This is a genomic window from Aquibium sp. A9E412, from assembly GCF_030398335.1.
Classification (GTDB): Bacteria; Pseudomonadota; Alphaproteobacteria; order Rhizobiales; family Rhizobiaceae; genus A9E412.
Genome location: NZ_JAOAOP010000004.1, coordinates 1 through 57,092, shown reverse-complemented (window position 1 = coordinate 57,092; position 57,092 = coordinate 1). Strand labels below are relative to the sequence as shown.

The 57,092-nt window shown below is 64.9% G+C and carries 51 protein-coding genes, 3 pseudogenes and 1 CRISPR repeat array; of the genes and pseudogenes, 31 read left to right on the top strand and 23 right to left on the bottom strand.

Annotated features, from left to right (window positions below; translation table 11 throughout):
* Positions 1 to 116: 116 nt before the first annotated feature.
* From N1F89_RS03330 to N1F89_RS03295, 8 genes are all read right to left on the bottom strand, one after another.
* Positions 117 to 1,463 carry an NAD(P)/FAD-dependent oxidoreductase gene (locus N1F89_RS03330; protein WP_290081454.1) on the bottom strand — a complete coding sequence of 449 codons (1,347 nt, stop codon included), beginning with the start codon at positions 1,461 to 1,463 and terminating at the stop codon, positions 117 to 119.
* Between the two features lie 291 nt (positions 1,464 to 1,754).
* The gene (locus tag N1F89_RS03325; RefSeq protein ID WP_290081453.1) at positions 1,755 to 3,665 is read right to left on the bottom strand and encodes a glycoside hydrolase family 15 protein; all 1,911 of its coding nucleotides are present in this window, start codon (positions 3,663 to 3,665) and stop codon (positions 1,755 to 1,757) included.
* Positions 3,665 to 4,663, bottom strand: a complete 999-nt coding sequence (locus N1F89_RS03320; RefSeq protein ID WP_290081451.1) for an SDR family oxidoreductase — start codon at positions 4,661 to 4,663, stop codon at positions 3,665 to 3,667. The genes N1F89_RS03325 and N1F89_RS03320 overlap by 1 nt, the downstream gene beginning before the upstream one ends.
* A gap of 154 nt (positions 4,664 to 4,817) precedes the next feature.
* Positions 4,818 to 6,242, bottom strand: a complete 1,425-nt coding sequence (merA, locus tag N1F89_RS03315; protein WP_290081449.1) for a mercury(II) reductase — start codon at positions 6,240 to 6,242, stop codon at positions 4,818 to 4,820.
* A 3-nt stretch (positions 6,243 to 6,245) separates the two neighbouring features.
* Positions 6,246 to 6,386 carry a hypothetical protein gene (locus N1F89_RS03310; protein ID WP_290081448.1) on the bottom strand — a complete coding sequence of 47 codons (141 nt, stop codon included), beginning with the start codon at positions 6,384 to 6,386 and terminating at the stop codon, positions 6,246 to 6,248.
* Positions 6,383 to 6,802, bottom strand: coding sequence for a mercury resistance system transport protein MerF (gene merF, locus N1F89_RS03305; protein WP_290081447.1), 420 nt, complete (start codon positions 6,800 to 6,802; stop codon positions 6,383 to 6,385). Before merF ends, N1F89_RS03310 begins: the two co-directional genes overlap by 4 nt.
* Positions 6,799 to 7,116: a hypothetical protein gene (locus N1F89_RS03300; protein WP_290081446.1), complete on the bottom strand. Its 318-nt coding sequence runs from the start codon at positions 7,114 to 7,116 to the stop codon at positions 6,799 to 6,801. The genes merF and N1F89_RS03300 overlap by 4 nt, the downstream gene beginning before the upstream one ends.
* 12 nt (positions 7,117 to 7,128) lie before the next feature.
* Positions 7,129 to 7,518, bottom strand: coding sequence for a mercuric transporter MerT family protein (locus N1F89_RS03295; RefSeq protein ID WP_290081445.1), 390 nt, complete (start codon positions 7,516 to 7,518; stop codon positions 7,129 to 7,131).
* A gap of 102 nt (positions 7,519 to 7,620) precedes the next feature.
* Here N1F89_RS03295 and N1F89_RS03290 point away from each other — a divergent pair, with 102 nt between their 5' ends.
* From N1F89_RS03290 to N1F89_RS03275, 4 genes are all read left to right on the top strand, one after another.
* Positions 7,621 to 8,007: a helix-turn-helix domain-containing protein gene (locus tag N1F89_RS03290; protein ID WP_290081556.1), complete on the top strand. Its 387-nt coding sequence runs from the start codon at positions 7,621 to 7,623 to the stop codon at positions 8,005 to 8,007.
* Positions 8,008 to 8,042: 35 nt separating this feature from the next.
* A complete protein-coding gene (locus N1F89_RS03285) occupies positions 8,043 to 8,291 on the top strand; it encodes a hypothetical protein (protein ID WP_290081444.1) in 249 nt (82 codons plus the stop codon).
* A 544-nt stretch (positions 8,292 to 8,835) separates the two neighbouring features.
* On the top strand, positions 8,836 to 9,594 hold the full coding sequence (locus tag N1F89_RS03280) for a phage Gp37/Gp68 family protein (protein WP_290081443.1): 759 nt from the start codon (positions 8,836 to 8,838) through the stop codon (positions 9,592 to 9,594).
* Positions 9,595 to 9,621: 27 nt separating this feature from the next.
* Positions 9,622 to 10,533 (top strand): three-Cys-motif partner protein TcmP, encoded by a 912-nt coding sequence (locus N1F89_RS03275; protein WP_290081442.1) that lies wholly within the window; start codon positions 9,622 to 9,624, stop codon positions 10,531 to 10,533.
* Positions 10,534 to 10,553: 20 nt separating this feature from the next.
* Here the strand turns inward: N1F89_RS03275 and N1F89_RS03270 are convergent, their stop codons facing one another.
* From N1F89_RS03270 to N1F89_RS03245, 6 genes are all read right to left on the bottom strand, one after another.
* On the bottom strand, positions 10,554 to 11,129 hold the full coding sequence (locus N1F89_RS03270; protein ID WP_290081441.1) for a hypothetical protein: 576 nt from the start codon (positions 11,127 to 11,129) through the stop codon (positions 10,554 to 10,556).
* 2 nt (positions 11,130 to 11,131) lie between these two features.
* Positions 11,132 to 12,289, bottom strand: coding sequence for a restriction endonuclease subunit S (locus N1F89_RS03265; protein ID WP_290081440.1), 1,158 nt, complete (start codon positions 12,287 to 12,289; stop codon positions 11,132 to 11,134).
* Positions 12,289 to 13,854: a class I SAM-dependent DNA methyltransferase gene (locus N1F89_RS03260; protein ID WP_290081438.1), complete on the bottom strand. Its 1,566-nt coding sequence runs from the start codon at positions 13,852 to 13,854 to the stop codon at positions 12,289 to 12,291. The genes N1F89_RS03265 and N1F89_RS03260 overlap by 1 nt, the downstream gene beginning before the upstream one ends.
* A 17-nt stretch (positions 13,855 to 13,871) precedes the next feature.
* Complete coding sequence (hsdR, locus tag N1F89_RS03255; RefSeq protein ID WP_290081435.1) at positions 13,872 to 16,250, bottom strand: EcoAI/FtnUII family type I restriction enzme subunit R; 2,379 nt, start codon at positions 16,248 to 16,250, stop codon at positions 13,872 to 13,874.
* Between the two features lie 157 nt (positions 16,251 to 16,407).
* The gene (locus N1F89_RS03250; RefSeq protein WP_290081434.1) at positions 16,408 to 16,803 is read right to left on the bottom strand and encodes a hypothetical protein; all 396 of its coding nucleotides are present in this window, start codon (positions 16,801 to 16,803) and stop codon (positions 16,408 to 16,410) included.
* Positions 16,800 to 17,702 (bottom strand): zinc ribbon domain-containing protein, encoded by a 903-nt coding sequence (locus N1F89_RS03245; RefSeq protein WP_290081432.1) that lies wholly within the window; start codon positions 17,700 to 17,702, stop codon positions 16,800 to 16,802. Before N1F89_RS03245 ends, N1F89_RS03250 begins: the two co-directional genes overlap by 4 nt.
* Between N1F89_RS03245 and N1F89_RS20680 the strand changes: the two are divergent.
* A pseudogene (locus N1F89_RS20680) lies at positions 17,667 to 17,750 on the top strand (hypothetical protein); the annotation flags it as partial. The gene N1F89_RS03245 and the pseudogene N1F89_RS20680 overlap by 36 nt on opposite strands.
* Positions 17,751 to 17,815: 65 nt before the next feature.
* Positions 17,816 to 18,232, top strand: a complete 417-nt coding sequence (locus N1F89_RS03240; RefSeq protein WP_354670304.1) for a hypothetical protein — start codon at positions 17,816 to 17,818, stop codon at positions 18,230 to 18,232.
* A gap of 25 nt (positions 18,233 to 18,257) precedes the next feature.
* Here the strand turns inward: N1F89_RS03240 and N1F89_RS03235 are convergent, their stop codons facing one another.
* Entirely contained in the window at positions 18,258 to 18,722 is a 465-nt protein-coding gene (locus tag N1F89_RS03235) for a very short patch repair endonuclease (protein ID WP_290081430.1), read from the bottom strand.
* Between the two features lie 40 nt (positions 18,723 to 18,762).
* Here N1F89_RS03235 and N1F89_RS03230 point away from each other — a divergent pair, with 40 nt between their 5' ends.
* The 5 genes from N1F89_RS03230 (at position 18,763) to N1F89_RS03210 (ending at position 27,682) form a co-directional block, all read left to right on the top strand.
* Positions 18,763 to 20,343 carry a DNA cytosine methyltransferase gene (locus N1F89_RS03230; RefSeq protein WP_290081429.1) on the top strand — a complete coding sequence of 527 codons (1,581 nt, stop codon included), beginning with the start codon at positions 18,763 to 18,765 and terminating at the stop codon, positions 20,341 to 20,343.
* An 83-nt stretch (positions 20,344 to 20,426) separates the two neighbouring features.
* Entirely contained in the window at positions 20,427 to 21,920 is a 1,494-nt protein-coding gene (locus N1F89_RS03225; protein ID WP_290081427.1) for an ATP-binding protein, read from the top strand.
* Positions 21,917 to 24,655 (top strand): Z1 domain-containing protein, encoded by a 2,739-nt coding sequence (locus N1F89_RS03220; RefSeq protein WP_290081425.1) that lies wholly within the window; start codon positions 21,917 to 21,919, stop codon positions 24,653 to 24,655. Before N1F89_RS03225 ends, N1F89_RS03220 begins: the two co-directional genes overlap by 4 nt.
* Positions 24,642 to 25,616, top strand: a complete 975-nt coding sequence (locus N1F89_RS03215; RefSeq protein ID WP_290081424.1) for a PD-(D/E)XK motif protein — start codon at positions 24,642 to 24,644, stop codon at positions 25,614 to 25,616. The genes N1F89_RS03220 and N1F89_RS03215 overlap by 14 nt, the downstream gene beginning before the upstream one ends.
* Positions 25,613 to 27,682, top strand: a complete 2,070-nt coding sequence (locus N1F89_RS03210; RefSeq protein WP_290081422.1) for an AIPR family protein — start codon at positions 25,613 to 25,615, stop codon at positions 27,680 to 27,682. Before N1F89_RS03215 ends, N1F89_RS03210 begins: the two co-directional genes overlap by 4 nt.
* Before the next feature lie 86 nt (positions 27,683 to 27,768).
* On the opposite strand, the gene N1F89_RS03205 is transcribed toward N1F89_RS03210, so the two are convergent.
* Together N1F89_RS03205 and N1F89_RS03200 are read right to left on the bottom strand one after the other, a co-directional pair.
* On the bottom strand, positions 27,769 to 28,434 hold the full coding sequence (locus N1F89_RS03205) for a HEPN domain-containing protein (protein WP_290081420.1): 666 nt from the start codon (positions 28,432 to 28,434) through the stop codon (positions 27,769 to 27,771).
* Between the two features lie 25 nt (positions 28,435 to 28,459).
* Complete coding sequence (locus N1F89_RS03200) at positions 28,460 to 29,443, bottom strand: WYL domain-containing protein (protein ID WP_290081418.1); 984 nt, start codon at positions 29,441 to 29,443, stop codon at positions 28,460 to 28,462.
* Positions 29,444 to 29,548: 105 nt separating this feature from the next.
* On the opposite strand from N1F89_RS03200, the gene N1F89_RS03195 reads away from it, so the two are divergent.
* Both N1F89_RS03195 and N1F89_RS03190 read left to right on the top strand, forming a co-directional pair.
* A complete protein-coding gene (locus N1F89_RS03195; protein WP_290081417.1) occupies positions 29,549 to 32,863 on the top strand; it encodes a TM0106 family RecB-like putative nuclease in 3,315 nt (1,104 codons plus the stop codon).
* Positions 32,860 to 33,189: a DUF4357 domain-containing protein gene (locus N1F89_RS03190; RefSeq protein WP_290081416.1), complete on the top strand. Its 330-nt coding sequence runs from the start codon at positions 32,860 to 32,862 to the stop codon at positions 33,187 to 33,189. Before N1F89_RS03195 ends, N1F89_RS03190 begins: the two co-directional genes overlap by 4 nt.
* A 277-nt stretch (positions 33,190 to 33,466) precedes the next feature.
* Here the strand turns inward: N1F89_RS03190 and N1F89_RS03185 are convergent, their stop codons facing one another.
* Genes N1F89_RS03185 through N1F89_RS03175 form a run of 3 tightly spaced genes read right to left on the bottom strand, consistent with a single transcriptional unit; the run spans position 33,467 to position 36,863 of the window.
* Complete coding sequence (locus N1F89_RS03185) at positions 33,467 to 34,384, bottom strand: plasmid partitioning protein RepB C-terminal domain-containing protein (RefSeq protein ID WP_290081414.1); 918 nt, start codon at positions 34,382 to 34,384, stop codon at positions 33,467 to 33,469.
* Complete coding sequence (locus tag N1F89_RS03180; RefSeq protein ID WP_290081412.1) at positions 34,381 to 35,289, bottom strand: plasmid partitioning protein RepB C-terminal domain-containing protein; 909 nt, start codon at positions 35,287 to 35,289, stop codon at positions 34,381 to 34,383. The genes N1F89_RS03185 and N1F89_RS03180 overlap by 4 nt, the downstream gene beginning before the upstream one ends.
* Positions 35,289 to 36,863: a recombinase family protein gene (locus N1F89_RS03175; RefSeq protein WP_290081410.1), complete on the bottom strand. Its 1,575-nt coding sequence runs from the start codon at positions 36,861 to 36,863 to the stop codon at positions 35,289 to 35,291. The genes N1F89_RS03180 and N1F89_RS03175 overlap by 1 nt, the downstream gene beginning before the upstream one ends.
* Before the next feature lie 94 nt (positions 36,864 to 36,957).
* On the opposite strand from N1F89_RS03175, the gene N1F89_RS03170 reads away from it, so the two are divergent.
* The 3 genes from N1F89_RS03170 (at position 36,958) to N1F89_RS03160 (ending at position 38,005) form a co-directional block, all read left to right on the top strand.
* Complete coding sequence (locus N1F89_RS03170; RefSeq protein ID WP_290081408.1) at positions 36,958 to 37,344, top strand: hypothetical protein; 387 nt, start codon at positions 36,958 to 36,960, stop codon at positions 37,342 to 37,344.
* Positions 37,345 to 37,434: 90 nt separating this feature from the next.
* The gene (locus N1F89_RS03165; RefSeq protein ID WP_290081407.1) at positions 37,435 to 37,689 is read left to right on the top strand and encodes a transcriptional regulator; all 255 of its coding nucleotides are present in this window, start codon (positions 37,435 to 37,437) and stop codon (positions 37,687 to 37,689) included.
* A gap of 4 nt (positions 37,690 to 37,693) precedes the next feature.
* On the top strand, positions 37,694 to 38,005 hold the full coding sequence (locus N1F89_RS03160; protein ID WP_290081406.1) for a type II toxin-antitoxin system RelE/ParE family toxin: 312 nt from the start codon (positions 37,694 to 37,696) through the stop codon (positions 38,003 to 38,005).
* A gap of 352 nt (positions 38,006 to 38,357) precedes the next feature.
* Here N1F89_RS03160 and N1F89_RS03155 read toward each other — a convergent pair whose 3' ends face one another.
* Positions 38,358 to 39,074, bottom strand: a complete 717-nt coding sequence (locus N1F89_RS03155; RefSeq protein WP_290081405.1) for a SprT family zinc-dependent metalloprotease — start codon at positions 39,072 to 39,074, stop codon at positions 38,358 to 38,360.
* A gap of 27 nt (positions 39,075 to 39,101) precedes the next feature.
* On the opposite strand from N1F89_RS03155, the gene N1F89_RS03150 reads away from it, so the two are divergent.
* Positions 39,102 to 40,697, top strand: coding sequence for a 7-cyano-7-deazaguanine synthase (locus tag N1F89_RS03150; protein ID WP_290081403.1), 1,596 nt, complete (start codon positions 39,102 to 39,104; stop codon positions 40,695 to 40,697).
* Here N1F89_RS03150 and N1F89_RS03145 read toward each other — a convergent pair.
* Positions 40,627 to 41,136 carry a WYL domain-containing protein gene (locus tag N1F89_RS03145; RefSeq protein ID WP_290081400.1) on the bottom strand — a complete coding sequence of 170 codons (510 nt, stop codon included), beginning with the start codon at positions 41,134 to 41,136 and terminating at the stop codon, positions 40,627 to 40,629. The genes N1F89_RS03150 and N1F89_RS03145 overlap by 71 nt on opposite strands.
* On the opposite strand from N1F89_RS03145, the gene N1F89_RS03140 reads away from it, so the two are divergent.
* From N1F89_RS03140 to N1F89_RS03130, 3 genes and pseudogenes are all read left to right on the top strand, one after another.
* Positions 41,131 to 42,234 (top strand): hypothetical protein, encoded by a 1,104-nt coding sequence (locus N1F89_RS03140; protein WP_290081399.1) that lies wholly within the window; start codon positions 41,131 to 41,133, stop codon positions 42,232 to 42,234. The genes N1F89_RS03145 and N1F89_RS03140 overlap by 6 nt on opposite strands.
* Positions 42,201 to 42,527, top strand: a pseudogene (locus N1F89_RS03135) (restriction endonuclease); the annotation flags it as partial. The gene N1F89_RS03140 and the pseudogene N1F89_RS03135, both read left to right, overlap by 34 nt.
* Before the next feature lie 70 nt (positions 42,528 to 42,597).
* A pseudogene (locus N1F89_RS03130) lies at positions 42,598 to 43,200 on the top strand (IS3 family transposase); the annotation flags it as partial.
* On the opposite strand, the gene N1F89_RS03125 reads toward N1F89_RS03130, so the two are convergent.
* Positions 43,136 to 43,528, bottom strand: coding sequence for a hypothetical protein (locus tag N1F89_RS03125; RefSeq protein WP_290081398.1), 393 nt, complete (start codon positions 43,526 to 43,528; stop codon positions 43,136 to 43,138). The pseudogene N1F89_RS03130 and the gene N1F89_RS03125 overlap by 65 nt on opposite strands.
* On the opposite strand from N1F89_RS03125, the gene cas3 reads away from it, so the two are divergent.
* From cas3 to N1F89_RS03070, 11 genes are all read left to right on the top strand, one after another.
* Positions 43,527 to 46,100, top strand: a complete 2,574-nt coding sequence (cas3, locus tag N1F89_RS03120; protein WP_354670303.1) for a CRISPR-associated helicase Cas3' — start codon at positions 43,527 to 43,529, stop codon at positions 46,098 to 46,100. The two genes, N1F89_RS03125 and cas3, sit on opposite strands and share 2 nt — an antisense overlap.
* Positions 46,101 to 46,118: 18 nt before the next feature.
* Complete coding sequence (gene casA / locus N1F89_RS03115; RefSeq protein WP_290081394.1) at positions 46,119 to 47,657, top strand: type I-E CRISPR-associated protein Cse1/CasA; 1,539 nt, start codon at positions 46,119 to 46,121, stop codon at positions 47,655 to 47,657.
* On the top strand, positions 47,654 to 48,226 hold the full coding sequence (casB, locus tag N1F89_RS03110; protein ID WP_290081392.1) for a type I-E CRISPR-associated protein Cse2/CasB: 573 nt from the start codon (positions 47,654 to 47,656) through the stop codon (positions 48,224 to 48,226). The genes casA and casB overlap by 4 nt, the downstream gene beginning before the upstream one ends.
* 4 nt (positions 48,227 to 48,230) lie before the next feature.
* Positions 48,231 to 49,313 (top strand): type I-E CRISPR-associated protein Cas7/Cse4/CasC, encoded by a 1,083-nt coding sequence (cas7e, locus tag N1F89_RS03105; protein ID WP_290081390.1) that lies wholly within the window; start codon positions 48,231 to 48,233, stop codon positions 49,311 to 49,313.
* Positions 49,310 to 50,017 carry a type I-E CRISPR-associated protein Cas5/CasD gene (cas5e, locus tag N1F89_RS03100; protein WP_290081389.1) on the top strand — a complete coding sequence of 236 codons (708 nt, stop codon included), beginning with the start codon at positions 49,310 to 49,312 and terminating at the stop codon, positions 50,015 to 50,017. The genes cas7e and cas5e overlap by 4 nt, the downstream gene beginning before the upstream one ends.
* Positions 50,014 to 50,799 (top strand): type I-E CRISPR-associated protein Cas6/Cse3/CasE, encoded by a 786-nt coding sequence (gene cas6e / locus N1F89_RS03095; RefSeq protein WP_290081387.1) that lies wholly within the window; start codon positions 50,014 to 50,016, stop codon positions 50,797 to 50,799. The genes cas5e and cas6e overlap by 4 nt, the downstream gene beginning before the upstream one ends.
* A gap of 3 nt (positions 50,800 to 50,802) precedes the next feature.
* Positions 50,803 to 51,744 (top strand): type I-E CRISPR-associated endonuclease Cas1e, encoded by a 942-nt coding sequence (cas1e, locus tag N1F89_RS03090; protein ID WP_290081384.1) that lies wholly within the window; start codon positions 50,803 to 50,805, stop codon positions 51,742 to 51,744.
* Complete coding sequence (gene cas2e / locus N1F89_RS03085) at positions 51,722 to 52,054, top strand: type I-E CRISPR-associated endoribonuclease Cas2e (protein ID WP_290081382.1); 333 nt, start codon at positions 51,722 to 51,724, stop codon at positions 52,052 to 52,054. Before cas1e ends, cas2e begins: the two co-directional genes overlap by 23 nt.
* Positions 52,055 to 52,103: 49 nt before the next feature.
* Positions 52,104 to 54,271: a CRISPR direct-repeat array (repeat unit 29 nt; unit sequence CCGTTCCCCGCACGCGCGGGGATGAACCG).
* Between the two features lie 162 nt (positions 54,272 to 54,433).
* Positions 54,434 to 56,098 (top strand): phage minor head protein, encoded by a 1,665-nt coding sequence (locus tag N1F89_RS03080; RefSeq protein ID WP_290081380.1) that lies wholly within the window; start codon positions 54,434 to 54,436, stop codon positions 56,096 to 56,098.
* Positions 56,095 to 56,622: a contact-dependent growth inhibition system immunity protein gene (locus tag N1F89_RS03075; protein ID WP_290081379.1), complete on the top strand. Its 528-nt coding sequence runs from the start codon at positions 56,095 to 56,097 to the stop codon at positions 56,620 to 56,622. Before N1F89_RS03080 ends, N1F89_RS03075 begins: the two co-directional genes overlap by 4 nt.
* Before the next feature lie 224 nt (positions 56,623 to 56,846).
* A partial coding sequence (locus N1F89_RS03070) for a hypothetical protein (protein ID WP_290081378.1) occupies positions 56,847 to 57,092 on the top strand: 246 nt, incomplete at its 3' end.

The following is a 57,092-nucleotide window of genomic DNA, read 5'->3' as shown; positions in this document are numbered from 1 at the left end:
GTTGCCGGAAGGCTCGGTGATTGCCGAAATGCTCAGCGACTACGCCGTGATGCGGGAGCAGGGACAGATAGCCAAAGAGTCAGCATTTGACTAACCGTCCGGCTCGCGGAACTCACTCAAAGCATCGACGAGATGTCAGACGCCCCGGTTGGATAGGCGAACATCGTGTCCTTGAGCTGGTCGGCCGTCAGCCCGTGCCGCACGGCCAGGGTGAAGACATTGATGACCTCGTCGGCGTGCGGACCCAGCAGGTGCGCGCCCAGGATGCGCTCGCTGCCTTCCTCGACCAGAACCTTGTAACCCGAGACGGATTCCGCCTGTTGGCGCGTCGAAAACCAGCCGGGCGTCCGATCGCACTGCATGCGGAACTTCAGCCCCTGTTCATGGGCTTCGGATTCGTCCAGCCCGACCCGGGCAAGGGGCGGCAGGGTGAAGGCGACCGAAGGAACGCCCTTGTAGTTCGGCGTGCTGTGATTGCCTTCCAACAGGTTCGCCACAACCACCTTGCCGTCGTGATTGGACACGGGAGTAAGCGGCGGGCCCATCTGGGCAGTGTCGCCGGCGGCATAGACGGCCGGGTTCGACGTGCTCTGCAGGTATTCGTTGAGGGCCAGCCTGCCTTCCCGCAGTTCCACCCCACCGGCCTCAAGGTCGAGCGGCTCGAAGTCGGGCTTGCGGCCAGCGGCATGCACGACCAGGTCCGCTTCGAAGGTCTTCGAACCGCCGTCGCCGGCTGCGGTGATGCGGAAGGCGTCGCCGGTCTTCTCGATGCGCTTGACCTCGGTGCCGGTGTGCAGGGTCACGCCGATCTCTTCGTATTTCTCCATCAGCCATCCGACCAGGTCCGGATCGAAGCCCTTAAGCATCCGGTCGCCGTGCTGGAGGATCGTGACCTCGGCCCCGGCTCGCGCGGCGATATGGGAGAACTCGGCGGCGATGTAGCCTCCGCCGACCAGCACGATCCGGCGCGGCAGGCTTTCCATCTCAAGGAAGCCCTCGTTGTCGATCAGGTGCTCCTCGCCGGGGATGCCCAGCTTCATCGGCTCCGCCCCGGTCGCCAGGACGATGTGCTTCGCCTCCAGCGTTTCGCCATCGACCTCAACAGCGTTCGGGCCGACGAAGCGGGCCCGCCCGTGGAAGGTAGCGATTCCGTTTTCGGAGAAGCTTTTCTCCTTCTTCTCCGGCACAGGGTCCGTGAAGCCGCGCTTGAACTCCAGCAGTTCGCGCCAGTCGATCCGCACGTCGCCCTCGACTCCCTTGCCGTTCATCCGGCGGGCGTGATCGGCGGCAGAGGTGCCCCCGATCAGCATCTTCTTGGGATCGCAGCCGCGAAGTGCACAGGTGCCGCCATAGGGGCGGAAATCCGTCACGGCAACGCTTCGGCCCGCGGCGCTGACACGCTTTGCCACGGTGGTCGCAGCGGTGCCGCTGCCGATGACGATTACGTCGTAGGTCTTGCTCATCGTAAAACTCCTTCAATCAGGTTCGCCGGCTGCCGCGAGCAGCCAGCCAGCCGGCCAAGGCCCCGGCGCCGACAAGGCCGGCAAGCATGGGGACCATGCGGGCCATCATGCGAGCCTTCATCCGGGGGCTCGGCCCCATGGCGCATTTATCGCAGCAGTAGAGGCGGCCCCCGCGCTCCACCCCGGGAGCGGGGAACCGGCCGCCACAGCGGGCGCATTCTTCAACTTCGTGATCGCGAACCTCCCCGGAATCCATCGCCGCAAGAGGGAGGCCGCGTTGTCCGTGTGATGTCATTTCCTGCTCTCCCGTTTCAGATCGACGTCGGCATACCGCGAGGCCGGCGGTTGCGGAGATGCATCGTCCCGCCGGTCGAGGTGGACGCCGCCATCTGCGCTCAGTGCGGCGCGCGCTGTCCGGTCCGCGTGGGTGCCGAGAAGCGCCCCGCCACCGCCTTTTGCGTACAGGTCGAGGTTGATGGCACTGTTGATCAGCGCCAGATGCGTGAACGCCTGCGGGAAATTGCCCAGAAAGGCTTGGTCGTCCGGGTCGATCTCCTCGGCATAGAGGCCGACGTCGTTCGCCTTGTCCAGCAGACGCTCGAACAGCTCGCGTGCCTCGTCTGCCCGGCCGGTGCAGAGCAGCGCATCCACCAGCCAGAACGAGCAGATCAGGAAAGCGCCCTCGCCGCCGCTCAGGCCGTCATCCGTGTCTTCGAGACGGTACCGCATGACATAATCGCCTTTGCGCAGGGTGCGCTCCACCCCGCGCACGGTCCGGTCCAGGGCATCGTCGGAGAGAGGCAGATCGAGCAAGGGGAGCAGCAAAAGCGCGGCGTCCATTCCGCCATCGGCAAAGGTCTGGCGGAAGCCGCCTTCGTCACCGTCATCTGCATGGGAGATCAAAGCTTCGAGGATCTCCTGGCGCGCCTGGCCCCACGCTTCGCGCTCTCCGAGCAGACGGATGGCGCGGTCCAACGCAACCCAGGCCATGGCCTTGCCGTGAACATAGTGCCGCGGTTCCCCGCGCATCTCCCAGATGCCCTGATCAGCTTCGCCCCAGACCTGCGCGACGTGGTCGGCAATGCCTTCCAGCATGGCGCGGAGAGTCTCGTCGATCGGCCCCCCCAAGGCTCGGTAAGCCAAGGCCCAGTCTGCGACCTCGCCGTAGATGTCGAGCTGCGCCTGATCCGCGGCAGCGTTGCCGACGCGCACAGGCTTCGAGCCGGCGTAGCCGTCCAGATGATCGAGGCAGCGTTCCTCGATCTGGCTCTCTTCGTCGATACCGTAGAGGATGCGCAGGTCCGGCAAGGTCTGGACGCAGCAACTCCCGAGAAATTCACAGTAGCGACCCGCCTCAGCGTCGTAACCGAGGCCGCCAAGGGCCTGGAGGATGAACGCCGAATCCCGCAGCCAGCTGTAGCGGTAGTCCCAGTTCCGTTCGCCTCCGATGTCCTCGGGCAGGGAGGTCGTCGGGGCGGCGACGATGGCGCCGGTCGGCGCGTAAGTCAGCGCCTTGAGCGCCAGCGCGCTGCGCTCCACGGCCGCGCGGTAGGGACCCTCGTAACGCGAGGCGCCCGACCAGTCGCGCCAGAACTCGGATGTCGACCGCAACAGGGCTTCCGCCTGATCGGCGGGCGCGCCCGCCTCGGCGTCAGCGGGCGCCAGTACGAAGGCGTGCCGCTCCCCCTCGGCCAGCGCAAGCTCCGACCGAACCCGCTCCGCGCTCGGGGCGCCCCCCTGGAACAGCCGCATGTCCAGCCGAGCGCCGGCCTCCGGATCAAACTCGCAGGCGCCGGGTTCGAAGGCAACGTCAAGGTTGCATTGCCCTTCCAGCGCCTCCACCACGCGCACCATCCAGCCGGGGGCTTCGAGATCGACGAAGGGTTCTCTCGTGTCAGCCGCACTGCGGACCGGCAGGAAATCGGTGACCTGCACGCGCCCGCGGGACGTCGTGAACATGGTGCACAGTATGTTCGTACCTTCCAGATAGGCCCTCTCGCTCTCGAAAGGCGCCGTCGGCGCAATGCGAAAAGTCGCTCCTTTCGACGCGTCCAGCAGTGCCCAGCAGGCCGGCTGGGCGTCGAACCGGCCGGGACAGAACCAGTCCACCGCGCCGTCCCGACCGACCAGCGCTGCGCCGTGGCAATCGCCGAGAAGGGCGTAGTCCCGCAGGGGCAGGTATCCGTCCTTGCGGACGGGCATTATCCGCCCTCGCGGAAGGACGGGTAGAGCATCATGCCGCCATCCACGAAGAGCGTCGTTCCGACCACGTAATCCGATGCGTCCGAGGCGAGCCAGACGGCGGCCTCGGCAACGTCCTCGCTCTCGCCGACGCGGCCATAGGGGATGAGCTTCAGCAGCTCCTTGCGGGCCTTCTCATCCTCCCAGGCGTCGCGGTTGATGGCAGTCTTGATCGCCCCCGGCGCGATGGCGTTCACGCGGATCTTCTCACAGGCAAGCTCCTGCGCCATCGTTTCCATCAGCAGCTTCACGCCGCCCTTGGCGGTGGCGTAGTTCGCATGCCCCGCCCAGGGGATGGCCTGGTGCACCGAGCTGGTGAAGATGATTTTCCCCAGCGCCGGAGAACGCTTTGCGTCGAGCCCCTGCCGGCGGAAACGCCGCACCGCCTCCTGTGAGCAGAGGAACTGGCCGGTCAGGTTGACGTCGATGACCTTGCGCCAGTCGTCGAGGCTCAGCTCGGTGAAGGCGGCGTCGCGCTGAATGCCGGCGTTGGACACCACGATGTCGATCCCGCCGAAAAGGCGATCTGCCTCATCGAAGAGCTTGCCGCAATCCTCGGGCTTCGAGACGTCGGCCTGCACCGCCTCGGCGCGACCGCCGGTCTCGCGGATCTCGCCGACGATCCGATCGGCGGACTCCTCGTCGGAGCGGTAATTGACGATGACCGACGCCCCCGCCGAGGCGAAGGCCCGCGCGATGCCTTCGCCGATGCCGGAACTCGCGCCGGTCACGATCGCACGGGTGTTTTCCAGTTGCGACTGTGGCATGGCATCCTCCCAGGTCTGCTGATCGGGCCCGCCAGGTTCGGCGAGGCGGTAGAGAACTTCGGCCGTTCCGGCGAGCGCAAGGTAGACGAGATGGCCGAGCAGGCCGCTGACATGCGCTGCCGTGACCTTGGTCGCCGCTAAGCCGGCGAGCAGGCCAACACCTACGTCCAATGCGACAGGCGATGCTTTCATCAATAACTCCAGTCGGATGCGTCAGCTGCACAGCCCTGTATCTAACTACAGCCATGCGGCAGGGTTCCGGATGTTTCGAGAATGGCGCGTCGCAGCCGCCCCTTGCAGGAGGTTCGGCCCACCGACGGGCAGGCCGGACCGCCGGCAAGGGGCTTTATCCGGCGCAGCAGCTCAGCATGGCCACGTCCTTGTCGAAGGTCTGCGCTGCGAGCTTCAGCCCCTCGACCGTCGTCAGATAGGGAAAGATCGTCTCGCCGAGCGCCTTCGTCGTCATGCCAGCCTTCAGCGCCATGACCAGCGTCTGGATGGTATCGGACCCTTCGGGCGCCACAATCTGTCCGCCGAGCAGCCGATCCGTCTCCCGGTCAGCCACAAGCTTGATGAGTCCGCGCGTATCGCGCGCCGCCTGAGCCCGCGGCACCTGGTCGAGCGGCAGGACCGAGGTCTTCACATCGTGACCCGCATCGCGCGCCTGCTGCTCGCTGAGGCCGACGCCGGCCACCTGCGGATCGGTGAAGACGACCCAGGGCATCGTTGTATTGTCATAGCGCTCGCTGCCATCCGCCACGGCGTTGCGGGCCGCGATCTTGGCACCGTATGCCGCCATGTAGACGAACTGGTCGCGGTCCGTCACGTCGCCGGCAGCATAGATGCCGGGGCGCGAGGTCTGCATGTCCTGCCCCACGACGATCCCGCCGCGGCTGTCAGTTTGCACGCCCGCCTCCTCAAGGCCGAGACCCTCCGTATTGGCCTGCCGACCGGCGGTGATGACGATCCGCTCTGCGGTAACGTCTTTCGCAGTGCCCTCCTGCATGATCCTCAGCGTGACGCCATCTTCCGACGCCGCAACGCTGTCATACTGCAGGCCGGTCAGGAGGCTGACGCCCTCGGCCTCGAAAGCTTCCGACAAAGCGTCGGAGACTTCCGGCTCGGCGCCCGGCAAGAGGCGAGAGCGCGTCACGAGGGTCACCTTGACGCCCATCCGTGCCATCATCTGAGCCAGCTCCGCGCCGATATAGCCTGCTCCGACGAAGATCAGGCTCTCGGGTAGGGTCTCCAGCTCCAGAAGCGATTGGCTGTCGAGCGGATCGACATCCTCGATCCCGCGGATCGCCGGGACAAGCGACCGGCTGCCTGTAGCAATCAGCGTTCTGGGCGCGGTAATCGTGCGATCTCCGATCTGAACACCGCCCTCGACCAACGTCGCGGGGCCTTCCTCAATGTAATCGACCCCCTCATAGTTGGGCAGCAGGTCAGCGTATTTCTTCTGGCGCAAAGTCGCGACAAGGTCGTCTTTGCCGGCGACGAGCTGGGACCAGTCATCGATCTGCGCCGCACCGGACAGGCCGGGAAAGCGCGCAGCCGCGCTCGCCCCATGGAGCGCCTCAGCCGCGCGGATCATGGCCTTCGAGGGCACGCACCCGAAGTTGACGCAGGTCCCTCCGATCGTCCCATGGCCCAGGAGCGCGACGCGCTTGCCAGCCTCAGCGGCGGCGATCGACGCGGAGAAGCCGGCGGAGCCGGCTCCCACGACGATGAGTTCGTAAGCCCCGTTTTCGTTCGAGCAGCAGTCTTTCATCGATCAAGTCACTTTCGTCGTCGGACCTGCCTTCGGCTTGGCGAAGGCCAGGTAAAGAATGGCGCCGATCGCCACCAAAGGCGTGGCCATCGTGAACAGGCCTATGAGAAGGCCGACGGAAGAACAGAAGGCAGCCGACATCATGGTCGCACCTCCTTGGCACGGCGATTGAGGTAGAGAGCGTAGGCGCCCGTCAGCGCCGCGGCGAGGAACGTGAGGAGCAACGCCCCGCGGAACTCCAGAACGATGATCAACACCGAGAGCAGCACCGCGATGAGCGCGGCCCAGATCTTGGGGGAGGGTCCGGGCCGCGCGGCGCGCAGCCACAGTGCCTGCGCGACCACCGCGAGGCTGACGAACAGCAGCGGGAACAGCGCGTAATCCAGCCACCCCGTCACCGCCGACAGGCCTGCGCCAGCCAGCACGACAACCAGAAGCGGCGTGAAACAGCAGAGTGCCGCGAATAGCGCGCCGCCGAGGCCACCCCTCAGCAAGCGGTGCGCCTGGGCCTTGTCCGGCTGCTCTGCTGGCCCATTCGGATGATCGGAATCCGGCTTCACGAGCCCTCACCACCCATCGGGCCTTCAAGTAGCGACGCCGGGTAGCCGTTCTTTTCAACTGCCGCGATGAGGGCGTCGGCGGAGGTGACTTCGTCGTCGAAACGAACCGTATAAAGCCCCTCACTCGCATCCTCGCCTTCGACGAAGTCCTCGATCACCACGCTTTCGACGGATTTCAGCGAGTTGCCGACGATGAACGAGCACGAGGGACAGGTCAGCCCGCCGACCTCGAGCCGGACGACCTGCTCGGCGGCGAAGGCAGGGGCGGAGATAAGGGTGCTCAGCGCCAGAGCGCCGGGAAGCAGGAATTTCATGTCAGGGTTCCTTCAGAACGAGAGGATGTAGGGCGAGGCGTAGGGGAAGAGCATGGCGACGAGGATCACCGCAGCCGCCACCCAGAGGACGGCGCGCATTGCGGTCCGGTTCATCGGGCGGGCGCAGGTGCCATCGGCGCAGCGGATCGGCTGGTATGCCCTGTAAAAACCATAGCCCAGGAACGCGGCGGCGATGCCGAAGGTATACCACTTGTAGGCGTAGAGGGCGCCCATCTGGGCGATGAAAACCCCGCTGACCCCGAAGCTGACGAGCACCAGTGGCAGGATGCAGCAGGACGTCATGACCAGTGCGCCAAGCGCCGCCAAGGCGGTGGTGGTCCAGCCGCGGCCTTCCGGGACGTCGGACGCATCCCCCGGCAATGCAGATTCCGTGGTGTCCATGCAGTGTCTCCTTGCGATCATCTGCTAGGAGTCCTAAGGTCTGTAGGACATACAGGCTCAAGGGCTTTTCGAATGGGAAACGGTCACGCTTCCGTGAAGCCGATGCAGAGGGCCGCCCTCGCACGGGCGACGGGATGCAACCTGGAGACCATCCGCTACTACGAGACGATCGGCGTCATGCCCGATCCACCTCGGGACCCGAACGGCTATCGCAGCTACGGTGAAGATGATGTGCGTCGGCTCCGCTTTGTCATGCGCGCGCGTGATCTCGGATTTTCTCTCGAGGAGATCAGAGGTTTACTGAGCCTCGTCGATAGCCGTAGCCAAACCTGTGCCGAAGTGGAGAGCGTCGCCGCGGCCCATCTGAAGGATGTGCGGGACAAGATCGCCGATCTGCAACGGATCGAAAAAGCATTAAGCGGCACGGTAGCTCAATGCAGCGGAACCGACGTTCCTGACTGCCCGGTGCTCGACGCCCTGCTGGATTGAACGCCGACGATTCCTGCATCTGCGGCGCGGGAAGAGTGATCGTCATTCTCGACCACAGGAATGTCGACAACGATGCTGTCGTTGACGCGGTGCGCGACGTCGACGTAGCTGCCGACATACGCCACGCCCATCTCCGGCAGATGGAGGAACATGCCGCCGCGCCCGATACGCACGTGGTCGTGGAGGAGAAAGCTTGGGACCGTCTCGAAGAGATCAAGCGCACGATCAAGCGAGTGCTCGAGGAAGTTCAACATCACTCCCTCGACGCTCGAGTTCCAGCGTGAGGATCAAGCGCATCAGAACGTCAGCCTCTACGGCCATGGATGCAATCGAGGAGAGCAGAAGGCGGCATAATGCGAGCAACGCTGCGGATATTCCCCCTCTGCATCAAAAAAACAGTAGCTTAGCCTGGAGAAGGTTGGATGTGAGGCCCATTCCCTCCGCCACTTGCCCTCGCGAAAGCGTTCTACCGATCCGGCTGCGGCCGGATTTTTCCGTTGTTTTCGAGGGTTATGCGGGTGGGGCTGTTAACCGGCCCACGTCCCGACGGGCGCACAAGCGTTCTCTCCGGGCCGATATTCTCCGGACCTGTCAACCGCCGCGCTTCCGGTGAACAGCTTTAAGTCATTGCTTTAGAGTGATCTTTCGAAGTCCGTGATGCACGCGATTTGGAGAATCCATCTGGATGGCGAATGGAACAGAGATCGAACGCCGCCTGTTGCGCCGCGGTTCGGCTGCAGCTGGGACCAATCTCACCCCGGCCGCTGTTCGTGCTTTGTGCTGAGTCAGCCACGTGTTACCGTTGTGAAATAAGTGTGAGGCGAGCAGTTGGCCCAGAAGTCAGAAATCGAATGGACGGACGCGACGTGGAACCCGGTGACGGGCTGCACCAAGGTCGGTCCCGGTTGTGACAACTGCTACGCCGAGCGGTTCGCAGAGCGCTGGCGTGGAATCCCTGGACATCCCTACGAGCAGGGGTTTGACCTGACACTCTGGCCGTCGAGGCTGAAGCAGCCCGTGCTCTGGAAAAAGCCGCGGATGATCTTCGTGAACTCGATGAGCGACCTCTTCCACAAGGACATCGACCATACATTCATCGACGCGGTGTTCGACGCCATGGAGCTTGCGGACTGGCACGTCTACCAAGTGCTGACCAAGCGCAGCTCGCTCATGCGCAACTACGTTCGGAAGCGGTATGATGGAGGGCCGGTCCCTCGGCACATCTGGCTCGGCGTTTCTGTCGAGGACGCCGCGCACGCGAGCCGGATCGAGCACCTGAAGCAGATCAATTCCGACGCGCGCTTCATCTCGTTCGAGCCGCTGCTCGGACCGGTCGGGAATGTCGATCTGCAGGGCGTCGCGTGGGCCATCGTCGGGGGGGAGAGCGGGCCCCGGGCTCGGCCCATGGACGAAAGCTGGGCCCGCCAGATCCGGGACGTCTGCGAACGTGACGACGTAGCTTTCTTCTTCAAACAATGGGGTGGCGCCCGTCCAAAGTCGGGCGGGCGTCTGCTCGATGGTGAGGAATGGAACGGCTTTCCGTGGCAAATCGTCCCGAAGCCGATCCTCGATCAGATTTCAGCGTGAACCATTTCGTACGGAGTACCGCCATCATTGAAGAAATCGCATGTTGAAAATACGGTTGGCCCATGGGCTCGGCAAAAGCTCGATGGCCTCGAGGCATATCTTCACGCTTATACCATTGCGCTGAAGAAACAGTCTTTCGAGCTGGTCTACGTCGACGCATTCGCTGGCGCGGGACGGTCAAGAATTCGCGACGCATGGGCCGGTGCTGATGACGAAGACCTCCAGCTTCTTGATGACGAGTTCGTTCGGTCCGAGGAGCAGTTCATCGAAGGCTCCCCGCACCGAGCCCTCGCCCTCGAACACCCCTTCAACCAATACCATTTCTTTGACGCAGATGCGGGACGCGCGGCCCTTCTCGAGGGTCTGAGGGCCGAGTACCCGGCTCGAAAGATCAGCGTTCAGGTTGGCGACGCGAACGAGTTGATCCAGAGGCTGGTCCCGCGGATAGCAGGGCGGAACACAAGGGGCGTTGCTTTCCTCGATCCTTATGGCCCTCACCTGGACTGGCGAACCGTCGCAGCTCTGGGGTCAACGAAGAAGTTCGAGGTGATCATCAATTTCCCGCTTGGAATGGCCATCAACAGACTGATCACCCGGTCAGGCGACATACCGGATGGTTGGCGCGCGGGGCTGAACGGCTGCTTCGGCGGTGCGGACTGGGAGAGACTCGTCTATGCCGAGCGCACGGATCTCTTCGGGGATACGACCCGCCACAAGGTTGACGATGCAGCCAAGCGGCTTCTTGACCACTACGTCGGCCGCTTGAAGACCCTGTTCGGCCACGCCGCCACACCGAGCGTCGTCAGGAACACGCGAGGCGTCCCGATCTACTACATGCTTTGGGCGGGGCCCCATCCCCTCGGGCACAAGATCGCGGACTACATCTTGGCGAAGGGTGACCGGATCACGCCACCAAAGACCCGACCCGTTCGACGATGACCAGCTGGCGGCCCCGATTGCTAGCCGAGCCGGAACGCAGGCCTTGAAAGCATCCGAACAGCAAGACCGATCGAAAAGATCGCGTCGTGGCGCAGCAGGTCGTCCGCCGATCTGCTTTCATCGATGCTGCGACGATCAAGATTGCTGCCGTCATCGACATGCCGGAAATGCGACAAAGGGTTTCGCAGCGCCATCATGCGACGGAGGTCGGTGACGTCGTCATCAGAGATTACCTCGCGGTCTCGGCAGCGGCGGAGGGTGTCGGCGAACGGGATGCGATCCGGAATGTCATCGACCAGAAGCCCGGCGTGAAGATACGCCGCCAGCAAATGCTCCACGAGCCCCTGACACAGCAGGATCGTCGCCACATAATTGCCGTGCACGAACGACGAGCGCGCTTCGACCCAAGCGTGATAGGCCGCATGTCCACCGAAAATCATCGTCCCGGATCGCCCCATCTGGCCGCCCAGATCGGTCAGCATCCGGAAACGGCCGACCTTCCCTAGCAGGTCGTCATGAAGGTCGGCCAGCAGATGACGGACGAAGTCCAGATCCGAAAGGTCCGATAGCAGATCGGGCTGATCGTCCCGGCTCACAGTCACGCGGCCTTCGCCCCGCCGTTGAAGATCTCGTGCAGCATGGCCGGAATCAGGGACTCCACATCCTGAGCGGTGTTGGCGCGGATGGCGTGGGCTTCCTGCGTCTTTGCCCGCAGGCGGTCGAACCACTTCTGGGTCTCCACCGGCGGCGTCGGCACGAGGATCGTCGGAAGCTTTTTGGATGACAGCGTCTTGTTGCGGGCAATCGTGCCGGGCGAGTGCCCAACGATGCTCGAGAAGCCCTCGTACGTTCTGAAATAGGCCATCAGGAAGCCCGGCGTCGCCAACTTCGGATTGACCTCGCAAGTCAACATGCGGTGGTTTCCGACCGTGCCCTCGTCATGCGCTTCCGCAACGGCGATAGCTTTTTCCCAAGCCATGAGGTTGCTGAATACCAGATCGCCCTCTTTCACCCAGAACAGGCTCTGCCAGCTGAACTCAGAACCAGGCATCGTCCGGCGGTGGAATATTCCGTTGTAGAAACTGCGGACGCCTATCTCCGTGTATTCCCGGGTGGCTTCGATCTCGACCTCTCGGCGCACCAGCGGCGCGACCTCGGCCATGGGGCGCAGGGGGGCGCCATCGATGGCGCGCTGGAAGGCTTTCAGCAGCAGCGCCTGCGTTTCGCGCTCGGCCGCCTCGATGGCGTTGCGGCGTTCGTCCACCAGTGCCGCAACCCGGTCGAGCTTTTCGACGATGCGGTGCTGGTCGCCAAGAGATGGAAGGTCGATCCGATAGCTCAGCACCTTGTCGGGGTGCACACGTTGCCTGCGATCGCCCATTCCCTTGGCGCCGACCGCGACCTGCCGCCACACGTCACGGCGTTGGAATAACCAGTACAGGTATCGAGGCAACAGATGGTCCTGATCGACCTCGAAGGTGGGATACTCGTTCGACACGAAGACGCCATCCATTTCTGCGGGAACGATGGCGTAGGCTCCCTCAAACGCAAAAAGCCGACTGTAAATGAACTGGCCGCTCCGGACGCGATAGAGCGTGGTAGCGCTTGTCTGGGCGCCGTCGATCGGTGGCTTGCCAAAGACGCCGCGTGCAAAGCTGTATATCCCGAGGTTTGGGTAGCTGCCGCGCGGATCGACGCGGCAAGGATCAGAAACCAGGGATATCAGATCTGAGAGCGGAACTTTTGCGGTGGCCATCACACCCGCTCCCCCAGCACGGCCTTGATCTCGTCCATGATGCCGATGATCCGCTGTTCCTGCGCGATGATCGCGTTTACGATCTCGGCCGGCGCACGGTGATCGACGACCTCACCGGAATGGGGGTTCTTGATGTCCAGGTTGCAGGCGACGACACGATCCTGATCGTCACGCTGGATCAGGTCAGCGGCCGAGACCTTCCAGGCACGCTCGTTCGGCTCGCGCTTCTTCCACCAGGCGAGGCAGTCCGCAAACTCGTCATAGGCCATCGGTGCGGTCTTCGAGTACTTCTTGCGGCCCTCAGGCAGCGGCATCTCGTAGTACCAGATGTCCTTCGTCGGTCCGGTCGTGTCGAAGAAGATCAGGTTTGCCGGGATGTCCGTGTAGGGCGCGAACACTCCTTCACGCAGCCGGACCACCGTGTGCAGGTTGAACTTCTCGAGCAGGTCCGCCTTGATCCGCGCCGAGATGCCATCGCCGAACAGCGTGCCGTGCGGAACGACGACCGCGGCCCGCCCGCGCCCGGCGCGCTTCAGCCGCCGCATGATCAGTTGCAGGAACAGCAGCGCCGTCTCGGCTGTGCGCCGGTCCTCGGGGAAGTTGTTGAGGATGCCTGTCTCCTCCTCACCGCCGAACGGCGGATTGGTCAGGATGACATTGACCCGCTGATCCTCACCGATCTCGGCCAGACGGAAGCGAAGGGCGTTGCCGGGGTCGATGCGCGGGGCGTGCAGGCCGTGCAGCAGGAGGTTGAGCTGGGACAGCAGGAACGGCAGCGACTTGGCCTCGCCACCGAAGAAGCTGTCCTCCTGCAGGATGCGCCGCTTCTCGACTGTATCGGCCTGGCGCTCGAGATGCTGGAAGGCCTCGGTCAGAAATCCCCCGGTTCCGCATGCCGGGTCGAGGATGGTCTCGCCCAGCTTCGGGTCGGTCACTTCGACCATAAACCGCACGACCGGCCGAGGCGTGTAGAACTCGCCCGAGTCTCCTGCAGCGTCGCGCATCTCTCGCAGCAGCGTCTCGTAGAGGCGGCCGAGGGTATGGACTTCCTCCGACGAGTCGAAATGGATGCCGTCGATCAGGTTGACCACGTCGCGCAGCAGGTAGCCGCTCTCCATGCGGTTGGCGAAGCCCTGGAAGACCGTGGCGATCACGTCGCGCCGCTCGCGCCGCCCATTGTCGCCGCGCAAGCCTCGGAGATAGGCGAAGAGTCCCGGGCCGCGGGTGCCGTCCGGGCGCTCCGTCATCTCGGAAACGAGAAACGACAGGAGGTCCGGGCCGGTGATGCCATCCGCATCCGCCGCCCAGTCGCGCCAGCGATAAGGAGCCTCGATGATCGGGCGATAGTCCTTGCCTGCGAGCTCCGCGCGTCCCTCCTCGATCCGCTCCATGTCGTCGAGGAACTTCAGAAACATGATCCAGGTGAGCATCGGCAACCGATCGAGGTCGCCGTTCAGCCCCTTGTCCTTCCGCATGATCTTGCGGGCGGACTTGATGATGCTGTCGAGACGCTGGGCAGTGGTCAGTTGCTTCGGCTCAGCCTTCTTACGGGCGGTTCTGGCCAAGTTGGATCTCCTTCAATTCAAGCGGTGTAGAGCAGACGCTGCAGCTCGGTGACGGCGCTGCGCAGCTCCTTGCCCCCGCCGAAGCGGGCGGCGATTTCGATGACGTTGCCCCACTCGTTGAACGGGGGCACTTCCAGGATGTCAGGTAGCTTGAACTGGGCACTGCCATGTTCGGCATACTTTTCAAGCACGGCATCCAAGACCTCGCGGGCATCCGGCCCGAAACGGTCCAGAAACTCGTCCTGCTCTCTCAGCAGACGGTCAGCGCGCTCGCGCCGGGTTCGCAGCGGCGCGTTATATGCCAGATGGCAAAGGAGATCGAACGGATCGGCCTCCGGCTTTCCGACTGCATCAGCCAAGGAGTCGAGGTCGATGCCCTTCTCCTCGAGCCGCTCGACGATTTCCGCCCGGCGTTCGGGGTCAAGCCAGTCCGTGCGCAGTTCCGACGCATTGGGATAGAGCGTGCGAACCTTGTCGCCGGTGTAATCGGTAAGCTGGCGGCAGGCGAGCTGCCGCCCATCGGAATCGAGTTCGTACACGAGGTGCCGGACAATCGCTACCTCGCCGCCGTCGACATAGAACTTGCGGGGCCCGTTCTCGCCCTCGTCCCCCAACTCGACGGGTCCATCCGGGATATCGGGCCCTTCAGGAAGATCGTCCGGATCCGGCGCCACGTCTTCGATCTCGCGCTCTTCCACGATGTCGCCGTCGGCATTGATGACCGCTTCGTCCTCGCGGACGGGATCGCCGTCAAAGGCGGGATCGGCGAACATGCGCGTCGCGGTTCCGGTGTAGTCGATGATGTTGAAGGCGAGCTTGCCGTAGTCAGGCCTGAGACGGGTGCCCCGTCCGATGATCTGCTTGAACTCTGGCATGGAGCCCACGACCCGCGCGAGCACAACGTTCTTGCAGGTCGGGGCGTCCACGCCGGTCGTGAGAAGCTGCGACGTGGTGAGGATGACCGGCGTCTGGGTCTCGACATCCTGAAACTTCGCCCTGTGCGCGCTTCCCACATCGCCTTCGTCGGACGTAACGCGGCAGACGTAGTCGGGATGGTCCTTCACGAGATCGGTGTTCAGGGCGGCGAGCGCCTGCCGCATTTCGAGCGCGTGTTCCTGGTCGACGCAGAAGACGATGGTCTTCGCGAAGCGGTCGGTCTCGGCCATGAAGCCCGCGAGATGTCTCGCAATGGCCTGAGTTCGAGCCCGCAGCGCCACGACCCGCTCGAAGTCCCGCGTGGAGTATTCGGCGTCGGGGATTTCACGCCCATAGCGATCAAGTTCACCCCGCGTCGGCCGCCATCCCGCGGCGTCGTAGTCCGAGATGACGCGATGGACGCGATACGGGGCCAGGAAGCCGTCCGCGATGCCCTGCGCGAGGCTGTACTCATAGAGCGGATCGCCGAAATAGTTGTAGGTGTCGACGTTATCCTCTCGCCGCGGCGTCGCTGTCATCCCGATCTGGGTCGCAGGCTCGAACCACTCGAGGATCTCCCGCCAATTGCTGTCGTCCCTGGCGCTGCCCCGATGGCATTCGTCGATGATGATGAGATCGAAGAAATCCCGCGCATACTCTCGGTAGAGGCCGGGGCGGTTCTCGTCACGCGCGATGGACTGGTAGATCGCGAAATACATGTCGCGGCTCTTGACCGCCAAACCGCCGGCGATCTTGTGACGCGCGTCGCCAAATGGGCTGAAGTCCTTTGCCATCGGATCGTCCACCAGGACGTTGCGATCGGCGAGAAACAGGATCTTTGGGTTCCGGTTGACACCTTTGGAATTCCAGCGCGCTGACCATAGCTTCCAGCAGATCTGAAAGGCGACGGCCGTCTTGCCCGCTCCGGTGCACAGGGTGAGCAGTGCCCGCTTCCTGCCCTGAAGCGCCGCCTGAACGGCCCGGTTCACGGCGATTTCCTGATAGTAGCGAAGGGGTTTGGCTCGGTCTGGAAAGGTGGGCGTCAGCAGCCGTTCGGCCACTTGGTCGTCGACAATGCCCTCGGCGTGGCGGAGCCGGGCCCAAAGGTCATCAGGTGCCGGGAAATCCGAAATCGTTTGCTCGATGCCGGTCGTGTAGTCGAACTCGACAATCTCGATCCCGTTGGTCGAATACGCGAAACGAAGACCAAGGATTTCTGCATATTCCTTGGCTTGTTGGAGCCCTTCCGCAGCGTGCCGGTAGCGGGATTTGGCCTCAACGACGGCGATCGGGAAATCCGGATTATATCGGAGAAGATAGTCTGAGCGCTTCTGCTTGCCACGGCGAGCTTTGCCGCCGACAAATACAACTCGGCCGTCAGTAAAAGTTCTCTGCTCGTTTATCGCGTGCGGGCGATCATCCCAGCCTGCTTCCTGCAGCTTCGGGACGACGAACTTTCTGCAGGTATCGGCTTCGTTCATGCGCAATCTACTTCGCCCGGTTTCGACATGCCATCGCGCAGCAAACGGCTTGTCAAAGAACTCGGCTCAGATCAACGCGCAATTCTTTGGTTTGGCAGCTCTTTCGCCTGACAACGGCTCGGAGAAGCTACAGCGTGGCCGACTGATGCCGCAAGCCTTATTCCGTCCCTGGCAGCAAGGACTCGCGCTGCCTCGACCATTCATCGGGGATCTGCACTCGCAGCGACTGAAGCGTCAGGCCCGGGGGCTGCCGTGCGTCGAGTATCGCCTCGACGAGATCGGGCGCAAGCTGCGTCAGCCGAAGCACTCGTGTGAGGTAGGAGACAGCGATGCCTTCCTTTGCGGCGAGGTCGGCTACCGTGGCAAAGTCACCGTTGTCGAGCATCCTCTTCCAGCGGAACGCGCGCGCGAGCGCCTTGATGAGCGTATCGTCCGGCCTCCCGCGCGCTTGGGTGCCTGATGGCCGCTGCATCTCTTTCCGCCCGCCGCGCTTCACGATGCGGAATGGCACGTGGACTGTGACCGTCTCGGGGATCGCCGTCGCGCGGGTCATGCCGCTGCTCCGATGTTGCCAGACAGCATCTCGTGCGCGAGCCCTCCGAGGCCGTCCATCCGGAGCCGGAAGTTGAGCCCGCGCGTACCGATGTCGACCCTTTCAACCAGCAGCGCCACTATCCGCGCCTGCTCGGCGGGGAAGAGTTCGTCCCACAGCGGATCGAGCTGCTGCAGAGCCGAACGAGCGTCAGCCTCGGTTATGTCGTCGGCGTGAGCGCGCGCCGCCTTCCATGTGCCCGCAACAATCTCTGGCTGCCGGAACACGGCACGGAGTTGGTCGATGACCGCGGCCTCGATCTCCCCTGCCGGCACGCGGCCCACGGGGCATGACCCGGCACCATGCTTCAGCACTGTCTGGCTGACGTAGTAGCGGTAGAGCCTGGCGCCCTTGCGGGTGTGGGTCGGTGAGAACGCGGCGCCATCGGGCCCGAACAGCAGCCCCTTCAGCAGCGCGGGCGTGTTGGCGCGGGTGCGGGCCGCGCGCTTGCGCGGGCTCTCCTGCAGGATGGCGTGGACGCGGTCCCACGTTTTGCGGTCGATGATCGGGTCGTGCTCGCCGGGATAGCTTTCGCCCTTGTGCACCGCCTCACCGCCACGCCGAACCGGGGCGACAGGAAGGGCCTGCGCGAGGTCTTCGACAATGTCGCCGATCAGGTGCGGCTGGGCGAGCTGATCGCCTCGGGCCATCTCGTGCCGCCGCGCACCTTCGTCATCGACGTGGGTGTTCAGGACGAGCTGCGCTCGGTCCGCAAGACCATGTCGGATTTCGACATGGCGGAGGTGGCGGGCATCATGGACCGCGCCCCCGTCACCGATGAGGTGATCCGCCACTGGAAGGAGAAGGCGGGCGATCGGCAGACCGTGGTGTTCTGCTCCACCGTCGCGCACGCCGAGCATGTCACCGACGCGTTCAGGGCGGCGGGCGTTTCCGCCGCCCTGATCCACGGCGATCTGGCGGCCGAGACCCGCAAGGCGATCCTCGCCGACTACGCGGCGGGGGACAGCCCCGGCTGCCGCGCTTCAAGGCCTACACCAACTACGACAATTACGTCGCTGTCGACACCTGGACGAAAATCGGCATCAACAATACCGACACCAACGATCAGGGGGCCTTCGACGCCGCGAACAACCGGTTCGTGGCGCCGGTGGACGGCACCTATCTCTTCGGCGCGACGCTGCTCTACAAGGTCAATGCCAGCACCTCGGCCCGCATGAGCGGGCGGCTGGTGCTGAACGGCACGACCGAGATCCGCGGCTCGGTGGGGGAGATATCGGGGGCCCATGTCTCCGAGGCGACGGCGCTCTGGCTCCAGACCATGGTGGAACTTCAGGCGGGCGATACCGTGGAGCTGCAGGGGTATTTCCGAGTCGCGGACGGGTATTTCGCGGCCGATCACACATCGTTCTGGGGGGCGAAGGTAGGCTGAGACGAGCGTCAGCACCGAATCCGGTTCAGGGGGACCGCGTGCCTTCCTCTCCGATCTCGATCTGACCTTCGTCAGACACAAGCCAGCCGGACAGGAATTCGGCTGATGCGGCAACCTGACCCGGCTTCCGCAGAGCGCACTCCCACACCGTAGCCACGCGCCATCCGCTTTCCAGAAGCGTTGTGCGAACGGCGCTGTCCCGAGCAACGTTCGTCTCGAACTTCGCCTGCCAGAACTCCGGCCGTGTGGCTGGGGTGGTGGTGTAGCGACAGCCCTCATGGCGATGCCAGAAACAGCCATGCACGAAGATGACCGCTCGGTGCTTCGGAAACACGAGGTCCGGACGCCCGTGGACATTCTTCGCATGGAGACGGAAGCGGAAGCCGCGCGCGTGCAGCGCCTGGCGGAGCGCCAGTTCGGGCTTCGTGTCCTTGCCCCTGATCCCGGCCATCATCCGGGAACGGGTCTGCTTGTCGACAATATCCGTCACGAGCCTCCTGGTCTTCGCTGCCGAACCTGGTATACACCTTATGAATGATTTTCGTCAGGAGCCTGATTTGCCAGCCACTTTCGGTGTCGTCGATCTGTTTGCCGGTCCCGGCGGACTTGGCGAGGGCTTTGCCTCCCTCGTCGAGGACGGGCATGCGCCCTTCCGGATCGGCATCTCGGTCGAGAAGGAGGCATCGGCACATCGCACCCTGACGCTGCGCGCATTCCTGCGGGAATACCAGGCACGGCACGACACCTTGCCCGACCAGTTCATCGACTTCCATGCGGGGCAGATCCCCGAGCCGGACTGGTCTGCGGTCGACGCCGAAGCATGGCGCATGGCCATCGATGAGGCGCGCGGCCTGGAACTCGGTACCGAAGCCGCGGCGGCAGCGATCGACGGCGCCATCGCGAAGCTGCGCCGCGACTTCGACGACACGATCCTGATCGGCGGGCCGCCCTGCCAGGCCTATTCGCTCGTGGGACGGGCCCGCTCCCGGGGCAAACGCGGCTATGTGCCGGAAAAGGACGAGCGGCACTACCTGTTCCGCGAGTACATCCGGGTGCTCGACAGGCTTCGGCCCGCCGCCTTCGTGATGGAGAACGTGAAGGGGATGCTCTCGTCGACGGTCGAGAGCCGCCTCGTGTTCGAGATGCTGATGGAGGATCTGTCCTCGCTCGGCACTGGTCATGGCCATCTCTATGAACTGAGAGCGATCGAGGTCGAGGATGGTAAGGCCAGTCTGCGGGAGGCGGCGCAACCGTCGGATTTCATCGTGCGCGCCGAGGAGTTCGGCGTTCCGCAGAGGCGCCACAGGGTGATCATCGTAGGCATCCGGTCCGACCTTGCACGCAGAGCCGATGGTGCAAGCATCGCCGTCTCCGGCATGGCGCGATCGGTCAGCGACGCCATCGGGACGATGCCTGCCCTGCGCAGTGGCATCAGCCGCGGCCAGGATGATGCCTCGGCTTGGCGGCGCGAGGTTGTCGAGGCAGCGAAACTTCTGGCCGGGATGCACTGGGGCAAGGGTGACGACTCACTTCGGGACGCGTTCTCGTCAGTGGCGAAGCGCCTGAAAGACGGATCGCCAACCCCTCGCACGGCGTCGTATCTGCCGGAAGGCTATGGCGCCTCGAACGACGAACTGCCACGCTGGCTGGAGCGGCCGGAACTGCGTGCGATTGCCCAGCACGAGACGCGCGGACACATGGCCTCGGATCTCGGGCGCTACCTTTTCGCCGCCGTGTTCGGCACCATACGCGGCTACAGCCCGAAGGCCGCCGATTTTCCCCTCGCACTCAGCCCGGATCACCGGAACTGGCATAGCGGCGTCTTCAACGACCGTTTCCGGGTCCAGCTGGCCGACGAGGCCTCGACCACGGTCACGAGCCACATATCCAAGGATGGACATTACTTCATCCATCCCGATCCGATTCAGTGCCGCAGCCTGACCGTGCGCGAGGCGGCCCGGCTGCAGACCTTCCCCGACGACTATCTCTTCCTCGGCAATCGGACGCAGCAGTATGTCCAGGTCGGAAACGCCGTCCCACCGTTGCTTGCACGGCAGATCGCGGCTCTGGTCCGCGCATCCATGACAAAAGCTGGCACCCACAGCTCCTGAGCGTACTGTTTGGCTCGTTGTGCGCCTTGTAACGCCATCCTGTTCGCGCAAGAGTAGATCAAGTGGTTCGGGCAAGGGTTCGCATGAAGGAAATAAGTGTTTCACGACGGGCAGATGCAACCCCTCACGCGGCGGCATTGATTGAGGGGCTGCGGGACATCGGGTATTCCCTCGAAACCGCTATTTCTGACATTATCGACAACTCCATTACGGCGAGCGCGCGCCGAATCCAGATCATCACAGAGACCTATTCCGACGAACCACACATCGCGATTGTCGATGATGGTGAAGGCATGACGGAAGATGAACTTGTCGCCGCCATGCGCCCCGGGAGCCAGAACCCGCTGGCAACCCGTGACGAGCCTGATCTCGGTCGTTTCGGTCTTGGCCTGAAGAGCGCGAGCTTTTCGCAATGCCGACGATTGACCGTTGTTTCGAGAAAGGCAGGCCAGACGAGTGCGGCCATCTGGGATCTTGATGACGTCGCGGGAAGGAACGAATGGGCCGTGCAATTGCCCGATGAGACCTCCGGAATCCCCGCGGTTGATCACTTGGGCACCACGGGCACGCTCGTTCTCTGGCAGAAGCTGGATCGACTGACCGGCGGCTATTCCCACGATGCTGCCAAGCGCGCCGAAGTCATCAACCAGAGGATTGCAGAAACCGAAAGGCACTTGCGCCTCGTGTTTCATCGCTTCATGGAGGAAGCCAAGCCACTCCGCATCCTGCTGAACGGCCGAGTGTTGCGGCCACTGGATCCCTTCGCCCGGAAGAACCCCGCAACCATCGCGGATCCGGAGGAACGACTTGCCCTCATCCATGGTGATGTCGAAATCCAGAGCTTCACGCTTCCGCATCACAAACAGATGAGCAAGACGGATTGGGAGGACATCGCCGGCCCCGAAGGCCATCTGAAGTCCCAGGGGTTTTATCTCTACCGCGGCAAGCGCCTGATCATCTTCGGAACTTGGTTTCGCCTGTGCCGTCAGTCCGAGCTCACCAAGCTGTCCCGCGTCAGGATCGACATCCCCAACAGCATGGACGCCGACTGGAAGATCGACGTCAAGAAATCGTCGGCGCAGTTGCCCCCCATCGTCCGCGACCGCCTGAAGAAGGTGATCGAGCGGATTCAGGCAGGATCCAAGCGAACTTACAACAAACGCGGACAGAAGTTGGTCAATCACGAACGACTGCCGATGTGGCATCGTATCCAGGCCGATGGACAGATCAGATATCGGCCGAATGTCGAGCATCCCGCTTTCGCCGATTTCGCCGAAAACCTGCCATCGGACCTGCGGCGCGGTTTCTTCAATTGCATCGCGCTGGTCGGGGCATCGCTTCCGATTGAAACCCTGCATGCCGACATGGCGGGCACAGCCGAGGAGATCGTGCCCGATCGGGTGGACGAGGATACGTTGGCTCAGGCCGTCCAAGCGACGCTTTCCGTCCTCATGGGTGCCCGGAAGGACATCAAGGAAATCATGTCGCTGATGAAGGACGTCGATCCTTTCCGGTCGGCCTGGGAGGACACCCAGCGCATCATCGCGGCATTGATCGAGACAAGGGAAGAGTCGTGAAGCCATTGCTGAGCAGCCTCGAAGGCATGACATCCATGTACATGGCGTCGCAGACCGGGCCGCATACCGCGCAGTCTATCCGGGACATCATTGCGCAGCTGCGCAGTACGCCGATGTTTGCCGGAAAGGTCGAGGACGATGAAGTCGAGGAACTCGCCCGCCTCATCGAGGAGAAGTACGGCATCAGCATGGGCCTCGGCGCCATCGTCGACGCGGAGGATTTCCGTCCCTGGCTGCACGACGCGCGGATCAATGGCGAGATCGGGGACTTCTACTGGAGCCGGTACCGCAGGCTGCTGAACCTCAAGGGACTGCCGAAGTCGGTGATCGACGCCACGGACGAAGTGACGGACCGGGTGCTGGATCGCCTTGGCGATCCCAAGAATACGAGCCCCTGGAGCCGCCGCGGCATGGTCGTGGGACACGTCCAGAGCGGGAAGACCGCGAACTACACAGGATTGATCTGCAAGGCGGCCGACGCAGGCTATCGCCTGATCGTGGTGATCGCGGGCATCCACAACAACTTGCGCAACCAGACCCAGGCCCGGATCGACGAGGGCTTCATCGGCCGTGACACAGGGCGGCTGGCCCATGCCAACAAGGCGCAGCGGCAGAAGATCATCGGGGTGGGCACGTTCGATCAGCGTGAATTCCCGGTCTCGCTGACCAACACTCTCCGCGATTTCAACAAGGCGACCGCCACCACGAACACCAGCCAGATCGGTCAGTACAACGTGCCCGTCGTCCTGGTCATCAAAAAGAATTCCAGCACGCTGAAGAACCTGCTGGAATGGTTGAAGGAGCATTCCGTCCATCAGGGCACCCAGATGGTCAGCCAGCCGATGCTGCTGATCGACGACGAGGCCGACAACGCCTCGATCAACACCGCCTATGCCCGCGACGAGGTCACCCGCATCAACGGCCAGATCCGCGAGCTACTCTCGCTGTTTCACCGCAGCTGTTATGTCGGCTACACGGCAACGCCCTTCGCCAACATCTTCATCGACCCGGACACCGATGACGAGGCGCTGAAGCAGGACCTGTTCCCGCGCCATTTCATCATCGGTCTGGACGCGCCGTCGAACTATTTCGGTGCGCAGAAGGTGTTCCTCGACGCCCGCGACCAGCACGTTCGCCTGATCGACGACAACGAGGATATCCTGCCGATGAAGCACAAGATCGACCATCCGGTCGATGTGTTGCCCGAGAGCCTCGTGCAGGCCGTGCGCGCCTTCGTCGTTGCCCGTGCGATCCGCAACGCGCGTGGCCAGCAGGCCGCCCATGCCTCGATGCTGGTCAATGCCTCCCGCTTCACGGATGTCCAGGGGCGACTGAGGTCGAGGGTGGCGGATGTCGTCGGCCGCATCAGGGACGCGGTTGCGGTCGACGGCGGCAAGGGGCATGCCGCCCTGCGAAACCCGGAGATCGCTGCCCTGCATGCGGTGTGGGAAGCGGAATACGCAAACGCTGAAGGTGCCGACTGGTCCGACGTGCAGGCACGGCTGCACGAGGTTCTGGTTGCCGCCCGCGTGGTCGAGGTCAATGCGTCGAAACGGTCCCAGGCGCTCGACTATGATCAGGGTGGCGAACATGGCGTGACCGTCATTGCCGTCGGCGGGTTCTCCCTGTCACGCGGGCTGACGCTGGAAGGGCTGACGGTCAGCTACTTCCTGCGGAACTCCATGATGTACGACACGCTCATGCAGATGGGGCGCTGGTTCGGATATCGGCCGGGCTACGAGGATCTGTGCCGGGTGTGGATCCCCGCTGATGGCGTCGGTTGGTATGCCCACATCCATGAGGCGATGGACGACCTCCAGGCCCAGCTGAAGCGCATGGAACTGGCGAAGGCCACGCCGGAGCAGTTCGGGCTGGCCGTGCGCAGCCATCCGGAATCGCTGATCGTGACAGCCCGAAACAAGATGGGGACCGGTCGTGAGTTTCCCATGAAAGTCGGGCTGGCAGGCAAGCTGGTCGAGACCACACGGATACGCACCGATCGTGAGCAGTTGGATCGTAACCGGAATGCGGGACAGGATCTGGTGGCGGCCATCAGGGCGCGCGGACTGGCTGCGGATCACCCGTCCAGGGGTATCCTCTACAGGTCGGTCCCCGTTGATCTGGTGCGCGATTTCCTGCGGGTGTTCCGCGCCGATGCCGCCGATCCACTGACCGATCCCCGGCTGATGAGCGACTACATCGATGCCCGCGCCGACACCGAGCTGAAGGAATGGGACGTCCTGTTTGCCAGCGCCCAGAAGGCGGATGCAACCGAGGATGAACTGGCAGGGATCAGGATGCGGTCCTTCGGCAGATCGGTTGGCGAGGCCGATCTGCGCCAGGGCGTGCTTGCAATCAGTGGGACCAGCAGGCGGGTTGGCTCGCCCGGCGACGAGCGCGTCGGCCTCACCGCGGAACAGATAGATGCCGCGACCCAGGCCTTCCGCGAAGAGTGCAACCGCCAGGGGAAAGAAGTCCCGAAGACCCTTCCGCCGCGCATCTTTTGCGAAGTACCGGGGCGCCGTCCGCTGATCATCCTACGTTTCGTGGCCCCCACCGTCTCAGACGAAGCGCTGCACGGAAAGCTGCCGGGTATCGTCCTTGCCTGGAGCATCTGCTTCCCGCCGTCGGACGTTCAGGGCGGCACTGTTGAATACGTCGTCAACACGATCCGCATGCGCGAGATGTTCGGCGAGGAGGAAGTCGAGGAGGAGGCGCTCGGTGATCCCGAATGACACGCCATGGTCCGGTCTCGAGGCCGGAAAGATCGACACGCGGCGCGTTGCTGCCTCTGCACGCTGGAACTGGTTCTGGGCGGTAATGCCACGCGCCGATGCCGCCCTTGTCCTGCAGCTGTCGAACCTCCCGAAACCGGCGCCCGATCTGCCCAAGCTCAGAAACCTCGAGATCAGGTTCCAGACGCTGCCGGGTGGGCCGATCCTCTACATCCGGCTTAAGGACAATGCACAGCTGGAACTGTTCGAGACCCTTTGCCGCGATGTGATGGCGGCGGGCGAGCTTGCCGAAACCGAGGCTGAAGCATTGGAGCGGGCCATCGGGCGCACCTTCCGCTGGCACTACCTGTTGCGGGGCGGAAAGCTGGATGTCCTGTCGGAGGAGGCACAGAAGGGTCTGATCGGCGAGATCGAAGTCCTGAAGCTGCTGATCGCCACTCTGAGCGCGAAACCTGCCCTCACCGCATGGACAGGCCCCTCGGGCGCCCCGAAGGATTTCGAGCTCAAGGCCGACTGTATCGAGGTGAAGGCCCGGCGCGGGGCCTCACAGCCCTTCGTGAAGATCACGAGCGAGCACCAGCTTGCCGACGTGCCGGAGCGCCGTCTCTGGCTGGGGGTTCTCGCCGTCGACAAGGTCCAGCCACCCCACGGCCGGACACTGACCGAGCATGTGGACGAGGTTACGGACCTCCTCGAACGGACGGAGCCCTCCGCCATCATGGACTGGGATCTGCATCTGGCCGATGCGGGCTACGATGTTCTGCACGACTATTCCGCCTGGCGCTGGATTGTCTCGTCCCCAGAGTTCCATGCGGTCGCAGAAGGATTTCCCCGGATAGCCGCTCCCGTCCCGCTTGGGGTGACGAGCGTGACCTATGCCCTCGCGCTTTCGGCCTGCGCTCCCTTCCGGACGGATTGGGACGTCGTTCGGTCGAATCTCGTCGACAAGGAAGAACCATGAGCGAGCTTCACGAGTATCACCAGAACCTGATGGCCGACATCCGCCGCGAGGCCGACGCAAGCGGTGTCCTGATGGTCGAGGCGTTCTTCGACCGGATGACCGAGCGTCTGACGGAAGCGGGCGAGCTGGAGGTGGCCGATCGGGCGTATTACCAGAGTGGCGAGGGAGGCCAGAAGCTCAGGATCGACGGATACGCGGGAGACCCGCGCGACAGCGAGGGGGTTCTGGGCCTGATCGTCTGCGACTTCGTCGACAGCGACGAGGTCCAGACCTTCGGCAAGGGCGACGTTCCACCCATCCTCAACCCGCTGATCCGCTTCCTGAAGAAGGCCCGGACCGAGGAATTCCGCGACGCCCTGAACGAGGTCAGTCCCGCATTCCAAGTCTCCGACCTGATCATAGCGACCTGGTCGCAGGTCACCAAGGTTAAGCTGATCCTCGTTTCCAACCGTCAGTACATCGGCCGCGATGATACGGTGAAGCTTGCGGAAATGGGCGACGTGCCGATCACCTGGTCGGTCTGGGATCTGGCCCGGTTCGAACGGTTCGACCGCTCCGGACAGGCACGCGAGGACATGGTCATCGACTTCGCGAACGACTTCGGCGCCCCCCTTCCCGCGCTCAAGGCCTCGCAGACCGGCGCGGCCCTCGAAAGCTATCTGCTGATTGTACCCGGTGAGCAGCTCGCAGCCATCTACGATCGTTGGGGCGCGCGCCTCCTCGAGGCCAATGTGCGTTCCTTCCTCCAGGCACGGGCCAAGACGAACAAGGGTATACAGAAGACCGTCAGGGAAGAACCCGAGCTCTTCTTTCCCTACAACAACGGCCTGTCGGCCACGGCCGACGACGTGAGCTGCGTCCGGACGGACGACGGACTCGCGATCTCGTCGATCAGCAACCTGCAGATCGTGAACGGCGCACAGACGACAGGATCGATCCACGCCGGGCTGAAATCCGCGAGGGAGCAGCTTCCGCAAGTCTTCGTGCAGATGAAGCTGACGGTCGTGCCCCCAGACCGGTCCGAGGACATCGTCCCGAAGATCTCGGAATACGCCAACACCCAGAACAAGGTGAACGCGGCCGACTTTTTCTCGAACCACCCCTTCCACATCCGGATCGAGCAATTCTCGCGCAGCGTCATCTTCACTGCGCGCGAGGGGGAACGCCACGACAGCAAGTGGTTCTACGAGCGGTCCCGCGGGCAGTTCATAAACGCGCGCGGCCGCCTGACGGCCGCCCAGCAGAAGAAGTTCGATCTGGAGTTTCCGAAGGCGCAGCTTTTCGGCAAGACCGACCTTGCCAAGTTCGAGTACTCGGCCGCCGGACAGCCCCACATCGTCTCGCGGGGCGCGCAGAAGAACTTCGCCGAGTTCGCCAAGGAGCTCGGCGAAGCCTGGTCGAAGAGCGACGCGAAGTATGACGAACTCTGGTACCGTCGGCTGATCGCCAAGGCTATCATCTTCCGCAAGCTCGAGGCAGAGGTTCCGAAGCAGCCCTGGTACGAGGGTGGCTACCGCGCCAACATCGTCACCTACGCCATGGCGAAGGTATTCCACGATTCCAATGGCGAAAAGCAGGTGCTGGACCTCGACACGATCTGGAGGCGTCAGGCCGTTCCGGAAGCCCTCCAGCGCGCTCTTCTACTGGCCGCCGCCGAGGCCAATGACGTGATCACCCATCCCCCGTCCGGCGTGCGCAACATGTCGGAATGGGCCAAGCAGCAGGCCTGCTGGAATGGCCTGAAGGGACGCAGGTTGGACTACGATGCCGAATTCGATGGCTGTCTGGTTCTGGAGGAGATTGCCCGTACCAGCGAGCGCGACCAAAGGAAGAAGAAGCGGGAGATGGACGGGATTTCCGCCCAGTCGGAGGTGGTGAATCGCGGGCCCGATTTCTGGCGAGAAATCCTGGCGCGGGGCGTCGCAGACCGGAAACTCACTCCGAAGGATCAGCAGATCCTTCAGGTCTGTGCCTCGATGCCGCGTCAGCTGCCGAGCGAACTCCAGTCCAAGCATGCCATGAGCGTTCTCGAACGAATGAAGGACCAGGGGCTTGTATCTGGTTGAGCTGAGCTTCCTCCGCAACGGCAGAAATGGGGAGATGTATCGATGTGCAGAGGGCGATGTTCCGCGACGTTGGTCGCCTGCCGCCTCTAATCGACGACCGGGTAGAACGGCCGCCCCCAATCCTCCTGCGGATTGTCCATCATCAAGTCCACGAAGACCGGCATAAGGAAGGCGAGGATCGCGGCTCCGTCGCGAACCTGTGCCCGGTTGACCCCGCTGTTCCAGGTCGACCCGCCATGCACCAGCTGATTGCGCAGGACGTACAGCCGGTCAAAGACGAAGCTGAGGACCCGGACGCTGTCGCCTGCCTGGAATGCCTGTGCGAAGCTGCGCGACGACGCCCTGAACCTCTCCTCCCAATTCTCGAAACCATCGATTCCATTGTGATGCTGCCAGAACGGATTGAAGACGTAGCGGTTTTCCATGAGCATCCGCACCGGACCCGAGAAGCGCTGCCACAGCGCCTTGTAGATGCGCCGACCTTCGTCCCGCGCCACCACCCTGTCGAAATAGTCGGCGAAGGCGGCACGCTCGCCGGGGGCCACCGGCTGAAATTCCCGCTCGTCTGCATAGGCGGCATTGAACGCGATCCAGAGAAAGATGAAGCGAGCGTCGTCGTCCTCGCCGCACGCCTCCGCGCGCCCGATCCAGCTGATGGCCCGATGAACACGGAGGCCCATGGTTTCGGGAAAGCCATCGCGAATGGCGCGCTGTTTGGCCTTCAATGTTGCGTGGTCGAGAACATCCTTCATTCACGTTCCCCCCTTTGAAATCTGATCACGGCAAGGCATCGAAATCCGACCTTCGGTATCCTTCGACCAAGGCCCGCAGCCCGTCAGGCGCGACCACCTCGACCTTGTCGCCCCACTGATAGAGATGCCAGGCCATCTCCAGCCACCCCGCTGCGTTGAACCGGACGATAAGGCTTCCGTCGTCCTGTGGCTCCAGGACCTGAGTGGGGTGAAAGCGGAATTCGGCGGCGCGCTCGGCGGCCTCGGGCGCGAAACGCCAGATCACCTCGCCATACTGCGCGTGATCCTGATAGACGCCGAAGGCTTGGGCGGCATAGTCCTCCAGGGTGAACCCCGGCGCGAAGACGAAGCTTTCGTCCATCACCTCGGCGGTATGGATCCGGTCCATGCGAAAGTTCAGGATCGTCTCGCTGCGCGTGGGCTGCCGCGCCACGAGATAACTGCGATGGCCCAGCAGGAGGCCGTGCGGTTCGATCACCCGGGGCCCGGCGTCAGCCGATCCGTAGGTGACGCGCAGGCGAAACGGTCCTCGCAGCGCCTCGATAACTGCATCCGTCACCTCGGGACGCAAGGCAACAGTCGGACCGGGGCGCATCACCTGGCCGAGACCGGCCAGCACCGCTTCGGCATCGGCCTCGGACCGGGTGGCATCGCGCGGTGTCAGTCGCGCCAGTAATCCGTCGCGCAGATCCTCAAGCGCACGGGCATGGCGCAGTCTCGCCTGATCCCGGGCGGCGCGGGCTGCGATTTCCAGCGCCTCGATGGTGGTTTCCTGACGCGGTTGCAGCCGCTCGGGCGGGGGCGTCTCCAGCCGCCAGTACCGTCGGCGATCCTCGGCATCCGTGGATGTGACGTTGGCAAAGGCGGCGTCCAGCGCTTCTGTCATCCGCTGCGCCGTGCGGTGCGAGACGCCGAATTCGGTGCAAATGTCCTCAAGGCTGACACCCCCGCGCCGAGAGGCGGCCATCTGGGCGAGACGGAGCAGATCCTGAGCCTTGGCGAAAGACATTTGACCTCTATGTCAGAAATTGACACCATCATAAGCTATTGATGAACTTGCGGTCTGTCGAGGCGATTCCCTCGGGGATCGAGCGTCGCAAGTATCGGAGCAGCAATGAGGGACCTCGACGGCCAAATCCTCCTGTCCGCCTCGGATCTCATGCGCTTCATGGGATGTGCGCACGCGACGACCCTCGATCTGGCTTTCATGCGCGGCGTCGGTCCGGCGCCGCGAGAAGACACCGAAGACGCAGCGCTGCTGCAGAAGCAGGGCGAGGCCCATGAGGCAGCGCATCTTGCGCGGCTCAACGCGGCGGGCCGCGGTATCGTGGAGATTGTGCGCGGCAACCTCGCCACCGACGCCGAGACCACGCGCGCGGCACTGGCGGCAGGGTCGGAGGTCGTGTTTCAGGGGGCGTTCCTGTCAGGCAAATGGGGCGGCTGGTCGGATTTCCTGGAGCGGGTCGAACGCCCCTCTGTGTTCGGACCGTTCAGCTACGAGGTGGCCGACACCAAGCTGAAGCGTCGCCCGCACCCAAAGCATGTGCTGCAACTGGTGCTCTATTCCGATCTGCTGACGGAGGTTCAGGGCGTTGCGCCCGAGTTCGCTCATGTCGAATTGGGAGACGGCACCCGCGCCACCCTTCGGCTATCGAACTACTCGGCCTATGCCCGCATGGCGCGGGCGCGGCTCGAAGGCTTCGTGGCCAATCCACCGCCAACCCGTCCGATTCCCTGTGCAGATTGTGGTCTTTGCCGCTGGGGCGACCATTGTGCCGACGTCTGGCAGGCTGAGGACAGCCTGTTCAATGTCGCCAACATCAGCCGTGGGCAGGTGAAGAAGCTCGAAGCTGCGGGCATCCGAACCATGGAATCCCTCGCCAGTCTCGATCATCCGATCCGCGGCATGGCGGAAAACACGCGCCTCCGCCTCGTGACGCAAGCCCGGCTGCAACATGCACGCAAGACCGGCATGCCCGCATTCGAACTGCGCGCGCCGGAGCCCGGCAAGGGGTTCGATCTGCTGCCTGCGCCGCAGCCAGGCGATCTGTTCTACGACATCGAAGGCGATCCGCATTTCGAGGGCGGCCTGGAGTACCTGCATGGCGTCTGGTTCGACGGCCAGTTCCGCGCATTCTGGGCGCATGATCATACCGCCGAGGCGCGGGCACTCGCCGAGTTGCTGGAGTTCTTCCGCTCACGTCTCGCGGCATACCCCGATGCGCGCATCTATCACTACGCTGCTTACGAGATCACCGCGTTGCGGCGGCTCACCACGAAATACGGTATCGGCGAGGCCTTCCTTGATCGTCTTCTGCGAGAGCGTCGTTTCGTCGATCTGTTTGCTGTCGTGCGTGGGGCGCTGATCGGGTCGGAGACCAACTATTCCATCAAGTCGATGGAGGCCTTCTATGGCCGCAAGCGCGAGGGCGAGGTGAAGACGGCGGGCGGCTCGGTCGTCGCCTATGAGCGCTGGCGCGAGACCGGCGATCAGCAAATCCTCGACGAGATCGAGGATTACAACCGCGTCGACTGCATTTCGACCGAGGAGCTTAGGGATTGGCTGGTCGGCATTCGACCCAGCGGCCCCTGGCCGTCGCTCGGTCAGGATGCGGGCATGAAGGAGGCCGAGGAGGACGCCGACACGCAGGCGCTGCGTTCGGCGCTAGCGGCCTCCGGCCTGCCCGAGGACCGGCAGGCGATGCTGTTCAACCTCGGCCTCTTCCACAAGCGCGAAGCGAAACCCGCTCAATGGGCGGTGTTCGACAGCGTGGGCAAGGACGAGGATGATCTAATCGACGATCTCGACGCGCTTGCCGGGCTTGAAGCCGTGGGCGCGGCTGAGCCCATCAAACGCTCGATGGCGCGCACCTATCGTTTCCCGCAGCAGGAGACGAAATTGCGGGGTGGCAAAAGCGCGACGGTGCCGGTCCATGATGGGCCGCCTGCCACGATCAGCATCGCCGCTCTGGACCGGACCGCACTCGAGATCACCCTCAAGGCCGGGGCCGCGAAGGCACATCTTCTGACAGACCGTCTGACGCTCCACCCGGACTGGCCGCTCAACACCGGGGTCATCGCCGCCGCGCTTCGCGATGTGATTGCCGATCAATGTGGGCCGCGCCGATTAACGGCCGTCGACGATCTGATGTCTCGTTCGGCGCCGCGCCTGACGACCGGCGCCAAGCCTGACCTGCTGGATGGCACTGATCCGGTTGCGGGCACGATTGCCGCAGTTGGCGCGATGGATGGCACCGTGCTGCCGATCCAGGGGCCGCCAGGCACAGGCAAGACCTATGTCACCGCGCGTGCGATCCTGTCTCTGGTGCGCAAGGGTCATCGGGTCGGCGTCGCATCGAACAGCCACGAGGCCATTCGCAACGTGCTGATGGGCTGTCTCGCCGCGCTGGAAGATGACGACCCGGACATCACTCTGGAAGACGCCGAACTGGCCCACAAGGTGAGCGGCGACGAGGACGGCTACCCCGAAGGCTTCACCGGCATCACGCGGGCCACGTCCAACGACGACCCCGCGCTGACGCAGGCCCATGTCGTTGGCGGAACCGCTTTCTTCTTCTCGCGCCCGGAGTTCGAGCAGACCCTGGACTGGCTCTTCGTCGACGAAGCGGGACAGGTCGGGCTCGCCAACATGGTTGCCATGGGCCGGGCTGCGCGGAACATCGTGCTGGTGGGGGATCCGCGCCAGTTGCCTCAGGTGATTCAAGGTGCGCACCCAGACCCCGCGAACCTCTCCTGCCTCGACTGGATGCTCGGCGAGCATGCCACGGTGCCGCCGGACCGAGGCATCTTCCTGCCCGTCTCGCGCCGGATGCACCCTGAGGTCTGCCGTTTCATCTCGGATCAGGTCTATGAGGGACGTCTGACGAGCCACCCCGACACCGCACGCCAGGCCGTGACCGGCACCTCATTCCCCGAGGCCGGCGCTTTCTGGGTGCCGGTCCCACATGAGGGCAACGCCCAGATCGCGCCCGAGGAGGTTGCCGCCATCAAGGGCGCCGCTGCCGATCTGCTCAAGGGCACCTGCACGGACAAGGACGGCACAAGCCGCCCCACGCTCCAGTCGGATATCATCGTCGTCGCTCCCTACAACGCGCAGGTGAACGCCCTGCGCGATGCGTTGCCCGAGGGCATCCGCGTCGGCACAGTGGACAAGTTCCAGGGGCAGGAAGCGCCCGTCTGCCTCGTATCGATGACCGCCTCCTCGGCCGAGGAAACGCCGCGCGGAATGGACTTCCTGTTCTCCCTCAACCGCATCAACGTAGCGGTGTCGCGCGCCAAGGGGCTGGCGCTGGTCTTCGGCGCGCCGCGCCTGCGTGAGGCGAAATGCGAAACGGTCGAGCAGATGCGGCTGGTGAACACGCTGTGTGCGTTGCAAATATTCAGGTCGAAGGAAAAGGAAGGTGTATGAGCGAGAACGACTGGTTTGTGATGCGACCGCAAAAGGCTCAGGCCTATGGCCGCCCCGAGGCTGATGGCTTCCTGGTCCGCAAAGGGTCGACGGCGATGCGGGAAGGCTCCCCTCATGTGAAGCGGGATCGCGAGGAGCGTGACCGTTTGGTTCGGCAGGGGGTCCTCGTCCCGGACAGTGATCCGGACTTGTATCGCTTCTCGCGCGACCATCTTTTCGGCAGCTCGAGCGTGGCCGGGGGTATCGTCAAGGATGGCAATTGCAGCGGACCGCAAAGCTGGCGCCGGCCCTGTGACGGCAAGACGATCAAGGATGTTTTTGGCTGATGTTCGTTTTCTAGTCCTCGAAAGGTGCCGGCCCAAATCGCGGGGGAAGGTTACGAGAAGGAACAGGCGTGCCGAGTTGCACCATCCTCGGCACGCCTGAAGTGTGACGCGACCGCGATTGCGATCACGCGGCCGGCGAAAAACTCGAGCCAGCCTGGTGGCCCCGAGCGGGTTCGCCGCCATCCCCACCACCGCGCTCGATCCGCCCCACAGTGCGGCGTCTCCCGCGGTCCCCGCGCTTGTCGGGTCCGGGTCCCCATCGGTCGTCGCTATCCTGTCAGGCTGCCTCGGGCGGCAGCGTGGATGTCATGTCCGCGATCGCCTGGAACTCCGCCAGGAATTCCGGACGGTGCTGCATCAGATAACGGACGACCCGCGCGTTCCCGAGCAGCTTCGCGAGGTAGCCCTTGATGACGGTGAGTTGCAGGTGATCCTGGCCATAGGTCTCCTGGATCGAGGTGATCGACTCCTGCAGACGCGCCAGCTCGCTCTCCATCCGGGCCATCGCCTCCGGCGTGATGCCCTTGATCCGCTTGGGCTTCGAACCTTCTGCAAGCTGCGTCTGCGGGGTGCCGGCCAGGATCGCCGAGGCATAGGCGACGGAGTAGTTGTTGGCGTTGACCAGCAGTTCGGCGGCCTCGATCTGGCGCAGCGGCTTCATCTTCCGGAGGATCTCGAACACGGCCATCGGACAGGGTTTGTCCTTGAGGATGGCGACCGTCTCCTCGCAAATCCCGTCCAGCATGCGGACCTTGCGCCGCACGCTCTGGGAATTGATGTCCAGCGCCTTGGCGATCTTTTCTTCCGACACGCCGCGCTCGATGGCGCGCAGGATCATCTTGTGCTCCTGGACCGGCGACAACCGGCTGATCCGCTTGTTGTAGGTGAAGGCTTCGTCGTCGGTGGAGACCAGGCACTCCACCTGTTCGATGCCGAGATCCTTCAAGACCTCGACGCGAACATGGCCGTCCAGCAGCAGAAAGGTGCCCGGATTCGCGGGATCGCGGGCAACCACGGGCGGCTCGACGAGACCGACCTCGCGGACCGAGGCGGTGATCTGTTGGTATTTTCTGCTGGATTTCGTGGCCGTCCGCAGCACCCGCACAGGAAGGAGAGCCTCCACGGCCAGGGTCACGCAGTCGTCTTCAAAGCCATGAGCGACGACATCGGGACGCCGGCGACCTTTCCGCGTCATGGCTCCGTCCTCGCGTGTTCCTCCAGATAGGCAGGCATCACCTCGAGGCTTTCGGCACGCAGCAGCGTCAGGAAGTTCTCGTCGCTCCGGAGCGCACGGAATGCCTCTATGACGAACAGAAGCCGGCCTTGCGTAAGTTCCGCCTTCTTGATCATCAGTTTCTGACGATCGGCTTCCTGACGATAAGCGCGCACGAGCGCATCGCTGGTCAGGGGGCGCCCGGTGCGGTTGACCTTGCGACCGAAAGGCGTTTCATCGACGCGCGGCCCATGGCGCTGGCGTCGTTCGAGCAGTCGCCGCACGGCCGCGAACTTCTTTCCGCGCAGCTTCTTCTCCGTATAGGCGTCCATGAGCGCGCGCTGGGCGCCCTGATCGTCGGTCCGGGATATCTCGATCGCAAGGTTCAGCGGCATGAGGCCGGTCTCGACCGCAGATACGAGACGCTGCTCGCCGCGCTCGAGCAGCCCCGCGATCATGTTGACGTATTCGGGGCTGACCCCGATCTTGCCGGCAATCTCCCGATCGTTATAGCCACGCGTCCGGAGCGTGCCGATTTCCTGCATCAGATCGATCGCGCGATGCTGGCGCCTGGCGCAGTTCTCGACGAGGCTCATGACGAGGCAGTCGCTCTCGTCGGCATCGATCACGATGGCCGGGATGGCATCCTGCTTCAACTCGATGAAGGCCTCCAGCCGCCCCTGGCCGCAGACGAGATCGTATTCGGCCGGCTCCGTGTCCGCACGCCGTGTCACTGTGATCGGGCGCTTGAGGCCGATCCGCGCGATGCTCTCGACCATTTCTTCGAACGTTCGCCGGTTGCGCACCCGGGGATTGAGGACACGGATCCTGCCGGTCGGGATGAGTGTCACATGCTTGTGGGCATCGATCGGGATGTCATCGGGCATCAGGCCACCTCCGAGAATCTGGCCCTGCCGGCCATTGTGAAGAAGAAATCGAGCGTGTCGAAGCGATAGGCATCGAGAGACAGGCCGTTCTGCTCGGCCAGCCGAAGCCGATCCGCGGTCATGTCGATGCTCGGGAGGACGTAATAGTCGCGTGGGGCCGCGTTCAGCTCGTCCATGCGTATGGCGATGGTGATGTCCGGCAAGAGCCCGGTGTCGAGGCGGATGCGCCAGCGCAGCGAGCCTGCTGCGGTCTCGAAGCATCGCGACAGCACGACCGATACCGTGAACTCGCCATTGACGGTCAGCAGCTCGGTCTGGGGATCCTGACCGGCCCTGCCACCCGCGTTCTCGATCCCGGCGATGACACCCGCAACGATCTGTGGATGTGCCTCGCGGAGCTTGCGGTTGATCTCGATGTATCGGTAGTCCCGATCGGGCTGATATCCCACCAGCTCGTAGGCGCGCAGCAGGCTGCCGAACCGTGACCGGAACGCGCTCGATGACGGAGTGTCCTCGTGCTCGTCGATGATCAGCCCGGAAAGGAAGCCCTTTCTGGCAAGCAGAGCCCGGAGTGCTTCAAGCAGTTCCTCGTCCGAGAGATGGCGACTTCGCGCATCGACGATTTCCCGGGCGCGCAGGAACAGCGCCTCATCGACTATGGCCGGATAGGCGCCCTCGGCGCGGATCCACATCTCGCGCGGGTTCACCACCCGGCGCTGCTTCAACTTGAAGGAGATCTTGTTGAAGACGTTGTTGCCGATGTATTTTTCATTGGTCAGCACCTGATGGACCGTCGCCCGCGTCCACGGCCGTACGAGATCGGTACGCAGTCCGTCGGCATTCAGGGCGCCCGCGATTTCCCGCTCGGATCGGCCATCCTCGACGAACATGCGGTACATTCGCCGGACGACATCCTGCTCCTCCTCGGGACCTGGAACGAGAATGACCCGGTCGGTCTGCAGGCTCTTCTGTTCGCCGCGCGACAGCTCGCCCTTGGGATTGCCGTGTTCGTCGATCAGCACCCGGCGCAACCCGTAACCGGCCGCGCCACCCTGACGAAAACCGAGCTCGACCAGCCGGCACTGGCCGGCGAAAACCTTGACCGAGAGCTCGCGGCTGTATTCGCCGGCCATCACCCGCTTGACGGTCTTGAGCAGGTTCGAGCCGATGCTCCCGTCGTTCTCGAACTGCTCGCCGCAGTAGTGCACCCGGATCCCGGCGCGGGAACAGACGTGCTCGTGATAGGCGCCCTCGTCGGCGTCCTGAAACCGACCCCAGCGGCTGACGTCATAGACGAGGATCGCCTTGAAATCCGCCTGGCCGGATTTGACCTCGGCCATCAGGTTCTGCAACGCCTCGCGCCCGTCGAGACGCAGGCCACTACGGCCGGAATCCTCGAAGACCCGGAGGATCTGCAAGCCGCGAGAGGCAGCATAGCTGCGGATGACGTCGAGCTGGTTCTCGGTCGAGTATTTCTGGTGATCGGTCGACATCCGGACATAGGCGACCGCGGGCACGTCCGCTTCGGCCGGCCCGTCGCTTTTGTCTGAATTGGTCGTCCAACGACCGCCCAAGCACGCATCTCCTCGTTATTGCTGGCCAATCCATCGCTGTCGCCTGAATCCAAGGCTGAATCCCTCGCATCCATGTAAAGCAAGGGAGGCCGGAATGTCGTTTCCGAAAAAGGGCAAGTTCTTTCCAAAGGAAAACCGATATGCTGGCAATGGCGGCAACGAGACGGATGGCTGCTTTGTCGATGAAATCGCATCTGCGCTGCGGCGATCTCTCGGCGACAGCCGGGCGGGGGTAAAGACGGTTGCGTCCTGGACGGGTGCCAACGAGAAGACGGTGAAGAACTGGTTCGCCGGGAAATATGGGCCGAGCGGGGAACATCTCGTTGCTCTCGCGCGGCACTCTGACGAGGTGCTGGGCACGTTCCTGGCAATGGCGGGCCGCGAGAATCTCATGGCGGCCACCAAGCTCGTGGCGGCGGAACGGGCCATCGCAGAGCTTCTTGTCGAGGTGCGGCGGCTGAACGGCAACAGCGGCCGCTGAAGTTCCCCCATTTTGAAGGTGTTGGGCTGGCCTTGTAGTGTGTGCGTTTTTGGTTATATTGAATACAAGGATCATGAGAGGATTGCGGCCATGCCCCGCACGACCACGATGACCGTCCGCCTGAGCGGCCCGCTCAGCGATTTCGTCGCTGCGAATGTGGGCGACGACGGCTCCTATGAGAATGTCAGCGAATACATCCGCGACCTGATCCGCCGCGACAAGGACCGTGTCGAGCGCGAGGCCTTCGACCGGCTGAAAGCCGAGCTGACCCATGCCTTCGCCGCACCCGAGTCGACGTACCAGCCGCTCACCGCGGCCGAGGTGATCGCCCGGAACCGGACCTGACCGGATGGCCGTCCGCGTTCAGGAGGCAGCGTCGCTACGCCTCGACGACATCTACCGATACACAAGGGACCGATGGGGGACCGATCAGGCCGATCGCTATATCACCGGCATGTTCGCGGCCTTCGAGAAGATCGAGTCCCGGGGCGTCAGCTCGCGGCCCATACCGGCCGAGTTCGGTGTCGATGGGTATTTCTTCCGCTACGAGCACCATTTCGTTTATTGGCGCAGGCTCTCGAACGGCGACATCGGCATCGTCACCATCCTGCACGAGCGGATGCATCAGATCGACCGGTTCCGGGAGGATTTTGGGATCTGAGCTCACCGACCGAACAAGACGATCCGGCGAGTTGCGTAAGGTCTCGGGCCAGAGAAGGTTCGACGTCAGGCCCTTCCCCTCCGCCACTTGGCCTCGCGAAAACGTTCTCCCCATCCAGCCGCGGCCGAATTTTTCCGTTGTTTTCGAGGGTTATGCGGGAGGGGCTGAGCACTGGCCCTGCCGTCGCGAGGCCCCGAAGCGGTCTCTCGGGGCTGATATTCTCCGGACCTCATGACTGCGCCATTTTGGTGAATTTCTCATAAGCCCCTGTAGATATTGGCGAAATCCAAGCCATTGAAATTGCTTGGATTGGAGTCGCGTTTGGGGCTGCCGCGACCGGGTTCGGAAGTTCTTAGGCCATGGCCCGTTCCAGTCTCTGCTTCCGGCGCTCCCAGTCGGGCATCACCTTGTCGAGGAGATCGAAGAAGGCTGCCCCGTGATGGGGTTCGGCCACGTGGCAGAGCTCGTGGGTGATCACATAGTCGATGGCATCGACCGGTGCCTGCACGAGGCGGCGGTTTAGTAGCAGACGTTCGGCCGGTGACATGGACCCCCATCGCTGGCGGGTCTGACGTACGATGAGCCCCGTCGGCCTGAATGCCTCGGGATCCGGGAACAGACCGAGACAGAGTTCGATCCGTTCCGGAAACTTGATGTGGGCCCGGTCCCGGTACCATGCCTCGACCAGGTCGCGTGTCACCTCCGGCCTGGTCGGCCGGTGAGTCTGAACAACGATGAAGCCGCGGATAAGCTTCACGCTTTCCTGGACATGCGGGATAACCTTCAGCCGGTATTGGCGCCCGAGGTAGAGATGCGTCTCCCCGGCTACGAACCTGCGCTCCGGTGTGCGCGGCAGGAACTGGGAGAAGTACCGCTGCTGCCTTGTCACCCATGCCGCGCGTTTCCGCAGCTTGGCTTCGATGGTGTCTAGTGTCGCGTCCTCCGGGGCCGCGATCACCACTGATGCATCCGGCTCGACGGCGATCTCCAGTGTCTTCCTCGGGCGGCGGACGATTTCGTATCGGATCTCCTGCTCACCGTACTGCAGGCAATGCAATTCCCGCGTCATGCCGCGAACCGGGCCCGGGCGAGGTCCATGATCTTCAGTTCGAGATCGTCGAGCACCTCGCCGACTGCACCGCATGATCGCCAGGTCAAGCTCGATGCCGAACGCATTAGCTTGCAACTGGTCGACGAGTTGCCGGACGCCCTGGCCGACGCGCTCGAGGTGGCCACCTACGTGTTCGTCGCCGACCGGTTGATCCGGCGCGGCAGCAACGCGTCAAGAAGGATCGGAAGCGACTGGCAGCGACGGATTCGCTTTCGCATTCCCGTCCGTCGGCTCGACCTGTGGACCCGCGATGACGTCGGCGAAGCGCTCACCGATCTGCTCACCTTCCTGTCGGAGGATCGACTGGTGTTCGAGTTCAGCCGGGCGACGCGTCCGGTGGCGCCCGAACCTTCGCTCGGATTTCGGGACCGTGCTGCGCAGAAGATAAGGCCGGACCAGGTGATCCTGTTTTCTGGCGGCCTGGATTCGCTTGCCGGTGTCTGCGAAGCGGTCGTGGGAGCAGGCAACAGCGCTATTCTGGTGACGCACAAGAGTTCGAAGACGATCGCCTCGCGACAGGACGCCCTTGCCGAGGCCCTCGCCTCCCGCACGCGTTCGGGGCAGCTGCTGTACGCTCCGCTCTGGGTCCAGCGCGGCGCCATCAAGCCGATGGAACACTCCCAGCGGCTTCGTTCGTTTCTGTTCGCCACGCTCGGCATGACCTATGCGCGCATGTTCGGCCTCGACACTGTCCACTTCTACGAAAACGGGATCACGAGCTTCAATCTGCCGATTGCCGAACATGTCGTCGGCACGAGGGCGAGCCGCACGACCCACCCGCGCGTGCTCAACAGGGTCGGCCGGCTGTTTTCCCTGCTGCTCGACAAGCCGGTTGCCTTCTCAAATCCCTATGTGTGGATGACCAAACGCGACATCGTCGAAACGATCGAGGCCAACGGGTGCGGCGATCTGATCGCTCAGACCGTCAGCTGCGCCCACGTGAGAGATTACTCGTTCAACGGCACGCAATGCGGGTCGTGCTCGCAGTGCGTGGAGAGGCGCGTGGCGATCGTGGGAGCCGGTCTGTCGCTCCGCGAGCCGCCGGGAACCTACAGGAGCGACCTCTTCACCGGTCCCCACGAGTCCGGTCAGGAACTAACGATGATCGAGGCGCACATCCAGCGGGCTTGGAGCCTGACAGGCATGACCCGCGCGGATTTTCTCGCCAGCTACGGGCAGTCGTTCCGCTGTCTGCGCGAACTTGACGGCTCACCCGAAGAAAACGCAAGCCGGATGGCCATGGACTGGGCCATCGCCGTCGCCTGTGGCGGGTTCGCCATGGGATCGATCAGCTGCGACCAGGGTGACGTTCTCTACGTCGACCTGGAGAATGGCCACAGGCGCATCAAGAACCGCATCAACACGCTGTTTCCAGGCGAGCAGAACCGACCTGACCTTGGGCGGCTGGAATGTTCCACGTCGAGGCCTGCACGGATCGCGCGTTGCTTCTCCTTCAAGGCGCTGAACGACAGGCTGATCGTCATCGAATTCCTCCGTTTCAGATGCTCGTTCAAGGCATCGCGCCGAAATCGGACCGGCGGTATCCGTCGACCATCGCGCGGAGCGGCTCCGGGGCAATGACCTCGACCTTATTCCCCCACTGGTAGAGGTGCCAGGTCATCTCCAGCCAGCCCGACGCCTCGAAACGCACGACGAGGCTGCCGTCGTCTTGCGGCTCAAGCACTTGCCGGGGATGAAAGCGAAAGCCCGCAGCGCGTTCGGCCGCCTCTGGCGCGAAACGCCAGATCACCTCCCCATATTGTTCGGGATCCTGCCAGACACCGAAGGACCGTGCAGCGTAATCCACGATGCTGAAACCCTCCTGAAGCGGGAAGCTCTCGTCGAGGACTTCCGCCGTGCGGATCAGGTCGATGCGGAAATTGCGTACCTCATTTGCCTTGGCGGGGTCGCGTGCCGCCATGCGGCGGCTCTGGCGGAGTTTGGCGCGGCTTGGGCGGAGGCCGTTCCCGATGCACAACGTGATCATGCCCGGCAGATCGGTGAATTCATTCTGATGCATCTTGCTCCCGAGACCGGCATCTATATCCGCCATTCTGTCCGAGAGGAGCTCTGGCGCGAGGGTTTTGGAACCAAGTTCCCTGGCAGTGAAGATCTTGCGGAAACTTACAGAAACGAACTGCAATTTATGCAAGCTGTCCGCGAGGCCTTTACCGAGCGCGGCTTGGCACCACGGGACATGATCGACGTTCAAGGTGCGCTCTGGGTAATTCACAACTACGCCAACGAAGATGCGCCAGCTCGGCCGGAGAATCCGATGTCAGATTTTGAACCTGCAAACACTTTGGTCCTCTATGGCCCTCCTGGCACTGGCAAGACTTTCGCGACTGCAGCTGAGGCAGTACGACTGTGCGAGGTAGACGCCCCGGACGATCGGTCCCAGCTCATGGTGGTCTACCAGGGGCTACTTGCGGCAGGCAGAATTGAATTTGTCACCTTCCACCAGTCTATGAGCTACGAGGAGTTCGTAGAAGGTCTGCGGCCGGAGACACCGGCCAAAGAGGGCCAGGAACCCGAGTCTGACGAAGTAGATACACCCGGTTTCCGCCTGAAGGTCGAAGACGGCATCTTCAAGCGGATCTGCGAACGGGCTCGTTTGGACCCGGGCAAGGCTTCGGACGACCGGCGACTTGACCGGACCCGACCAATCTTCAAGGTCGCACTGGGAAGACGAGGCCAAGAAGAGATGCAAATCAAAGCAGCTCTCGATGCAAACGAGGTCCGCCATGGCTGGAGCGGAAACATCGATTGGTCAGACGAGCGCTTCGAAGACTGGGCTGAAATCAAGACCGAACTGGAGCGCACAACGGGCAAAGACGTAAGTAGCCACGCCGGCGAACTCGTCTGCACCTATTCCTTCAGGTCAGATATCCAGGTGGGCGACTACGTCGTAGTATCAGATGGCCGCGACAGAATGCGCGCCTTCGGCACGGTAACAAGCGACTATTTTTTTGACGCGGATGCCGAACATCATCCCCACCGTCGGAAAGTTGAATGGCTCTGGCGCGATGACCGAGGGGCGGAGCGAGCGCGGTTTTATCCGAACGGCTTTCGACAGCACACTGTCTGCAAGTTGAATGGAACCTTGAGGGTGTTCTAGAACACGGGCGGAAGGGGCTCCGAGCACGTGGCGTCGTCGGCGTCATTGCCACCCCCGACTGCCAACTGGAGATTCTCCCAAAAATCGAAGGGGGCGGCGAGAGCGGGGTGTCGGATGCGGTACTCAGGCAGCGCCTCATCCACATGCTTGCGGTGACCTACGATCTGCCAATCGAAGCCGGCGCGATGACGCAGCTTGGCTGGCAGCGCGAGACCGTGCTCGAACTTCTGATCCGTCTGTTCTGTGCGAAGCTCACCGACGCGGTCCGCCAAGGGATGCCGCGCCACTACCTCGAACACGAAGACGACTTGCCTTCGCTTCGGGGACGCCTGGACGTGACACGGCAGTTCTCGACGCTCGCGGTTCCGCCTCTACCGCGAGGAGCGGCTGACGGTGCGGCGCCGCGGCGGCCGCAAGCGGACGCTCGGCACCCGAGCCCCAATGACGATCCCGCAGGGCCGAAACCAGCGCTGGTCTCTCGACTTCGTCTCTGACGCGCTGATCGACAGCCGCCGCTTCTGCATCCTCGCGGTCGTCGACGACTTCACCCGCGAGTGCCTGACGCTGGTGGTCGACACGTCGCTCTCCGGCGTTCGCGTCGGCCGCGAGCTGAGCCGATTGGCGGAGTTCCGCGACCTGCCGCTGATGGTCGTCTCAGACAACGGCACCGAGCTCACCTCACACGCGATCCTGCGCTGGCAGGAGGAGCACGGCGTCGAGTGGCACTACATCGCGCCAGGCAAGCCGCAGCAGAACGGCTTCGCCGAGAGCTTCATCGGCCGGCTGCGTGATGAATGCCTCAACGAGCACCTCTTCGGCAGCCTTAAGGAGGCGCGCCGCATCATCGAAGCTTGGAGGATCGACTACAACACCCACCGGCCGCACACGAGCCTCAGCGGCCTCACGCCAATCGAGTTTGCCAACCGGTCCCGAATGGACCAGAACCTGAACAGACTCTCCTTATGAACGGGTACCCTGAGGGGGCAGGGTCAATCTCGATGCCGAGGCTTTGACCGGCCAGCACGGTCGAGACGTTGATCTTCTTTCGATACATGCAGATGCGTCCGCACGCGGTGACGGCAACCTCGCGGTCATGGAAGGGTTGATGGACTTCCGGCAGGCCGTGATAGTGTCGTTGTGAAGGGGTGCGGAGTTCGACCGCCGTCCTCATGGCGTGCGATTCGTGCGGCCGTTCGGGGTTGAACTCACGGGCAAATCGGTCGAAGCGGTCCTGCTGCTGGGGGTCGCAGGCGCCGGGCGGTCTGTCGGTCTCCTTCTTGAGCGTCAGATGCATGCGCCCGCGAGTGGCTGTTCGCGCGATGGAACGATGCCTGACATGGCCGGGAAAGTCCGCCGATCCTTGCAGCGGTATCCTGCATCCCGCCGTTTACCACATGCTCGATGTCGGCGTCGTGGCCGACCGCCTGCTCGACGCGGCGGAATTCCCGCGCCCGCTGCACCACGCCCTGGCCCTGCTCGCCGCGCTGCACGACCTCGGCAAGATCGGCGACCGCTTCCGCGCCATGATCGAGCATGGCGCGACCCAGGGCGACCGTCACTGGCAGGTCTCCATGGCCTGGTTCGCCCATTTCGACGGTGATCTGCTCGGACCGCTGCTCGGCGGCGACGTCCAGCTTCGTTTCCAACTTTATGCGGCCGCCGCCGGCCATCACGGCGGTCCGCCCGAGCCGGCCGACATGCACGGCGGCGCCAATCGCAAGCGCATGGTGCGCGATGCCGGCGCGCGGGCCGAGACCGATGCACGTCACGTGATCGAGGGGATCGCCGCGCTCTGGCCTGACGCAAGCCTCGACGCGCTGCGCTTCGACCTCGAGGATGCCGGCGGCGACTGGCGCTGCAGCGCGCCGGCGCTGTCACGATGGTTCACGGGCCTTGTCAGCCTGGCCGACTGGGTCGGCTCGAACACCGAATGGTTCCCTGCCTCAACAGCAGGACCAGACATGGCTGACTATGTCGCGATCGCCCGGTCCCGGGCGGACATCGCGCTAAGGGAATCGGGCCTTCGCGGCGCTTCGCCGTCGCGCCGCGCGGCGGCGAGCCTCTTTGCTTTCGACGCATTCTCGCCGATGCAGCGCGCGGCCCTTGCCGCCGATCTGCCGGACGGCCAGACCCTTGCCGTCATCGAGGACGCGACCGGCTCGGGCAAGACGGAAGCCGCGCTGATGCTGGCGCAGCGGATGATGCAGGCCGGCAAGGGCGACGGGCTGTTCTTCGCCCTGCCAACGATGGCGACGGCCAATGCCATGTTCACGCGACTGACCGCGCTCGGCGCGATGTTCGACGGGCAACCCTCGCTGGCGCTCGCCCATGGCAGCGCGCGATGGCATCGGGGGTTCCGCGCGCTGACGGGACGAACCGCGGGCGAGTCCGATGCAATCTCCTGCGCCGACTGGTTCGCCGACGGACGCCGCAAGGCGCTGCTCGCGCATATCGGCGTCGGCACCATCGACCAGGCGCTGCTCGCGGTGCTGCCGACGCGCTATTATGCGCTGCGGCTTTATGCGTTGTCGCGCCGGATCCTGGTCGTCGACGAGGCGCACGATTACGGCAACCCCTACATGCGCACGCAGCTTGAGCGGTTGCTGACCTTTCACGCCATGCTGGGCGGCTCGGCCATCGTGATGACTGCCACATTGCCGGCGGACATGCGGTCCCGTTTCGTCGCAGCGTTCCAGCGCGGCGCATCGCGGCCACCGCCACCGGCCGTGCCGGATGCCTATCCGCAACTGGCGGTGATCGGCGAGGCGGCGCGGTCGTCGGCGGTCGAACCGGCCGCAGCGACCGTGCGCCGCGTGGCCGTCGACAGGGTCGACACGCTGGCCGCCGCGCTCGATATCCTGACCGATGCCGCCCAACGCGGCGCGGCTTGCGCCTTCGTGCGCAATTCGGTCGACGAAGCGATTGCCGCGGTTGCCGGATTGCGCGAGCGCGGTGTGGAGGCGATGCTGCACCATGCGCGCTTTGCACTGCGCGACCGGCTGGCGAACGAAGACGAGGTTCTGGCCACCTTCGGAAAGCAGTCATCGCCCGAAGCAAGACGCGGGCAAGTGATTGTAAGTACGCAAGTCTTAGAACAATCCCTCGACCTTTGCTTCGATATGATGGTCTCCGATCTGGCGCCGATGGGCGCGCTGATCCAGCGCGCCGGGCGGTTGTGGCGGCACAAACGGCCGCGCCCGGTCGATGGCCCGGTGCTGCACGTGCTGTCGCCCGACCCGCAAAATGTCACGGACGAAAACTGGTCGCGCGATCTGCTCGGACAGGGGTGGTATGTCTATCCCGCGCCGGTGCAGTGGCGCACGGCACGCGCCCTGTTCGCGGCCGGATGCATCGATGCGCCGGACGGCCTGCGGCCGCTGATCGAGGCGGTCGAGGGGGCGTCGGCTCCGGCCGCTCCGCCGGCGCTCGAACGGGCGGAAGAAGAGCGGCTGGGCACGGGCGAGGCCGAACGCGCGCAAGCGGCGCAGAACGTTCTGAACCCGGAGAAGTCCTATTTCGACGACCAGCAGGTCTTCAGCGACGAGAAATTTCCGACCCGGCTCGGCCCCGAACAGGTGACGCTGGTGCTGGCGCGGCGCGGCACGGACGGCCGGCTCAAGCCCTGGGCGCCGGTGGACGACGGCGATGTCGCGCGCGCCTGGGCGCTGTCGGAGGTCAGCCTGGCGAAACGCCGATGGGAGCAGACCGGCGGCGTCGACCAGTCCACGCCCGAGATCGCCGCCATCCGCAAGGATTGGAAGATGTGGAAGGAGGGACGGTACTTTCTTTGTCCGGTTGGCGAGGACGGTATTCTCTGCAATGCTGTAAAATACAATGAAAAGGAGGGGATTTTGCTTGCCTCCTGACATGGGTGAGGAAAGCGGATGCCTCTCAACCTCATCACCGATGCCTGGATCCCGGTGCGCACGACCGACGACGAGCGGCGCGTCATCCGGCCCGACCAAATCGCCGAACCCGGCGTTGCCCGGCCCGACTGGCCGCGCGCCGATTTCAACCTCGCCTGCTACGAGCTGCTGATCGGCCTCGTCTTCCTCGCCGATCCGCCGAAACATGCCGGCGACTGGTCGAGCCGCCGGACGCCCGATCCCAAGCGGCTGCGCACGCGCCTGGCGCCGCTGGCGCCGGCCTTCGAGCTCGGCGGCGACGGTCCGCGCTTCCTGCAGGATTTCGACGAACTCGAAGCCGATGCATCGCCGGTCGACATGCTGTTCATCGATTCCTCCGGCGGCAATACGGCAAGGAACAATGCCGACCTGATGGTCAAGCGCGATCGCTATGCCGGGCTGCCCGCGCCGCTGGCCGCCATGGCCCTGTTCACGCTGCAGGCGCAGGCGCCCTCGGGCGGTGCGGGCAACCGCACCTCGATGCGCGGCGGCGGCCCGCTTGTCACGCTGGTCGAACCGGCCGGCGAAGCGCCGGCGCCGCTCTGGGAGATGGTGTGGGCGAACGTGCCGGATGGGCGGGCGTTGCCGCCGGACCGGCTCGGCGAGGCCCTGCCCTGGATGCGGCCGACCGAAACCTCCGAAAAGGGAACCGCGCCAAAGCAGCCGCCCGATGACGACGGGCTCGCCCTCGCCGAAGCGTTCTTCGGCATGCCGCGGCGGCTCAGGCTGGACTTCGCCGAGGGCGATCCGAGGGTCGTCACCGGCGTGCGCCAGCGGCCCTATGGTACCAATTACGGCCTGTGGCGCCATCCGCTGTCGCCCTACTACCAGCAGAAGGCCGGCGCCGAGCTGCTCCCCATGCATCCGCGGACCGGCATCGCCAGCTACCGCAACTGGGCCGGCATCGCCTTCCAGCGGCCCGACGGGCTGCGCCACGTCGCAAGCACGGTCGCCGCCTGGCACGGCCGCAATCCGCAGGGCGCAAAGGCCAGCCTGCATATCGGCGGCTGGGCGATGGACAACATGAAGCCGCGCGACTTCATCTGGTCGCGCCAGCCGCTGTTTGCGCTCGATGGCGACGGCGAAGGTGCGGCCATCGCCCTGATCGAGGCGGCCAACGCCTTCTCGTTGGCGCTGGCAGGGGCGATGCAGACCCTGACCGGCGCGGCAAGCATGGATGCCTCGGCCGTCGAGCCGGTGCGCGAGGCGTTCTACACCGACACGCAAGCCGACTTTGAGCGGATGCTCGGCCGGCTGACACGGCAAGAATCGCTTGCGGCCATGGCTGCCGATTGGGTCTCGACCTTGCGCAAGGCGGCGCTCGGCCTTTTCGACCCCCGCGCCGTCCCCGGCCTGGCCGACCGGCGGATCGAGGATGCGCAGGCCATCGTCAACGCACGGGGTCAATTGCTTTCCGCCTTTGCCGGCTGGGGGCCAAAGACCGGACAGGCGGCCTACACGGCGCTCGGGCTGGACCTGCCCAAAAAGCGCAGGAAGAAAGAGGAGGAGACCGCGTGAGCGAGGCGACGAGAACGCCCGGACAGATCGTCCTGTCCTGGTGGGCACGGGATCTCGGCAACAATGCCGACTTCGACACTGGCGCGGCGCGCAAAGCCCGCGCCGAGCTGCGTCGCGCCGACACCGCGTCAAGGGTGCTGGCGCTGGAGGCGACCCACCGGCTTTACCGTCACCTCATCGAGGCCGGCGCCGGGCCGCGCTTTGCCGGCGACAACGGTCCCGAGCGCCTCGCCCTGATCGCGACGGTCATTGCCGGACTCGACGCCCATGCGCGCCGGTCGCTGCCGGCCCGCTTCGGCGAGAAGCAGGATGACCGTCCGCGCCTGTCGCATCTGCGCTTCCAGCGCATCCTGCGCGCCGGCGACGACTGGGAACTGGCCGTGCGGCTGCGCCGCGCGCTGCCGCTTGCCGGCCGCACCGCCAATGTCGCCGGCCTCGGCACCGACCTTCTCCACTGGAACGAGAACACCCGCAACCGCTGGTGTTTCGACTATTTCGGCGCGCCGCCGCCCGGAGAGGACGACGCGCCGGCCAATTCCGAACCGCTGGCCGCAACCGAACAGGACTGATGCCGTGACCACCTTCATCCAGCTTCACCTTCTAACGACCTATCCGCCGTCCAACCCCAACCGCGACGATCAGGGCCGGCCGAAATCGGCCATGGTCGGCGGCGCGCCGCGGCTTCGCCTTTCCAGCCAGGCGATCAAGCGCGCCGTGCGCACCGCGCCGGAGTTCAAAAAGGCGCTCGAAGGGCATCTGGGCGAGCGCACGCAGCGCATCGGCGAGGTGATCCGCGATCATCTGGTCAACAAGCGCGGCGCCGATCCGGAAACGGCCTATGCGATCGCCGAAACGGTGTGCGATGCCTTCGGCAAGCTCGATGCGGGAAAGAACAAGGAGGGCGCCGGCCCGTTCACCGCCCAGCTCGCCTTCATCTCGCCGCAGGAGCGCCAGGCCGCGATCGACCTGGCCGAGCGGGCGCTCGACGGCGAGGACCTCAAGTCCATGGCCAAGAAGGAGCTCGAAAAGGCGGTGCTGCGCAAGGCGGACGGCGCGGCCGACGTCGCCATGTTCGGCCGCATGCTGGCCGACGATCCCGACTTCAACCGTGAGGCCGCCGTCCAGATCGGCCATGCGGTGACCACCCACCGCGCCGAGGTGGAGGACGATTACTACACCGCCGTCGACGATCTGAAGACGGCCGCCGAGGATGCCGGCGCGGGCTTCGTCGGCGAAGCCGGCTTCGGCTCGGGCGTCTACTATCTCTATGCCTGCATCGACACTGGCCTTCTGGCCGAGAACCTCGCCGACGACCGGGACCTTGCCGCGCGGGCCTGCGAGGCGCTGGTCGCGGCGCTGGCCACCGCCACCCCTTCGGGCAAGCAGAACTCCTTCGCCCATCGCCCGCGCGCCTGCTACATCCTCGCCGAGGCCGGGCCGCAGCAGCCGCGCGACCTGTCCGGCGCCTTTTTCAACCCGGTCAGCGACGCCGACCTGCGCGCCGCCTCGATCGCGGCGCTGGAAGACATGCGCGGCCGGATCGACGCCGCCTATGGCGAGGGCTGCGACGACCACAGGGTCATGAACATCGTGACCGGCGAGGGATCGCTCGCGGACATCAAGGCCTTCGTGCGCAACGCGGCGGGGCGGCCGTGACCGAATTCCTGGTCTTCACGCTGGCCGCGCAGGTCGCCTCCTTCGGCGGGCTCGCCGGCCACGAGCGGCGCGGCAGCGACACCTGGCCCGGCCGCTCGGCGCTGATCGGTCTGCTCGGCGCGGCGCTCGGCACGCGCCGCGACGATGCTGACGGCCAGGCGGCGCTGGCCGGACTGTCCTTTGCCGTCGGCGCCCTTGAGACCGGCGCACCGCTGCGCGACTACCACACGGTCCAGACCGTACCGCAAAAGTACAAGCGCCCGGCAACGCGCGCTGATGCGCTGCGGATGGCGGCGGACGAGGGCAATGTGAACACCACCATCACCCTGCGCGACTATCGCTGCGGCGTGCTTTATGCCGTGGCCGCCTGGGGCGGCGGCGTGCCGCTGGAAACGCTGCAGAGCGCGCTCGAGCGCCCCCACTACACGCTCTATCTGGGGCGCAAATCCTGCCCGCTGTCCGCGCCGCTCGCCCCGCAGATCGTCGCGGCAGCCGATCCGGTCGAGGCGCTCGGCCATGCGCGACTGCCCCGCTGGCAAAGCGGATCGGCCGCCCCGCACTTCATCGCCAGCGAATGGCCGGACGACATCGCCGGCTTTCATCACACCGCCGAGTGGCGCCACGACGAGCCGGTGGACCGGCGCGCCTGGCATTTTGCGGCGCGGCAGGTGCGCTTCCTGCGGCGTCTGGGAGGCGCGCCATGACGCTCTATTTCTCGCGCCTGACGCTCAAGCGCGATCCCTCGACCGAGGCGCTGCGCCAGCTCATCGACCCCTCGCAGCGGGCGCGCGCCACCGACGCCCATCACCGCCTGCTGTGGTCGGTGTTTTCCGACGCGGCCGACCGCACGCGCGATTTCCTGTGGCGGTCCGAGCCGCGCGGCCGCTTCTATGTGCTGTCCGAAAGGCCGCCCGAGCCGCATGGCCTGTTCGAGCCGCCGGAGGTCAAGACATTCGCCCCTGCCCTGTCTGCGGGCGACCGGCTGGCATTCCTGCTGCGCGCCAATGCGGTCACCCAGAAGCCGAAGGACCCGAACGACCGGACGCCGAACGGAGAACCGCGCCGCCGCAAGGTCGATGTCGCCATGCACGCGCTGCGCCATTTGCCCGGGCGAGAAGCCTCGCAACGGAGCGGCAGCGCCCACGAGGTCAGCCCACGGCAGGCCGCGCGCTTCGCAATCGCCCGCGCCGAAGCGCACAAATGGCTTGACGCGCAGGGTGTCGCGAACGGTTTCCGGCCCGATCCGCTGCCCGCCGACGAGGCGCAAGGCGCGCCGGCAGCGGGCTTCGAACTGGAGCACTATTTCACCGTCGCGCTGCCGGGCGACCGCCGCGGCCGGCGCAAGGGCGAGCCGCGCTTCGGCGTGTTCGACATGAAGGGTATTCTGACGGTCACCGATCCCGCGGCCTTTTTGGCGAAGCTCGCCGCCGGTTTCGGCCGCGCCAAGGCCTATGGCTGCGGCCTGATGCTGATCCGACGGGCCTGAGCGGTGGCGCTCGCCGGTCTGCCGCCACCGAAACCGATCCCGCTCAAGGAGCGGGCCTCGATCGTCTTCATCGGCCGCGCGCAGATCGACGTCGTCGACGGCGCATTCGTGGCGATCGATGCCGAGGCGACGCGCACGCATATTCCGGTCGGCGGGCTGGCCTGCATCATGCTGGAGCCGGGCGCGCGCATCTCGCACGCCGCCGTCGGTCTGGCCGCGCGCACCGGCACGCTGATCACCTGGGTGGGCGAGGCCGGTGTCCGGCTTTATGCCGCCGGCCAACCCGGCGGGGCGCGGTCGGACCGGCTGCTGTGGCAGGCGCGGCTTGCCCTCGACGAACAGGCCCGCCTGAACGTCGTGCGCGAGATGTATCGCCGCCGCTTCGACGAGACGGCGCCGATGCGGCGCTCGATCGACCAGCTCCGCGGCATCGAGGGCGCGCGGGTGCGCAGATCCTACGAATTGCTGGCGCAAAAACACGGTGTGAAATGGCAGCGACGACGCTACGACGTCGATGACTGGGAGGCGTCCGACGTGCCCAACCGCTGTCTTTCCGCGGCGACCGCCTGCCTGCACGGGCTGGCGGAGGCGGCGGTTCTGGCGGCCGGCTACGCTCCGGCCATCGGTTTCCTGCACACCGGAAAACCCTTGTCCTTCGTCTATGATATCGCCGATCTGTACAAGCTGGAGACGGTGGTGCCCGAGGCGTTCCGCGTCGCCGGCGCGGCCGCGAGGGGCAAGCTCGACATGGCGCCGGACCGGGCGGTGCGCCTTGCCTGCCGCGACAGCTTTCGCCGCACGCGCCTGCTCGACCGGATCATTCCGGACATCGGCGCCATTCTCGAGACCGGCGGCATCGCACCGCCGAAGGCCGCCGCCGACGCCATCGGTCCCGCCTTCGAGACGGAGGAGGCGACCGGCGATGATGGTCATCGTCACGAATAACGCGCCGCCGCGCCTGCGCGGACGGCTGGCGGCCTGGCTGCTGGAAGTGCGCGCCGGTGTCTATGTCGGCACCTATTCGCGGCGCGTGCGCCAGCGCATCTGGCAGCAGGTCGAGGCGGCGATCGGCGAGGGCGACGCCATCATGGCCTGGTCGACCACCGGCGAACAGGGTTTCGACTTCGCCACCACGGGAACGAACCGGCGCATGCCGGTCGATGTCGACGGGCTGAAACTGGTGGCCTTCCGCGCTGCGGAAGACCCGCCGGCCGGTGCTGCGCGCGAACCGAAACATGGCCCCGACGATCGGTAGATCCTGCCCGCTTCAGAAAAGCGCGATTCTTCAGTAGATTGCAGCAAGACCGTTCCCCGCACGCGCGGGGATGAACCGCGCTCCGCCTCGCGCCGGGTCGTGCATCCAGTCCGTTCCCCGCACGCGCGGGGATGAACCGCGCACCGAGGCGACCAGCCGGCGGCCGTCGTCCCGTTCCCCGCACGCGCGGGGATGAACCGGGGCGGCTGCGGCGGCGCGCCGGCGTCACCCACCGTTCCCCGCACGCGCGGGGATGAACCGGTCACACGGGCGGCGGCGATGACGACGAGGCACCGTTCCCCGCACGCGCGGGGATGAACCGTCATTGGCGTTGGAAGCGCCATGGGTACGATCCCGTTCCCCGCACGCGCGGGGATGAACCGGGCGAGTATCCGACCGCCGAGGCCTATGTCGCCCGTTCCCCGCACGCGCGGGGATGAACCGCTGTAGAACGGCCCGGTCAGCTCTGCCGCGATCCGTTCCCCGCACGCGCGGGGATGAACCTTTTTATCGGTGCGTAAGAGTCCGGTGGCTTATCCGTTCCCCGCACGCGCGGGGATGAACCGGGCCTATCACGACGTTTTCTGCCGCGAGGACGCCGTTCCCCGCACGCGCGGGGATGAACCGGCACGTGAGCATCTGGAGACGGAGCTGGCCGACCGTTCCCCGCACGCGCGGGGATGAACCGGCCGATAATCAAGCCAAAACAATTGGTTAATCCCGTTCCCCGCACGCGCGGGGATGAACCGGTCGAGGGGAACGTCGCCCATGTCGACATCCCCCGTTCCCCGCACGCGCGGGGATGAACCGCTGAAACTGCAGGACGGCAACGGCACTGACAACCGTTCCCCGCACGCGCGGGGATGAACCGAACCGGAAACTTGTCCGAGTTTAAACAGTGCTTCTACCCGTTCCCCGCACGCGCGGGGATGAACCGGCCGGCTATCACCGCCGGATGGCGGCCGCCTACCGTTCCCCGCACGCGCGGGGATGAACCGGTTTTCCGTTCGCATTTACGCAGCGCGTGGTGCCGTTCCCCGCACGCGCGGGGATGAACCGCATCGCGACCTGTTCTGCGCATCGCGTCCGGTCCGTTCCCCGCACGCGCGGGGATGAACCGGCCCTTGCCGCACAATCGGGGCGACGACTTGCCCGTTCCCCGCACGCGCGGGGATGAACCGGACATGGAGACACTTGGCGAGGCTGCCGCGCGCCGTTCCCCGCACGCGCGGGGATGAACCGGGCTCGACCAGATACACCTGAAAATCCCGTTGCCGTTCCCCGCACGCGCGGGGATGAACCGCCGACCAATGCGTGGATCATCGAGGTTGCCGGCCGTTCCCCGCACGCGCGGGGATGAACCGCTCGGCGGATACGGGCCGACAGCCTACACGACCCGTTCCCCGCACGCGCGGGGATGAACCGAACTCGGCCGGCAGCCCCTTCTCGAGGCATCGCCGTTCCCCGCACGCGCGGGGATGAACCGCAGAGCATCGAACAGGTCGCCCGGTACATCGCCCGTTCCCCGCACGCGCGGGGATGAACCGGGCGGCTATGCGCGCGATGTGTATCCAGTGCGCCGTTCCCCGCACGCGCGGGGATGAACCGGCGATGGACCCGGCGGGCCGCGCGGCGATCGCCCGTTCCCCGCACGCGCGGGGATGAACCGACCTATGTAGTCAGCGGTCTCAAGGTCTCCAACCGTTCCCCGCACGCGCGGGGATGAACCGGCGCGCGGCCGGGTCATCCTGCCGATCTCCGGCCGTTCCCCGCACGCGCGGGGATGAACCGTGCGAGCCGGGATAGGCCATCGCTTCCGGCGTCCGTTCCCCGCACGCGCGGGGATGAACCGTGGCGGTATCGGGGAGCCCGATCATTCTCCCGCCGTTCCCCGCACGCGCGGGGATGAACCGGTCAACACTGTCAATCAGACCGTCATTCAGCCCCGTTCCCCGCACGCGCGGGGATGAACCGACGGCTCACGGGCTCAAGCGCTGCCAGGCGGTCCGTCCCCGCACGCGCGGGGATGAACCGGAGTTCCGCAACCTCAACCGCCACCGCGCCTACCGTTCCCCGCACGCGCGGGGATGAACCGGACATGTCCTTCGCGTTGGGCAACATTTTCAACCGTTCCCCGCACGCGCGGGGATGAACCGCGCACTACGTTGATAGGGAGTCCGCCAGCTTGCCGTTCCCCGCACGCGCGGGGATGAAACGGCTCGAAGCGAAACTCCTCCGTAACCACCTCTCGATTTCCGCAACAACAGGCGCATGAACGCCGCGCGCTCGCACGCCGGAACAGGGGCGCGGCGTGCTCCCGGTCAGCGGCGGCGAGCGGCTCGTCGCCCCTTTGTTGTCCCCGCTCGCGCATCTGCCCGCATGCTTCGTCGCGACGAACGGGACGACGGCGGAACGATGCGGCACGGCGAACCAGAGCTCACGAGACTGCGGGCCGACATGGCGTTCACGCGCTGCGAGTTCGCGCTCGTCAGAGCCTTCTGGCTCGAGAGCAAGCGACAGGCCGCCGCCGCGGCAGAGCGCGCCGGCCGGCGCGAGCGGTTCGCGGCGCGTCTTGCGGCCGAGATCGAGGCGAACGGCGCGATGCTGCTCGCCCGGCTCGCTGCACTGCCCCTTCGCCCGCGCGACCTTCCGCGCGTCGAGGCCGCCCGCCAGGAGGCGCTCGCCGAGTGGGATCGCCGCGCCGCCATCACGGCCGCCGCATGGTCGGGCGATCCGGAGCGGGCGTCAGCCGCCCAAGAGTTCGTGGAAGACGCGCTCGTGCGCCGCTTCGCCGCGCGCATCAATGCCGAGCGGCAGCAGGCGCTGGGCGTGGAACGGTACATCTGGCGCAGCCGCAACGACGCCCGCGTGCGCCCGCTCCACGCCGCGCACGATGACGGGGTGTTTTTCTGGGACGCGCCGCCGGAAGGCGGCCATCCCGGCGAAGCGTACAACTGCCGGTGCATCGCCGAGCCGTTCGTGCCGGACGAGCCCGAATGGCGCCCGACGGTCGGCCGAAGCTTCGATCGCGCGCTCCTCGATGCCAACCTGACGGGCGCGGTGGACGGGGTGCGGGACTTCGTCTCCGACCTCGTTCCGTCCGCCGACGACCTTGCGATGCTCCTGGAGGCGGTCGGCGCGCTCGCCACGGGCGGAAGCGCGGCAGCGGAGCTCGCCTACCTCGTCGTCAAGGCGCAGATCGTCGGCCTCACCGGCGCCGAGCGCACGCGTCGCGACGCGCTGGCCGGCGATGCAAGGCGCCGGGCCGACGGTTTCGCCGCGGCGCTGCGCGGTGCGCCCGAGCTGGCGCGGGCGCTCGTCGATTACGTGCGCGCGGTCGAGGCGCGACCCGAGGCCCTGGAAGCGGCCCATCGCGAAGGTCTTGCAACGCGGGCCGACGTGGTCGCGGCGGCCCGCGAGCGCGCCCGCATGCGCACCCTGGCGGCGCTCTACGGGCTCTCGACGGCCGTTGCCGGCGCAGTGGCCGCGCGCGCGCTCGTCAAGCGGCTGTTGCGCGACCGCCACGCGCTGCCGGACGAGGCGGCGGCGGAGAGGCTGACCGGGCTCGCCGCGCGCGCCCGCGCGATATCGCCGGACGGCGCGTGGGACAGGACCCCGAACCCGGGCATCCGATGGGGAACGGGGATCAGGGCCCAGGGCGACCCGTGGGAGCGCCATCTCGCGAGTCGCGGCGACCTGGGCGACTGGATCGAAGAGCGAGCACCGAACTTCAAGACCTTCGACTTCTTCAATCGAGCGACCGGCGCAGCGACCAGCGCGAAGACGCTGGATACGCGTGCGGCGATTTACGCGCGGGACCCGCGCCGCATCTTCGGCACGTTGAAGGGCTATCTTGATCGAATTGCCACGTTCGACAACTATGTTCGAAACGGGTACCGAATCAGTCCGGGTTTGATCAAACGCCGGCGGCTGGAGCTGGCCATCCCGTCGGAGACCACGGCGGAGCAACTGGACGAGATCAACCGCGCAAGGGCCTATGCGGAGAGCCGCCGCATCGCGCTGGAGGTGACGATCATCGAATGATCCGCGAACCCTTCAAACCGGTGCCGGCGGAGGAACGCAAGGAAGCGAGCATCACCGCGTTCCGCGCCTTCTACTGGATCCACTCCTGGGCCGTCTATCACGCGTCCTTGCTCGATCCCGACGGGGTCGACGCCGAGTATCCGGCCGACCTCGACGATGCGGCGCTCGGCGCGGCCGCGCGCGAGGCGCTACTGGCCAGCCGCTTCATCGCACCGGACCATCCCGACTGGGACCGCGTGGGGGCATACTACACGCGCGAGATGGATCGACAGCTTTCCGAGCGGTTCAAGGCGCGCGCCGGGGTCCGAAGCGAAACCGCTCTCTACAAGGGGGCTGGCAACGTAAACCTGACGCTGCGCGACGGGATCATTATTATCGAGGCCGACCGGTATGAGGGCCGCGGGGGCTTCGGCGGGATCAAGGGCGCGCAGCCGACCGAGCTTCACGAGACGGTGTCCGACGCGGAGCTCGGCGCCGCCATCCGCGCCGCCATCGCGGTCAGCCGCGCCGCGGGCAAGCGCTGACGCAGCGCTCCCGCTTCAGGCAAAGCGGAGAAGGTGCGACCCCGGAGACCCTCCTTCCGCCACCTGCCCTCGGGGCATTCGGCAGACAACCGCTACACGTTATGATGGAAAGATTGTTCGCGCTGCTCCGATCGCTTTTCCGTCCGCCCGTCTCGCCCGGACGAAGCGGGCATGCCGGGCTGCCCGAAAAGCCGCGGCTTCGCGTGGGAGGCAACGATCCTCGAATGACCCGCGAACCGTTCAATCCGCCGCCGCCGGAGGAGCGCAAAAGAGCGAGCATCACCGCGTTCCGCGCCTTCTACTGGATCCACTCCTGGGCCGTCTATCGCGCATCCTTGCTCGACCCCGAGGGCGTCGACGCCGAGTATCCGGCCAACCTCGACGATGCAGCGCTCGGCGCGGCCGCGCGCGAGGCGCTGCTGGCCAGCCGCTTCATCGCACCGGACCATCCCGACTGGGACCGCGTGGGC

Excerpts from the sequence above, each read along its gene's own strand:
- N1F89_RS03330 (WP_290081454.1), bottom strand. The coding sequence starts at position 1,463 with ATGAGCAAGACCTACGACGTAATCGTCATCGGCAGCGGCACCGCTGCG.
- N1F89_RS03325 (WP_290081453.1), bottom strand. The coding sequence starts at position 3,665 with ATGCCCGTCCGCAAGGACGGATACCTGCCCCTGCGGGACTACGCCCTT.
- N1F89_RS03320 (WP_290081451.1), bottom strand. The coding sequence starts at position 4,663 with ATGAAAGCATCGCCTGTCGCATTGGACGTAGGTGTTGGCCTGCTCGCC.
- merA (WP_290081449.1), bottom strand. The coding sequence starts at position 6,242 with ATGAAAGACTGCTGCTCGAACGAAAACGGGGCTTACGAACTCATCGTC.
- N1F89_RS03310 (WP_290081448.1), bottom strand. The coding sequence starts at position 6,386 with ATGATGTCGGCTGCCTTCTGTTCTTCCGTCGGCCTTCTCATAGGCCTG.
- N1F89_RS03300 (WP_290081446.1), bottom strand. The coding sequence starts at position 7,116 with ATGAAATTCCTGCTTCCCGGCGCTCTGGCGCTGAGCACCCTTATCTCC.
- N1F89_RS03295 (WP_290081445.1), bottom strand. The coding sequence starts at position 7,518 with ATGGACACCACGGAATCTGCATTGCCGGGGGATGCGTCCGACGTCCCG.
- N1F89_RS03290 (WP_290081556.1), top strand. The coding sequence starts at position 7,621 with ATGCAGAGGGCCGCCCTCGCACGGGCGACGGGATGCAACCTGGAGACC.
- N1F89_RS03265 (WP_290081440.1), bottom strand. The coding sequence starts at position 12,289 with ATGGCCACCGCAAAAGTTCCGCTCTCAGATCTGATATCCCTGGTTTCT.
- hsdR (WP_290081435.1), bottom strand. The coding sequence starts at position 16,250 with ATGAACGAAGCCGATACCTGCAGAAAGTTCGTCGTCCCGAAGCTGCAG.
- N1F89_RS03250 (WP_290081434.1), bottom strand. The coding sequence starts at position 16,803 with ATGACCCGCGCGACGGCGATCCCCGAGACGGTCACAGTCCACGTGCCA.
- N1F89_RS03245 (WP_290081432.1), bottom strand. The coding sequence starts at position 17,702 with ATGCTCGGCGTGCGCGACGGTGGAGCAGAACACCACGGTCTGCCGATC.
- N1F89_RS03230 (WP_290081429.1), top strand. The coding sequence starts at position 18,763 with ATGAATGATTTTCGTCAGGAGCCTGATTTGCCAGCCACTTTCGGTGTC.
- N1F89_RS03225 (WP_290081427.1), top strand. The coding sequence starts at position 20,427 with ATGAAGGAAATAAGTGTTTCACGACGGGCAGATGCAACCCCTCACGCG.
- N1F89_RS03210 (WP_290081422.1), top strand. The coding sequence starts at position 25,613 with ATGAGCGAGCTTCACGAGTATCACCAGAACCTGATGGCCGACATCCGC.
- N1F89_RS03205 (WP_290081420.1), bottom strand. The coding sequence starts at position 28,434 with ATGAAGGATGTTCTCGACCACGCAACATTGAAGGCCAAACAGCGCGCC.
- N1F89_RS03200 (WP_290081418.1), bottom strand. The coding sequence starts at position 29,443 with ATGTCTTTCGCCAAGGCTCAGGATCTGCTCCGTCTCGCCCAGATGGCC.
- N1F89_RS03195 (WP_290081417.1), top strand. The coding sequence starts at position 29,549 with ATGAGGGACCTCGACGGCCAAATCCTCCTGTCCGCCTCGGATCTCATG.
- N1F89_RS03190 (WP_290081416.1), top strand. The coding sequence starts at position 32,860 with ATGAGCGAGAACGACTGGTTTGTGATGCGACCGCAAAAGGCTCAGGCC.
- N1F89_RS03185 (WP_290081414.1), bottom strand. The coding sequence starts at position 34,384 with ATGACGCGGAAAGGTCGCCGGCGTCCCGATGTCGTCGCTCATGGCTTT.
- N1F89_RS03180 (WP_290081412.1), bottom strand. The coding sequence starts at position 35,289 with ATGCCCGATGACATCCCGATCGATGCCCACAAGCATGTGACACTCATC.
- N1F89_RS03170 (WP_290081408.1), top strand. The coding sequence starts at position 36,958 with ATGTCGTTTCCGAAAAAGGGCAAGTTCTTTCCAAAGGAAAACCGATAT.
- N1F89_RS03165 (WP_290081407.1), top strand. The coding sequence starts at position 37,435 with ATGCCCCGCACGACCACGATGACCGTCCGCCTGAGCGGCCCGCTCAGC.
- N1F89_RS03160 (WP_290081406.1), top strand. The coding sequence starts at position 37,694 with ATGGCCGTCCGCGTTCAGGAGGCAGCGTCGCTACGCCTCGACGACATC.
- N1F89_RS03155 (WP_290081405.1), bottom strand. The coding sequence starts at position 39,074 with ATGACGCGGGAATTGCATTGCCTGCAGTACGGTGAGCAGGAGATCCGA.
- N1F89_RS03150 (WP_290081403.1), top strand. The coding sequence starts at position 39,102 with ATGATCTTCAGTTCGAGATCGTCGAGCACCTCGCCGACTGCACCGCAT.
- N1F89_RS03140 (WP_290081399.1), top strand. The coding sequence starts at position 41,131 with ATGCATCTTGCTCCCGAGACCGGCATCTATATCCGCCATTCTGTCCGA.
- N1F89_RS03145 (WP_290081400.1), bottom strand. The coding sequence starts at position 41,136 with ATGCATCAGAATGAATTCACCGATCTGCCGGGCATGATCACGTTGTGC.
- cas3 (WP_354670303.1), top strand. The coding sequence starts at position 43,527 with ATGCGCCCGCGAGTGGCTGTTCGCGCGATGGAACGATGCCTGACATGG.
- N1F89_RS03125 (WP_290081398.1), bottom strand. The coding sequence starts at position 43,528 with ATGCATCTGACGCTCAAGAAGGAGACCGACAGACCGCCCGGCGCCTGC.
- casA (WP_290081394.1), top strand. The coding sequence starts at position 46,119 with ATGCCTCTCAACCTCATCACCGATGCCTGGATCCCGGTGCGCACGACC.
- cas6e (WP_290081387.1), top strand. The coding sequence starts at position 50,014 with ATGACGCTCTATTTCTCGCGCCTGACGCTCAAGCGCGATCCCTCGACC.
- cas2e (WP_290081382.1), top strand. The coding sequence starts at position 51,722 with ATGATGGTCATCGTCACGAATAACGCGCCGCCGCGCCTGCGCGGACGG.
- N1F89_RS03080 (WP_290081380.1), top strand. The coding sequence starts at position 54,434 with ATGCTTCGTCGCGACGAACGGGACGACGGCGGAACGATGCGGCACGGC.
- N1F89_RS03075 (WP_290081379.1), top strand. The coding sequence starts at position 56,095 with ATGATCCGCGAACCCTTCAAACCGGTGCCGGCGGAGGAACGCAAGGAA.